General features: G+C 64.5%; 59 protein-coding genes and 4 tRNA genes (2 of these 63 only partly in view). 35 read left to right on the top strand and 28 right to left on the bottom strand.

Annotated elements, in window-relative coordinates; all coding sequences use genetic code 11:
• Positions 1 to 19 carry the 3' portion of a zinc metalloprotease HtpX gene (gene htpX, locus ASH00_RS01060; protein ID WP_056543839.1) on the top strand. It extends 860 nt beyond the left edge of the window, so 19 of the gene's 879 nt are visible here — the last part of the coding sequence; its start codon lies beyond the left edge, outside the window; the stop codon is at positions 17 to 19.
• 81 nt (positions 20 to 100) lie between these two features.
• On the opposite strand, the gene ASH00_RS01065 is transcribed toward htpX, so the two are convergent.
• The gene (locus ASH00_RS01065; RefSeq protein WP_056543842.1) at positions 101 to 589 is read right to left on the bottom strand and encodes a YajQ family cyclic di-GMP-binding protein; all 489 of its coding nucleotides are present in this window, start codon (positions 587 to 589) and stop codon (positions 101 to 103) included.
• Positions 590 to 819: 230 nt separating this feature from the next.
• Between ASH00_RS01065 and ASH00_RS01070 the strand changes: the two genes are divergently transcribed.
• Positions 820 to 901, top strand: a tRNA-Tyr gene (locus tag ASH00_RS01070).
• 69 nt (positions 902 to 970) lie between these two features.
• Here ASH00_RS01070 and ASH00_RS01075 read toward each other — a convergent pair.
• Positions 971 to 1,378: a hypothetical protein gene (locus ASH00_RS01075; protein ID WP_056543846.1), complete on the bottom strand. Its 408-nt coding sequence runs from the start codon at positions 1,376 to 1,378 to the stop codon at positions 971 to 973.
• A gap of 228 nt (positions 1,379 to 1,606) precedes the next feature.
• Between ASH00_RS01075 and trxA the strand changes: the two genes are divergently transcribed.
• The gene (gene trxA, locus ASH00_RS01080) at positions 1,607 to 2,032 is read left to right on the top strand and encodes a thioredoxin (RefSeq protein ID WP_056543848.1); all 426 of its coding nucleotides are present in this window, start codon (positions 1,607 to 1,609) and stop codon (positions 2,030 to 2,032) included.
• Between the two features lie 60 nt (positions 2,033 to 2,092).
• On the opposite strand, the gene ASH00_RS01085 is transcribed toward trxA, so the two are convergent.
• Positions 2,093 to 2,842 carry an SDR family oxidoreductase gene (locus ASH00_RS01085; protein ID WP_056543850.1) on the bottom strand — a complete coding sequence of 250 codons (750 nt, stop codon included), beginning with the start codon at positions 2,840 to 2,842 and terminating at the stop codon, positions 2,093 to 2,095.
• Between the two features lie 62 nt (positions 2,843 to 2,904).
• Positions 2,905 to 3,867 (bottom strand): DNA-3-methyladenine glycosylase family protein, encoded by a 963-nt coding sequence (locus tag ASH00_RS01090; protein WP_056543853.1) that lies wholly within the window; start codon positions 3,865 to 3,867, stop codon positions 2,905 to 2,907.
• A 75-nt stretch (positions 3,868 to 3,942) separates the two neighbouring features.
• Between ASH00_RS01090 and ASH00_RS01095 the strand changes: the two genes are divergently transcribed.
• Positions 3,943 to 5,319 (top strand): cystathionine beta-synthase, encoded by a 1,377-nt coding sequence (locus ASH00_RS01095; RefSeq protein WP_056543856.1) that lies wholly within the window; start codon positions 3,943 to 3,945, stop codon positions 5,317 to 5,319.
• Between the two features lie 23 nt (positions 5,320 to 5,342).
• Entirely contained in the window at positions 5,343 to 6,497 is a 1,155-nt protein-coding gene (locus tag ASH00_RS01100) for a cystathionine gamma-synthase (protein WP_056543859.1), read from the top strand.
• Between the two features lie 4 nt (positions 6,498 to 6,501).
• Here the strand turns inward: ASH00_RS01100 and ASH00_RS01105 are convergent, their stop codons facing one another.
• Entirely contained in the window at positions 6,502 to 6,954 is a 453-nt protein-coding gene (locus ASH00_RS01105; RefSeq protein ID WP_056543864.1) for a hypothetical protein, read from the bottom strand.
• Position 6,955: 1 nt separating this feature from the next.
• Entirely contained in the window at positions 6,956 to 8,131 is a 1,176-nt protein-coding gene (locus tag ASH00_RS01110; RefSeq protein ID WP_056543866.1) for an amidohydrolase, read from the bottom strand.
• Positions 8,132 to 8,195: 64 nt separating this feature from the next.
• Here ASH00_RS01110 and ASH00_RS01115 point away from each other — a divergent pair, with 64 nt between their 5' ends.
• The 16 genes from ASH00_RS01115 (at position 8,196) to ASH00_RS01190 (ending at position 24,337) form a co-directional block, all read left to right on the top strand.
• A complete protein-coding gene (locus ASH00_RS01115) occupies positions 8,196 to 8,948 on the top strand; it encodes an SDR family oxidoreductase (protein WP_056543868.1) in 753 nt (250 codons plus the stop codon).
• 45 nt (positions 8,949 to 8,993) lie between these two features.
• On the top strand, positions 8,994 to 9,656 hold the full coding sequence (locus tag ASH00_RS01120; protein WP_056546447.1) for an MOSC domain-containing protein: 663 nt from the start codon (positions 8,994 to 8,996) through the stop codon (positions 9,654 to 9,656).
• Positions 9,657 to 10,004: 348 nt separating this feature from the next.
• Positions 10,005 to 11,936 (top strand): DEAD/DEAH box helicase, encoded by a 1,932-nt coding sequence (locus ASH00_RS01125; RefSeq protein WP_056543871.1) that lies wholly within the window; start codon positions 10,005 to 10,007, stop codon positions 11,934 to 11,936.
• 174 nt (positions 11,937 to 12,110) lie between these two features.
• Positions 12,111 to 12,182, top strand: a tRNA-Thr gene (locus ASH00_RS01130).
• 55 nt (positions 12,183 to 12,237) lie between these two features.
• Positions 12,238 to 12,311, top strand: a tRNA-Met gene (locus tag ASH00_RS01135).
• Between the two features lie 128 nt (positions 12,312 to 12,439).
• Positions 12,440 to 13,873, top strand: a complete 1,434-nt coding sequence (locus tag ASH00_RS01140) for a MinD/ParA family ATP-binding protein (protein WP_056543874.1) — start codon at positions 12,440 to 12,442, stop codon at positions 13,871 to 13,873.
• A 67-nt stretch (positions 13,874 to 13,940) separates the two neighbouring features.
• Complete coding sequence (locus ASH00_RS01145) at positions 13,941 to 14,507, top strand: type 1 glutamine amidotransferase domain-containing protein (protein WP_056543877.1); 567 nt, start codon at positions 13,941 to 13,943, stop codon at positions 14,505 to 14,507.
• Between the two features lie 48 nt (positions 14,508 to 14,555).
• The gene (locus ASH00_RS01150) at positions 14,556 to 15,470 is read left to right on the top strand and encodes a DUF2797 domain-containing protein (protein WP_082565818.1); all 915 of its coding nucleotides are present in this window, start codon (positions 14,556 to 14,558) and stop codon (positions 15,468 to 15,470) included.
• Positions 15,471 to 15,613: 143 nt separating this feature from the next.
• Positions 15,614 to 16,642 (top strand): extracellular solute-binding protein, encoded by a 1,029-nt coding sequence (locus ASH00_RS01155; protein WP_056543880.1) that lies wholly within the window; start codon positions 15,614 to 15,616, stop codon positions 16,640 to 16,642.
• Positions 16,639 to 18,333 (top strand): ABC transporter permease, encoded by a 1,695-nt coding sequence (locus ASH00_RS01160; protein WP_056543883.1) that lies wholly within the window; start codon positions 16,639 to 16,641, stop codon positions 18,331 to 18,333. The genes ASH00_RS01155 and ASH00_RS01160 overlap by 4 nt, the downstream gene beginning before the upstream one ends.
• Positions 18,323 to 19,468 carry an ABC transporter ATP-binding protein gene (locus ASH00_RS01165; protein WP_056543886.1) on the top strand — a complete coding sequence of 382 codons (1,146 nt, stop codon included), beginning with the start codon at positions 18,323 to 18,325 and terminating at the stop codon, positions 19,466 to 19,468. The genes ASH00_RS01160 and ASH00_RS01165 overlap by 11 nt, the downstream gene beginning before the upstream one ends.
• Before the next feature lie 4 nt (positions 19,469 to 19,472).
• A complete protein-coding gene (locus ASH00_RS01170; protein ID WP_235563103.1) occupies positions 19,473 to 22,049 on the top strand; it encodes an AMP-binding protein in 2,577 nt (858 codons plus the stop codon).
• Positions 22,050 to 22,058: 9 nt separating this feature from the next.
• Positions 22,059 to 22,310, top strand: a complete 252-nt coding sequence (locus ASH00_RS01175; RefSeq protein WP_056543889.1) for a hypothetical protein — start codon at positions 22,059 to 22,061, stop codon at positions 22,308 to 22,310.
• A 64-nt stretch (positions 22,311 to 22,374) separates the two neighbouring features.
• Positions 22,375 to 22,824, top strand: a complete 450-nt coding sequence (locus ASH00_RS01180; RefSeq protein WP_056543893.1) for an FAS1-like dehydratase domain-containing protein — start codon at positions 22,375 to 22,377, stop codon at positions 22,822 to 22,824.
• 2 nt (positions 22,825 to 22,826) lie between these two features.
• Positions 22,827 to 23,267, top strand: coding sequence for a MaoC family dehydratase (locus tag ASH00_RS01185; protein WP_056543896.1), 441 nt, complete (start codon positions 22,827 to 22,829; stop codon positions 23,265 to 23,267).
• Positions 23,264 to 24,337, top strand: coding sequence for a UDP-N-acetylmuramate dehydrogenase (locus ASH00_RS01190; RefSeq protein WP_056543899.1), 1,074 nt, complete (start codon positions 23,264 to 23,266; stop codon positions 24,335 to 24,337). The genes ASH00_RS01185 and ASH00_RS01190 overlap by 4 nt, the downstream gene beginning before the upstream one ends.
• Before the next feature lie 36 nt (positions 24,338 to 24,373).
• Here the strand turns inward: ASH00_RS01190 and ASH00_RS01195 are convergent, their stop codons facing one another.
• The 11 genes from ASH00_RS01195 to ASH00_RS01245 form a co-directional block, all read right to left on the bottom strand.
• Positions 24,374 to 24,802: a hypothetical protein gene (locus ASH00_RS01195; protein WP_056543902.1), complete on the bottom strand. Its 429-nt coding sequence runs from the start codon at positions 24,800 to 24,802 to the stop codon at positions 24,374 to 24,376.
• 77 nt (positions 24,803 to 24,879) lie between these two features.
• Positions 24,880 to 26,031 carry an aspartate-semialdehyde dehydrogenase gene (asd, locus tag ASH00_RS01200; protein ID WP_056543905.1) on the bottom strand — a complete coding sequence of 384 codons (1,152 nt, stop codon included), beginning with the start codon at positions 26,029 to 26,031 and terminating at the stop codon, positions 24,880 to 24,882.
• Positions 26,032 to 26,108: 77 nt separating this feature from the next.
• Entirely contained in the window at positions 26,109 to 26,516 is a 408-nt protein-coding gene (locus ASH00_RS01205; RefSeq protein WP_056543906.1) for a hypothetical protein, read from the bottom strand.
• A gap of 4 nt (positions 26,517 to 26,520) precedes the next feature.
• Positions 26,521 to 27,174, bottom strand: a complete 654-nt coding sequence (locus ASH00_RS01210) for a hypothetical protein (protein ID WP_056543909.1) — start codon at positions 27,172 to 27,174, stop codon at positions 26,521 to 26,523.
• 27 nt (positions 27,175 to 27,201) lie between these two features.
• Complete coding sequence (locus ASH00_RS01215) at positions 27,202 to 28,152, bottom strand: hypothetical protein (RefSeq protein ID WP_056543912.1); 951 nt, start codon at positions 28,150 to 28,152, stop codon at positions 27,202 to 27,204.
• A 48-nt stretch (positions 28,153 to 28,200) separates the two neighbouring features.
• Positions 28,201 to 28,800, bottom strand: a complete 600-nt coding sequence (locus tag ASH00_RS01220; RefSeq protein ID WP_056543914.1) for a dihydrofolate reductase — start codon at positions 28,798 to 28,800, stop codon at positions 28,201 to 28,203.
• Positions 28,797 to 29,606: a thymidylate synthase gene (locus ASH00_RS01225; protein WP_056543917.1), complete on the bottom strand. Its 810-nt coding sequence runs from the start codon at positions 29,604 to 29,606 to the stop codon at positions 28,797 to 28,799. The genes ASH00_RS01220 and ASH00_RS01225 overlap by 4 nt, the downstream gene beginning before the upstream one ends.
• Before the next feature lie 37 nt (positions 29,607 to 29,643).
• The gene (locus ASH00_RS01230) at positions 29,644 to 30,609 is read right to left on the bottom strand and encodes an NUDIX hydrolase (protein ID WP_056546456.1); all 966 of its coding nucleotides are present in this window, start codon (positions 30,607 to 30,609) and stop codon (positions 29,644 to 29,646) included.
• Positions 30,609 to 32,834 carry an RNA degradosome polyphosphate kinase gene (locus ASH00_RS01235; protein WP_056543920.1) on the bottom strand — a complete coding sequence of 742 codons (2,226 nt, stop codon included), beginning with the start codon at positions 32,832 to 32,834 and terminating at the stop codon, positions 30,609 to 30,611. Before ASH00_RS01235 ends, ASH00_RS01230 begins: the two co-directional genes overlap by 1 nt.
• Positions 32,835 to 32,906: 72 nt before the next feature.
• Positions 32,907 to 33,899, bottom strand: a complete 993-nt coding sequence (mshD, locus tag ASH00_RS01240) for a mycothiol synthase (RefSeq protein WP_056543922.1) — start codon at positions 33,897 to 33,899, stop codon at positions 32,907 to 32,909.
• 214 nt (positions 33,900 to 34,113) lie between these two features.
• Positions 34,114 to 34,818 carry a winged helix-turn-helix transcriptional regulator gene (locus ASH00_RS01245; RefSeq protein WP_056543925.1) on the bottom strand — a complete coding sequence of 235 codons (705 nt, stop codon included), beginning with the start codon at positions 34,816 to 34,818 and terminating at the stop codon, positions 34,114 to 34,116.
• Between the two features lie 259 nt (positions 34,819 to 35,077).
• Here ASH00_RS01245 and ASH00_RS01250 point away from each other — a divergent pair, with 259 nt between their 5' ends.
• The 4 genes from ASH00_RS01250 (at position 35,078) to ASH00_RS01265 (ending at position 38,174) form a co-directional block, all read left to right on the top strand.
• Positions 35,078 to 35,815, top strand: coding sequence for a hypothetical protein (locus tag ASH00_RS01250; protein ID WP_235563105.1), 738 nt, complete (start codon positions 35,078 to 35,080; stop codon positions 35,813 to 35,815).
• Positions 35,816 to 36,008: 193 nt separating this feature from the next.
• Positions 36,009 to 36,608 carry an FABP family protein gene (locus ASH00_RS01255; protein ID WP_056543931.1) on the top strand — a complete coding sequence of 200 codons (600 nt, stop codon included), beginning with the start codon at positions 36,009 to 36,011 and terminating at the stop codon, positions 36,606 to 36,608.
• 82 nt (positions 36,609 to 36,690) lie between these two features.
• The gene (gene ygfZ / locus ASH00_RS01260) at positions 36,691 to 37,776 is read left to right on the top strand and encodes a CAF17-like 4Fe-4S cluster assembly/insertion protein YgfZ (protein ID WP_056543933.1); all 1,086 of its coding nucleotides are present in this window, start codon (positions 36,691 to 36,693) and stop codon (positions 37,774 to 37,776) included.
• Entirely contained in the window at positions 37,773 to 38,174 is a 402-nt protein-coding gene (locus ASH00_RS01265; protein WP_056543937.1) for an ankyrin repeat domain-containing protein, read from the top strand. The genes ygfZ and ASH00_RS01265 overlap by 4 nt, the downstream gene beginning before the upstream one ends.
• Here ASH00_RS01265 and ASH00_RS01270 read toward each other — a convergent pair.
• The 9 genes from ASH00_RS01270 to ASH00_RS01310 all read right to left on the bottom strand — a co-directional run bounded on the left by ASH00_RS01270 (position 38,171) and on the right by ASH00_RS01310 (position 45,882).
• Positions 38,171 to 38,926, bottom strand: coding sequence for a GNAT family N-acetyltransferase (locus tag ASH00_RS01270; protein ID WP_056543940.1), 756 nt, complete (start codon positions 38,924 to 38,926; stop codon positions 38,171 to 38,173). The genes ASH00_RS01265 and ASH00_RS01270 overlap by 4 nt on opposite strands.
• 45 nt (positions 38,927 to 38,971) lie before the next feature.
• Positions 38,972 to 39,997 carry a 6-phosphofructokinase gene (locus ASH00_RS01275; RefSeq protein WP_056543943.1) on the bottom strand — a complete coding sequence of 342 codons (1,026 nt, stop codon included), beginning with the start codon at positions 39,995 to 39,997 and terminating at the stop codon, positions 38,972 to 38,974.
• 140 nt (positions 39,998 to 40,137) lie between these two features.
• On the bottom strand, positions 40,138 to 40,785 hold the full coding sequence (locus ASH00_RS01280; RefSeq protein ID WP_056543945.1) for a response regulator: 648 nt from the start codon (positions 40,783 to 40,785) through the stop codon (positions 40,138 to 40,140).
• A complete protein-coding gene (locus ASH00_RS01285) occupies positions 40,782 to 42,026 on the bottom strand; it encodes a sensor histidine kinase (RefSeq protein WP_056543948.1) in 1,245 nt (414 codons plus the stop codon). Before ASH00_RS01285 ends, ASH00_RS01280 begins: the two co-directional genes overlap by 4 nt.
• A 44-nt stretch (positions 42,027 to 42,070) precedes the next feature.
• Positions 42,071 to 42,943 (bottom strand): ABC transporter permease, encoded by an 873-nt coding sequence (locus ASH00_RS01290; RefSeq protein ID WP_082565820.1) that lies wholly within the window; start codon positions 42,941 to 42,943, stop codon positions 42,071 to 42,073.
• Positions 42,940 to 43,866, bottom strand: coding sequence for an ABC transporter ATP-binding protein (locus tag ASH00_RS01295; RefSeq protein WP_082565821.1), 927 nt, complete (start codon positions 43,864 to 43,866; stop codon positions 42,940 to 42,942). The genes ASH00_RS01290 and ASH00_RS01295 overlap by 4 nt, the downstream gene beginning before the upstream one ends.
• 100 nt (positions 43,867 to 43,966) lie before the next feature.
• Positions 43,967 to 44,209, bottom strand: a complete 243-nt coding sequence (locus ASH00_RS01300) for a PspC domain-containing protein (RefSeq protein WP_056543954.1) — start codon at positions 44,207 to 44,209, stop codon at positions 43,967 to 43,969.
• 63 nt (positions 44,210 to 44,272) lie between these two features.
• Entirely contained in the window at positions 44,273 to 44,506 is a 234-nt protein-coding gene (locus ASH00_RS01305) for a hypothetical protein (protein ID WP_056543956.1), read from the bottom strand.
• A complete protein-coding gene (locus ASH00_RS01310; RefSeq protein ID WP_162252834.1) occupies positions 44,503 to 45,882 on the bottom strand; it encodes a PspC domain-containing protein in 1,380 nt (459 codons plus the stop codon). Before ASH00_RS01310 ends, ASH00_RS01305 begins: the two co-directional genes overlap by 4 nt.
• Before the next feature lie 124 nt (positions 45,883 to 46,006).
• Here ASH00_RS01310 and ASH00_RS01315 point away from each other — a divergent pair, with 124 nt between their 5' ends.
• The gene (locus tag ASH00_RS01315) at positions 46,007 to 47,251 is read left to right on the top strand and encodes an ATP-binding protein (RefSeq protein ID WP_056543961.1); all 1,245 of its coding nucleotides are present in this window, start codon (positions 46,007 to 46,009) and stop codon (positions 47,249 to 47,251) included.
• Complete coding sequence (locus ASH00_RS01320) at positions 47,244 to 47,894, top strand: LuxR C-terminal-related transcriptional regulator (RefSeq protein ID WP_056543963.1); 651 nt, start codon at positions 47,244 to 47,246, stop codon at positions 47,892 to 47,894. Before ASH00_RS01315 ends, ASH00_RS01320 begins: the two co-directional genes overlap by 8 nt.
• Here the strand turns inward: ASH00_RS01320 and ASH00_RS01325 are convergent.
• The gene (locus ASH00_RS01325) at positions 47,891 to 49,126 is read right to left on the bottom strand and encodes a pyridoxal phosphate-dependent aminotransferase (RefSeq protein ID WP_056543966.1); all 1,236 of its coding nucleotides are present in this window, start codon (positions 49,124 to 49,126) and stop codon (positions 47,891 to 47,893) included. The two genes, ASH00_RS01320 and ASH00_RS01325, sit on opposite strands and share 4 nt — an antisense overlap.
• Positions 49,127 to 49,400: 274 nt before the next feature.
• Between ASH00_RS01325 and ASH00_RS01330 the strand changes: the two genes are divergently transcribed.
• The 8 genes from ASH00_RS01330 to rplL all read left to right on the top strand — a co-directional run bounded on the left by ASH00_RS01330 (position 49,401) and on the right by rplL (position 54,637).
• Positions 49,401 to 49,473: transfer RNA gene (locus tag ASH00_RS01330), tRNA-Trp, on the top strand.
• Between the two features lie 105 nt (positions 49,474 to 49,578).
• Positions 49,579 to 49,836 (top strand): preprotein translocase subunit SecE, encoded by a 258-nt coding sequence (gene secE, locus ASH00_RS01335; protein ID WP_235563106.1) that lies wholly within the window; start codon positions 49,579 to 49,581, stop codon positions 49,834 to 49,836.
• 59 nt (positions 49,837 to 49,895) lie between these two features.
• The gene (gene nusG, locus ASH00_RS01340) at positions 49,896 to 50,744 is read left to right on the top strand and encodes a transcription termination/antitermination protein NusG (RefSeq protein ID WP_056543969.1); all 849 of its coding nucleotides are present in this window, start codon (positions 49,896 to 49,898) and stop codon (positions 50,742 to 50,744) included.
• Positions 50,745 to 50,863: 119 nt separating this feature from the next.
• Complete coding sequence (rplK, locus tag ASH00_RS01345; RefSeq protein ID WP_056543970.1) at positions 50,864 to 51,292, top strand: 50S ribosomal protein L11; 429 nt, start codon at positions 50,864 to 50,866, stop codon at positions 51,290 to 51,292.
• A 113-nt stretch (positions 51,293 to 51,405) separates the two neighbouring features.
• Positions 51,406 to 52,113: a 50S ribosomal protein L1 gene (gene rplA, locus ASH00_RS01350; RefSeq protein ID WP_056543973.1), complete on the top strand. Its 708-nt coding sequence runs from the start codon at positions 51,406 to 51,408 to the stop codon at positions 52,111 to 52,113.
• A 129-nt stretch (positions 52,114 to 52,242) separates the two neighbouring features.
• Positions 52,243 to 53,340, top strand: coding sequence for a GNAT family N-acetyltransferase (locus ASH00_RS01355; protein ID WP_056543976.1), 1,098 nt, complete (start codon positions 52,243 to 52,245; stop codon positions 53,338 to 53,340).
• A gap of 259 nt (positions 53,341 to 53,599) precedes the next feature.
• Positions 53,600 to 54,199, top strand: coding sequence for a 50S ribosomal protein L10 (gene rplJ, locus ASH00_RS01360; RefSeq protein ID WP_056543979.1), 600 nt, complete (start codon positions 53,600 to 53,602; stop codon positions 54,197 to 54,199).
• A 57-nt stretch (positions 54,200 to 54,256) separates the two neighbouring features.
• Positions 54,257 to 54,637: a 50S ribosomal protein L7/L12 gene (rplL, locus tag ASH00_RS01365; protein ID WP_056543982.1), complete on the top strand. Its 381-nt coding sequence runs from the start codon at positions 54,257 to 54,259 to the stop codon at positions 54,635 to 54,637.
• 101 nt (positions 54,638 to 54,738) lie between these two features.
• On the opposite strand, the gene ASH00_RS01370 is transcribed toward rplL, so the two are convergent.
• Positions 54,739 to 55,390: the 3' portion of an acetyl-CoA C-acetyltransferase gene (locus ASH00_RS01370; protein ID WP_056543985.1), read on the bottom strand. 551 nt of this gene lie beyond the right edge of the window; only the last 652 of its 1,203 coding nucleotides appear in the window; the start codon falls outside the window, past its right edge; it ends in the stop codon at positions 54,739 to 54,741.

Consider the following 55,390-nt stretch of genomic DNA (forward strand, 5'->3'; position numbering starts at 1 on the left):
GGGGCGCACCCTGCAGTAGTACCGATTACAAGCCCAGAACGACGACGGCGACGCTCCCTCTCAAGGGTGCGTCGCCGTCGTCGTGGGGTGGCTTGAACGCCTACCGCATGTTCACGAACTGGAGGTCAGCCTCGTCGAAGTTCTTGAGCAGTGCCATGGTGGCCTGGAGGTCATCGCGGGATTTGGAGCTGACGCGCAGCTCGTCACCCTGGATCTGAGATTTGACGCCCTTGGGTGCCTCATCGCGGATGAGCTTGTTAATTTTCTTGGCGATGTCCTGTGCGATTCCCTCTTTGATGGTGGTCTCAAGGCGGAATTCCTTGCCTGAGGCGTAGGGCTCACCGGTGTCGAGGGACTTCAGCGAGATGCCGCGCTTGATCATCTTGGACTGCAGGACGTCGAGCACAGCGAGGACGCGCTCTTCCGAGTTTGCCTTCATGAGGATCATTTCGCCGCTGAAATCGACCTCAGCACCGACACCCTTGAAGTCGTAGCGCTGGGCAAGTTCCTTCTGTGCCTGGTTCAGCGCGTTGGCAACTTCCTGCTTGTCTACCTTGCTTACAACGTCGAATGTGGATTCACTGGCCACCGTTGCCTCCTTCTGGTTGGTATTTTCCTGCTCCTACCCTAATTCACAGGACCACTGACCAGGCGAAGGGCTTCTACGCGCAGATCGAGCGTCGGGTGGCGTCCGGTCGCTGAATTCGGCTGTACCGGAACACGATTCGATAATGCGCGGGATGTTCTGTAAAGTAATTTTGCCTGCGGACGGCGATCCGCGGGCAGTCTTCCTGAAGAGTTTTTCTTCACGAGACGTTCGGCAGATTACCCGAGCGGCCAAAGGGGGCTGACTGTAAATCAGCTGGCACAGCCTACGGGGGTTCGAATCCCTCATCTGCCACTCGCCACGAAGGCCCGTACTACCCGGAAACACAGGGGAGTGCGGGCCTTTCGCTTTGTCCACGCTGGATCAAGCAGCGCTTCGGGCACCAAGCGGGTGAATGTCCCACAGATAGCAGATTGTGCTCGCATCTGTGTTGTGCAGTGTGTTGAAGTAGGGCCACTGCCAGCTTGTAGCGCCATTGCTGTCCATCGGCGCAGGAGGGCACTGCTCGGGCGTGTGCCAGCTTTGCCCATCGAAAAGGTGGTGCACGTCTCCGGCCGGGGTTGCTGCCAATTCCTCGCCGTGCTGTCCCCGAGGAAGCACGAGCTTCTCTTTCAACGCGGTTGCAGGCGCCACGGCATGTAGTTCCGTGCGTCCTGGATCAGGAATGAAAGGGAGTTTCGAGAACAGTTCGTCGAGCAGAGCGATGCTGCGTTCGAGTGATTCTTCAGCATCCAGTTGGTGGGTGAGAATCAAAGCCGTATGGCGGGTCATCTTGCGTCCTTTCCGTAGCGTTTTCGTCCGCGAAACTGACGCTATTCGAAGCGCTCCGCCCACAGTGGCACTTGCAGGAAAATGTGGATAACCGCCACCCGCACCTGTCGGAATTGGAATGAAGCGCTCCGTCTTGTCTGCGCGCATCTAGCCTCGCGTTGTACCAAGCGGCCTCGCGCAGAGCGAACAGGACGAGACATCCTCGCTGATTCTCGTTAGCGTGAAGATATGGCAACTATTGACATCACCGAGGCAACCTTCCCCGAGACCATCGAAACGAACGACATCGTGTTCGTCGATTTCTGGGCCGAATGGTGTGGCCCGTGCAAGCAGTTTGCTCCCGTGTACGACGCCGTGTCCCAGCAGCACAGCGACGTCACCTTCGCGAAGGTGGACACTGAGGCCGAGCAGTCGCTCGCCGCGGCAGCAGGCATCACCTCCATCCCCACGCTGATGGCGTTCCGCGAGAAGGTCCTCGTTTTCTCGCAGCCGGGTGCGCTGAACAACAACCAGTTCACCGAGCTGGTCGACGCCGTCAAGGCACTGGACATGAATGAAGTCCACGCGCAGGTCGCCGAGCAGCAGGCCAAGGCCCAGGTTGACGGTGCGCAGGCTGACGGCGCGCAGCCTGAAGACGCGCAGCGCCAGGCATAACCAGGCTTCATCGCGAAGGCTTCGGCCCCCGTCCACAGCGGGAGCCGGGGCCTTCGCGCGTTAAGCGGGTTTCTGGACGGCGTGAGCCAGCCACTCGTCGAAGGTTTGTGAGCCGAGCTCGGACCCGGGCCGCGCCAGAAGCGTTCCGTCCCGCATGGCCAGCCCCAGCCCTCCCGGCAACGGAACCTCGAGGACGGTGCCCTTTCCACCGGTAGCGGCTACCCAACGCCGGCTCAGCTGAGCCATCCGCTCAACCCGGGGACCTGCGAGGTCGGGAACACGATGGGAAGGGCCTGCCTGGGTAAGGTCAACGAGCCGATCGGCGACCTCAACCGCTGCAACAGGCTGCGACTGCATGATGGGCACTATCGAGACAGGTCCAACCTTCATCCGTGTGAAGATCTGACCGGCGAACTCGTGAAACTGGGTTGCGCGCAGAATGGTCCACGGCACCGCACCGTTGGTCACCAGACGCTCTTGCTCAAGCTTGCCCGAATAGTACCCGTAGGGGGCTTCGTCAATACCGGCGATCGACAGCAGCACATGGTTTTTCACGCCCGCGCTCTGCCCTGCTGCGAGGAGCTTCCGGGTCACAGCGCCAAAGAATGCCTTTGATTTAGCAGCGCTGGCGGTTTCCTTGGATGTGACATCGATGACCGCGTCTACACCGTTCAGATCAAGCGGCCGGCCCCCGGTAAGGTCCACACCTTCCGACCTGCTGAGCACGTCAACGGAATGCCCGCGCGCCCGCGCACGCTCGACGACATGCCGGCCAACTGTTCCGGTACCTCCAGCAACGGCAATCCTCATGGCATGATCCTTTCCTGGCGGCGGGAGAACCTCCGGGCAGAGCAAAACCTCCCGAACAGAACCTACCGCCGCCGGTGGTCTTCGGGCGACAGCCGCGGACCGTACGCCTGCTTCCGGAACCCGCTCGCGTACAACATCCGCACCACCCGCTGACGCTGGCCCGCCCACGGTTTGAGCAACTCGAGCATCCCGGCGTCGTCAGTGCGCTCGCCGGTCAGCGCCGCGCCAACGAAGGCCGCGAGGTGGAAGTCGCCCACCGAAATCGAATCGGGACATCCGTGCGTGCGCTGAAGCACCTCGGCGGCAGTCCACACGCCGATCCCGGGAATCGAGCACAGCCCGGCGTGCACACCGGCAGCGTCCACGCCAGCCAACCGCTCCAGGCCGGACGCGACGCCGGCCGCCCGCAACGCCGCCGCCGAGCGTTTTGCATCAACCCCTGCCCGATGCCACTCCCAGGACGGAACCCGCCGCCACTGTGCAGCAGTCGGAGGCAGCCGAAGCTCCCGCGGAGCGCCGGGCGCTGCCGGTGCGGGATCACCGAAGCGGGCCACGAGGTACCGCCATGCCCGCTTCGCCTCAAGCCCCGTCACCTTCTGCTCCAGAATGACGCGCACGACGGCGTCAAGCATCCTTCCGGTTGCAGGCAACCGGAGGCCGGGCTGAAGATAGCGGCCCTTCCGGGCTAACTCGGGCAGCGCGGCCGCGAAGGCAGGGGAGTCGAAGTCGCTCCAGTTATCGACCAATCCCACCAGCCGCGGAACCGAGGACAGGGCAAGGGAGGCACCCGGTCCCCACGCTGTTGCGTGCACTGAAGATGACCGCAGACCGCCCCGCTGGGACAAGCGAAGGGTGGCCGCGCCGTCGTCGTTCCGGAAAGCCATCCACACTGCGCCTTCTCGGATCACGACAGTGGGATCGGAAGGGCCGCACTGGAGCGGTCCCACGGAAGGCAGTAGCGCGTACGGCTCATGGAGCTCCCACTCGACCGACAGAGCGGCCGGGGCGGAAGCGGTGAGGGTCATGCTGTTAATGCTCGCACGTGCCGGTGACGGTTCCTCCGTCGGAGAGTGTCAGTGCATCGCGGTAACTTGTTAACCATGAAGTTCGCCAACTCCGTCCTGGATCTCATCGGTAACACCCCCCTCATCAAGCTCAACAAGGTGACTGATGGCATCGCCGCTACGGTCCTGGTGAAGGTGGAGTACATGAATCCCGGCGGATCGGTGAAAGACCGCATCGCCGTCAAGATCATCGACGCCGCAGAAAAAGAGGGCAAACTGGGGCCCGGCGGCACCATCATCGAGCCCACGTCGGGGAACACCGGCGTCGGGCTTGCGCTGGTTGCCCAGCAGCGCGGGTACAAGTGCATCTTCGTGGTTCCGGACAAGGTGGGCGTGGACAAGCGCAACGTCCTGGCAGCGTACGGCGCCGAGGTGGTGGTCACCCCGACGGCCGTAGCGCCAGACAGCCCGCAGTCCTACTACGGTGTCTCGGACCGGCTCACCCGTGAGATCCCGGGCGCCTTCAAGCCCGACCAGTTCTCCAATTCCAACGGCCCGCTCAGCCACTATGAGAGCACCGGCCCTGAGATCTGGCGTGACACCGATGGCCGGGTCACCCACTTCGTCACCGGCGTGGGCACCGGCGGCACCATCAGCGGCACCGGCCGCTACCTCAAGGACATTTCGAAGGACCGCGAGTCGGGGGCCGTCCGCGTCATTGGCGCAGACCCTGAGGGCTCGGTCTACTCCGGCGGCACCGGGCGCCCGTACTTCGTGGAGGGAGTCGGCGAGGACATGTGGCCGGACGCCTATGATCCCTCGGTTCCGGACGAGATCATTCCCGTGAACGATGCCGAGAGTTTCGCCATGACCCGCAGGCTCGCCCGTGAGGAGGGCCTCCTGGTGGGCGGTTCGTCCGGTATGGCGGTAGCGGCCGCGCTCCGTGCGGCGAAGGAACTTCCCAAGGAGGACGTCGTCGTCGTTCTTCTGCCTGACAGCGGCCGCGGCTATCTCGGCAAGATCTTCAATGATGACTGGATGAAGTCCTACGGCTTCATGGACAGCGGTGACGAGTCGTCGGTCGGCGAGGTGCTCCGCTCGAAGAACGGTGCGCTGCCGGACCTCGTACACACCCACCCGAATGAGACCGTCCGGGACGTCATCATGATCATGAATGAGTTCGGCGTGTCCAACATCCCGGTCCTCTCGCAGGAACCGCCGGTGGTGATGGGCGAGGTCCTCGGCTCCGTCGATGAGCGCCATCTCACGGAGAAGATCTTCCACGGCACAGCCAAGCTCACCGACAAGATCTCCGAGCACATGGGGGAGAAGATGCCGATCATCGGATCGCTTGAATCGGTGGCCACCGCGCGTGAGCGCCTCCAGGGCAGCGACGCCCTGATGGTTACCTTCGTTGGAGCGCCCGTGGGAATACTTACGCGCCACGACCTGCTGACGTATCTGAGCAGCTAAACCTTTCGAAGGAGAGCAACCCAGTGACCTCAACCAACGGCTTCAACACGCGCGCGGTCCACGCCGGGCAGACCCCTGACCCCACCACGGGCGCGGTCATTCCGCCGCTGTACCAGACGACCACCTTCGCGCAGGACGGCATTGGCCAGCTGCGCAACGGGTATGAGTACGGGCGCGGCACCAACCCCACCCGTGATTCCCTCCAGGCGCAGCTCGCAGCGCTTGAGGGGGCGGAGCACGCGTTCAGCTTCTCCTCAGGCCTTGCTGCCGAGGACGCCCTGATCCGGGCAGCTCTCCGGCCCGGCGATCACATCGTCCTCGGTAACGACGCCTACGGCGGAACCTACCGGCTCATCAACCGCGTGCTCGCGGACTGGGGGATCACCAACTCAGCTGTAGACATGTCGGATCTCGACGCCGTCGAAAATGCGGTGAACTCCGGAAAAACCCGCATGGTTTGGGTTGAGACGCCGTCCAACCCGATGATGAAAATCACCGACATTGCAGCCATTGCAGCCGTCGCGAAGAGGGCCGGCGCGGTGCTGGTTGTCGACAACACGTTCGCAACCCCGTACCTGCAGCAGCCGCTCTCGTTCGGTGCCGACGTCGTTGTCCACTCGACCACGAAGTACATCGGTGGGCATTCGGATGCAAGCGGCGGCGCCGTCGTCCTCAATGACGCTGACCTTGCCGAGAAGGTGGGCTTCATCCAATTCGCAGTGGGCGCCGTATCCGCGCCCATGGAGGCGTGGCTGACCACGCGCGGGCTGAAGACCCTCGGTGTGCGGATGGATCGGCACAGCACCAATGCGCTCGCGATCGCCCAGTGGCTCCAGGGCCGTGAAGAAGTGGAGCGCGTCTACTACCCGGGCCTGGCGGATCACCCCGGCCATGAGCTTGCGGCGCGCCAGATGCGCAGCTTCGGCGGCATGATCTCCGTGTCTTTCAAAGGCGGAGAGCGGGCCGCGCGCACGGTCGCTGAATCCACCGAACTCTTCACGCTTGCGGAATCCCTCGGCGGCATCGAGTCCCTGATGAACTATCCGTCCGAGATGACGCATGCCTCGGTCAAGGGCACTGAGCTGGCGGTGCCGGAGAATCTGGTGCGCCTGTCCGTGGGCATCGAGGACGTTGAGGATCTCATCGCGGACCTTGAGAAGGCGTTCACGAACCTCTAGGGGATCAGCTCTTCCGGAACGGGCTGACGGTCCGGCTGGCCAGCCGCACCCACTTGTTCTGCGGCTTCGGGCTGATCCGCTGGAACCAGGCTGTCGACGTCGGCAGCCACATCAGCATCACGCCGATCAGCATGACCACGCACACCACGGACAGGCCGGGCGTCCGGCGCACCAGGATCGGGACTCCGACAATGAACCCGATGGTGGTCAGGAGTTCACGGGCGCCGCGTTTGCCCCGGCGGAGTCCCAGCACCAGCACCAGTTGAACGACCGCGAGGACGCCCAGGAGTGCACCGAGGCCGATCAGCCCCGCCCGGTCTATCTGCTGGGCCGCCGCGGAGATCAGGAAGCTTGCGGCGGCGATCAGGAACAGGACGCTGACCAGCACCTCCACGGCAATCGCTGCCCGAATGGTCAGCGGCCGTGGCGGAAGGTCGGGGCGGGGCTGTCGTGCCATGTCAGCCTCTGGGGGCTACGACGCCGGTGCGCGCCGCCTCGTCGTATCGGTAAACCTCTTTGCCACCGATCCAGACGGTGAGCGCACGCTGCATGACGTCCAACGGATCACCGCTCCACAGGACGACGTCGGCGTCCTTGCCCGGTGCCAGGGAACCGATGCGCTCAGCCAGTCCCAGGACTTTCGCGGGATTGATGGTGATCGAGCGCAGCGCCGTGACGGGGTCCAGCCCCTCCTTCACGGAGAGGGTTGCCTGATGGACCAGGAAGTTGATCGGGATCACCGGGTGATCGGTGATGATGGAGATTTCGACGCCGGCCGCCGCCAGCTTGCCCGGGTTGGCGATCGAGCGGCCGCGCAGCTCCACCTTGGACTTGGTGGTGAACAGCGGGCCGATCAGCACCGGAATCCCGCGCTCCGCCAGCACATCGGCCAGCAGGTGCGCTTCGGTACCGTGGTCCAGCACCAGGTCGTAGCCGAACTCGTCCGCGATGCGCAGCGCAGTGGCGATGTCGTCGGCGCGGTGGGCGTGCTGCCGCCAGGGAATTTCACGGCGCAGCACCATGGCCAGGGCCTCGAGCTTCGGGTCACGGGCGTTCTCGTCTGCCTTGCCCATGTAGTTCTGCGCATCCATGAACGCCTTGCGGATGATCATGGCGGTGCCTAGCCGCGTGGATGGCGTTTGCTTCTTTTCGCCGTACACGCGCTTGGGATTCTCGCCGAGGGCGGACTTCAGCCCGCTGGGGGAGCGCAGCACCATCTCTTCGATGTACCGGCCGTGCGTGTGGATCGCAACGGCGAGGCCGCCGATCGGATTACCGGATCCGGGATTCACGTTCACCGAGGTCACTCCGCCGGCCAGGGCGTCGTCGAATCCTGGATCGAAGGGGTTCACCGCGTCCAGGGCGCGAACGCCGGCGGTGACGGGATCCGTCATCTCGTTGGTGTCATCGCCCGCCCATCCCTCGCCTTCTTCATGCGTGCCGAGGTGCACGTGCGCATCGACGAAGCCGGGGAGGAGCCACTTGCCGTCGGCGTCGACGACGTCGGCACCCTCCGGAGCGGTAACGTCCGCTCCGAGTGCGGAGACCTTGCCGTTTTCGATCAGCACGGTTCCGTCGAAGGGTTCGCCTTCAACGGGAACGACGTGCGCGTTGATGATTGCTGTGACAGTCATGGTGGAGACCTTTCGCCGGTGGTGGGGGTCACAACCAAACTTACCGTCTGCCTACACTGATCCGATGATGCAACGATCAGCCCTGATCACCGGCGCCGGCCGTCCCGAGGGGATCGGGGCGGGAATCGCCCGCGCCCTCGCCGCGGAGGGATGGGACCTTGTCCTCTCCTACTGGCACCCCTATGACGAGCGGGTGAACCAGGCCTCGGATCCATACGCCCAGTTGCGGGATCTCGCCGCGGAGCTGGAGGCGATCGGCTCACGCGTCACGCTGCTGCCGGCCGATCTGGAGCAACCGGGCACGCCGGATGCACTGATCTCCGACGCCGCCGAGCTCGGTCCGCTGACCGCGCTGGTGCTCTCGCACGCGGAGAGCGTTGACTCATCCATCCTTGACACGACGGTGGAAAGCTTCGACCGTCACTTCGCCGTCAACGTCCGCGCAGCCTGGCAGCTCATCCGCGCTTTCGCGCTGCAGTGCCCGGACGACGGCGGCGCAATCGTCGCGCTGACCAGTGACCACACGGTGCACAACCTGCCGTACGGAGCATCAAAGGGCGCACTCGACCGGATCGTGATCGCTGCGGCACGTGAGTTGGGGGAGCGGAAGATCAGTTCCAACGTTGTGAATCCGGGTCCGGTGGACACCGGCTGGATGACCGACGAGGTACGCGAAGCGCTCGTCCAGCAGCAGCCAACGGGGAGCCTCGGCACGCCGGCGGATGTGGCCGGCGTCGTCGCTTTCCTTCTTTCGCCGGCGGGCCGGTGGATCAATGGGCAGCTCATCAAGGCGGACGGCGGGTTTTCGGCGTCCTGAAAAGGGCCCGCGCGTGACGTGCGCGCCGCCGGATACCATCGCTACATGACAACAGGTGCCCTTCTTGCCGTATGCCGCGTTCACGCCCTGCTGCCCACGAAGGACTCCACCGGTGTCACGGCGATCGACAAGCGGGCTGCCGCCGGGCCCATCAAAGTGCATCCGCTCGGCCTGACCGGCGACATCCAGGCGAGCCGAAAGCACCACGGCGGCCCTTCCAAGGCTGTCTACGCCTACTCGCAGGAGGACGCCGATTTCTGGTCAGCGGAACTGGGACGCGACATGGTGCCGGGCAAGTTCGGCGAAAACCTTCGCGTCTCCGGGATCGAGGCCACCCATGCGGTAATCGGTGAACGGTGGCGCATCGGAGACGTTCTCCTCGAGGTGACTGAGCCGCGGACTCCGTGCATGAACTTCGCCCGCTACCTGGGGGAGCCCAACTGGGTGAAGCGCTTCGCCGCGGAAGGCAGGATCGGCACGTACCTTCGCGTCCTGAAGGGCGGGCGCATTGAGGCGGGGGACGCCGTCGTCGTCGAACACCGCCCGGAACACGGGGTGACGGTCGGCCAGCTTTTCGCCGGCATGTCAGCTGAGCAGGCAGCGAGGCTGCAGGCAGCGCACGACGACGGCGCGGTCCTCACGCCGGACGTCGCCAAAGTGCTCGCCCGGGCACAGGCACAGATGAGGGCACAGCAGGTGCCAGCCTGACCTGTTCTGAACGATGCCGGAGAGGTCCTGTGGGCAGCCTCACGTCGCGATTGCGTCTCCCATGGAAGAGCCGGGAGCTCCGTGGGGTACACTTGAAACATCCCCCACACCGGTTTTCCCTTTATTCCTGCCCTCAAGCGGCATGGATTGGTTGTGTTGGGGCCCGCATCGTTGAGCGAGGCGGGCAGATTCATTCAGGGAGCGCCGGTCAGAAACATTGCACTTCACCGCTGTGATAGCGGTGCAAAGTTGGAATGTATGGTCCTGCCGCGGGATTGAAACAGCGCTGGATTTCCTGTTCATGCGGCTCACCACGCCGCCCGGCTCCTAGTGAAGGTCAACTTCCCCATGCCTGAAAACCTGTCCCCTGACGTTACCGCCACCCCTGAAACCGAAACTGCAGACACCGGCACGCCTGATGTGAAGTTCACCGACTTCAACCTCGACGGCCGCGTACTTGCAGCGCTGTCCGACGTCGGCTACGAAAAGCCGTCCCCCATCCAGGCGGCCACCATTCCGGTGCTGCTGGAAGGGCGCGACGTCGTAGGCCTCGCCCAGACCGGCACCGGCAAGACCGCCGCGTTTGCCATTCCCGCGCTGTCCAGGATGGCTGAGCTCGCGGACCTCAACGGTCCTGCGAAGTTCACGCAGGTCCTCGTCCTTGCACCGACCCGCGAGCTCGCGCTCCAGGTCGCAGAGGCATTCGCCTCCTACGCCAAGCACATCGACAACTTCACCGTGCTGCCCGTGTACGGCGGATCGGCCTACGGCCCCCAGCTGGCAGGCCTGCGCCGCGGCGCTCAGGTAGTGGTCGGCACCCCGGGACGTGTCATCGACCACCTGTCCAAGGGATCACTGGACCTGTCCAACCTGCAGTACCTCGTGCTCGATGAAGCTGACGAGATGCTGCGCATGGGCTTCGCCGATGACGTGGAGCAGATCCTCGCAGGAACGCCGGAGGACAAGCAGGTTGCGCTGTTCTCGGCGACCATGCCGAGCGCCATCCGCCGCATCGCCTCCAAGTACCTGAACAACCCGCAGGAAATTACGGTTAAGTCGAAGACCACCACCGGCGCCAATACCCGTCAGCGGTTCCTGCAGGTCATGGGCCCGCACAAGCTCGACGCAATGACGCGCATCCTTGAGGTCGAGGACTTCGACGGAATCATTGCCTTCGTGCGCACCAAGATGGCCACTGAAGACCTGGCGGACAAGTTGCGTTCCCGGGGCTTCCAGGCCGCTGCCATCAACGGTGATATTCCCCAGCAGCAGCGTGAGCGCACCATTGAGGCCCTGCGTGACGGCAAGATCGACATCCTCGTGGCTACGGACGTCGCAGCCCGTGGCCTCGACGTTGAGCGCATCTCCCTCGTGGTCAACTACGACATCCCGCATGACACAGAGTCCTACGTTCACCGCATCGGCCGCACCGGCCGCGCGGGCCGTTCCGGCGATGCCATCCTGTTCATCACGCCGCGGGAAAAGTACCTGCTGCGTTCCATTGAGAAGGCGACGCGCCAGCCGGTCGAGCAGATGCACCTGCCCTCCACCGAGGCGGTCAACGAGCTCCGCCTGAACAAGTTCGCGGAGCGCATCACCGAGACCCTCGCCACTGAGGACGTCTCGATCTTCCGTGACCTGATCGCGAACTACGAAAATGAGCACAACGTGCCCGCCGCGGAGATCGCCGCAGCGCTCGCCGTCATGTCCCAGGGTGGTAACCCCATCCTGGTCAAGGACATCCCGCAGGCGCCGGCGGGCCAGAAGGAGCGCGCAGGCGGCCGCAAGGACGCCTTCGGCTCCCGCGGACCCACGCGCACCCTCACCGAGGGCAACGCCACCTACCGCATCGCCGTTGGTCGCCGCCAGCGCGTCATGCCCGGCTCTATCGTTGGAGCTATTGCCAACGAAGGTGGATTGTCGTCGTCGCAAATCGGCGGGATTGACATCCGCGCGGACCACACCCTGGTTGAGCTCCCTGCCGAGCTCTCCAAGGACCAATGGCGCGCGCTGTCCAAGACCCGCATCGGCGGCGAACTGATCCACCTCGAGCTGGACAAGGGACGGCGCCCCAACAGCGACCGCCCCGCCGGCGACTTCAAGAAGCCGCACCGCAAGGGTGAGGGCTACCGCGGTGACCGCGGACACGACGGCGGGTTCCGCGCCGAGCGCTCGCACGACGGCGAATTCCGCAGCGACCGCGGAGCACCCTCCGGCGAACGCAAGCCGCGTCACCAGAAGGGCGCTGGTGCCGGTAACGGCCGCCGCGAAAAGTGGTAACTTCAGCACCCTGAAGGGACGCTAAACTCCGTCCTCCGCAAAAGCGCCGGTGTTGTGCAGATTCGTGGGAAGTTCCCCACGTTTGTGCGCAACACCGGCGCTTTTCGCTGTGCTGGGCCACCCCGCGGCTCGATTTTTCAGCACGCGATTTAGCTGGTAAAGTTTTCTGCTGTTGCCCCCCTAGCTCAGTGGTAGAGCGCGTTCTTGGTAAGAACGAGGTCACCGGATCGATTCCGGTGGGGGGCTCTCAAATGGGAGGCCCGCCAAAGATCGTAAGATTGGAGCGGGCAGTCTCATTTATGGCGGTGTAGCTCAGCTGGTTAGAGCGCACGACTCATAATCGTGAGGTCGCGGGATCGAGTCCCGCCACCGCTACAAGTGTCAGGCCGGCGGCTCGCAGTGAGCTGTCGGCCTGTTGTGTTTTCCCGGTGCCTGCACAGGGCCGGGCTGTGGTCAGCCTCCTTATAGTATGGGGCGCGAGGCACATCGACAGGACAGGAACCATGACTGACAACGATTCGGCCTGGGGGCCGGGCGAGAACCCGGAAGACTTCCCAACCCGGGCAAGCCGACGCCGCACCGGACGTGACCCCCGAACAGGGCCCATCTCGGAGGTCCCCCGCTTCGCGGACCGCTTGTCACCGGCTCCGCAGGCGCCGCAACAGGGCGCACAGCCGGAGGGCCACACCGAGGATACCGTCCGGCGTCCGGTGCTCGACATCCGCTTCGACGAATCGGCCCATAGCGTCCGCACCACGTCCGTTCCCGTGGTCCTTCCCCGGCAACCACCAGCACCCGCTGCCGGCTCCGTGGCGCCTGCCGGTCCCATGACGCCCGCCGTATCCGCTCCCGTGCCGTCGGCTCCCGCCACGACACCACCCACCGCGCCGGAGGGCCGCATGCAACCAGAAACCGGACCAGGCACGACGACGGCCGTCACCACCCTGCCTCCCGTTCCGTCGGTGCCCAGCACCCCCGCTGACCCGCCACGCCAGTCGCGCCGGCAGGACTCAGCCGAGGGCCGGCGCCGTTCCTTCCTGGCATCGGATAACGGAACTGTTCCCGCAGAGACCGGTTTCCGCGGTTTACTGTCCCGGTTGGGGATCCGCGTTGCGCCATCGAAGCGGGAATTGGTCATTCGGGCGCATACGCGTGCCGTGAGCCAGCACTGGCCGGGTCCACGGACCATCTCCGTGGTGAACGGCAAGGGTGGCGCAAACAAGACGCCGACCACCGTGATGCTCGCTGCGGTTTTCGCCCGGAACGGCGGGGGACCGGTGCTCGCCTGGGACAATAACGAAACCCGCGGCACGCTGGGCTGGCGCACCGAACAGGGGCCACACAACTCCTCGGTGATGGACCTGCTGCCCGAGACAAGTCAGCTGCTGGCTCCCTCCGCCCAGTCTGCGCTGCTTGCCCGCTACGTCCACCACCAGACGGAAGACAAATACGACGTCCTGCGGTCCAAACCGGATGTGCTCGCTTCCGAGCAGAAAATCACCGCCGAGAATTTCGACGCCCTCCACGAAGTTGCCTCAAAGTACTTCCGGCTGAACATCGTCGACTCCGGAAATGATGAGACCGCCGAGCGTTGGCTGCGCATGATCCACCACACGGACCAGCTGGTCATCGCCACCACCACGCTTGAGGAGCACGCGGAAGCGGGCGCGCTACTGCTCGAGGCTCTTCGTGCACGCGGTGGGAAGTATGCGGAGCTGTCGCAGAACGCCGTCGTCATTGTCAGCCAGTCAGACAAGAACGGTACAGCGGCGCAGGCCCAGCAGATTGCGGACGGTTTCGCACAGCTTGCGCGGAGCGCCGTCACCATTCCTTATGATGTGGCGCTGCTGAAGGGCCGCATCCGCTGGGGGGCGCTGAAGCCGGCGACACAGGGTGCCTGGCTTGCTGCTGCCGCCGCAGTAGCTGACGGCCTGTAATAGTCAGGTTGCTTATCATTCCAATCGTTCCTAGGCTTAACCCGTAAGCCAACGGAATGGAGGAAGCATGACTATGCACAATATTTCCGGCAAGAAAGTGGCCTTCCTGCTCACGGACGGCGTGGAACAGGTCGAGTTGACCAGCCCCTGGGAAGCTGTGAAGGGTGCTGGTGGAGTGCCCACACTCGTGGCGCCCGGCGAGGGCTCGGTGCAGGGTTTCAACGGCACGGACAAGGGTGACGAATTCCCCGTCGACCTCCCTCTCAGCCAGGCAAAGGCCGAGGATTTCGACGCACTGGTGCTGCCCGGCGGCGTCGTCAATGCGGACCATCTGCGGGTGGATAAGGACGCACAGGCCTTCACGCGCAGTTTCTTTGAACAGCACAAGCCCGTAGCTGCGATCTGCCACGCTCCGTGGCTGCTCATCGAAGCCGGCGTGGTCAGCGGCCGGTCGATGACCTCCTACCACACGCTCGAAACAGACCTTCGTAACGCGGGTGCTGAGTGGACCGATGATGAGGTTGTCGTGGACAAGGGGTTCGTCACCAGCCGTAACCCCGATGATCTGCCCGCCTTCAATGACAAGGTGCTCGAGGAGATCGCCGAAGGCCCGCACGAGGGGCAGACGGCCTAACCCCTCCGGCGGCGTACTTCAAACAGGGAGGTCCGGTAGCGTTGCGACATGCTGACCGGACCTTTCCTGTGCCACGGTGTGTCCTGGGACCGGTCCGGTCCGTCCCTCGCCCTTGCCACGCCGCCGGGCGCTCCGGCGTCGTTGCCGCTTGAGAATCTTCCGGCAGTTTTTGGATTCCGACTCCTCGGGGACAGGGGCGCACGCTTCTGCCTGGGCTATTCAAAGGTGCTGGGACCCAAGGACCGCCGCTCCTTTCCCTGCCCGGAACAGACGACGGCGGAGCGCGGCTACCAGTGCGGCCCCTGTTTCGCGCGTGATGACTTCCGGTTCATGCACGACGTTCACCGCTCCGGTGTGGCGCCTCCCGGGCTTGCCGCCTATCTCGCACAGGAGCACTGGCTCTATGTCGCGACCTTCGCTGACGGCGCCACCAAGGTGGGAACGGCCTCGCACCGCAGCAAATGGAGCCGGCTGACCGAGCAGGGCGCAGTCGTTGCCCGCTATGTCGCTCGTGCGGACGACGGTCGGATAGTCCGCGTCCTTGAAGACGCTGCAACCCGCCATGCAGGCCTGCCGCAGGCTGTCCGGTCGGCGGCGAAGACTGCGGCCCTGGCCCGCCCACGGGCGCCCAGGGATCTGGATGTTCTGAATGCCGCAGCGGCAGATGGCCTGCGTCAGTTGCTGGCTGCCGACGTCGGCATTGATGGGTTCGAAACGGTGGAGGAGCAGTGGGACCCGCCGGGCAGCTGGGAACAGGTACTGACAGCGCGGGCGTCGGTCTACCCGCTCAGCTTTGAGACAGGGGATCACGGTGGGGCCGTCCTTGCGTTGCTCGGGCAAACCGCACTGATCGCTGTGCCGGAAGGCAGGTTCCTCCTGAACCTCGCGCTCCTGCGGGGCCGTCGCGTGGAGCTTGGGGAATTCCGATCCGCGCCCATCGCCGTGCAGGACGAACTCTTCTGACGGGCTTTGCACTTCTCGTCTTGGCCCGGACGCAGCGCAGGTAGTGATCTTCGCAACATAGTCGGAGGGTCACATCTGGATAGGTTAGGCTTGCCTTTGTAAAGCTTGCTGCGGCTGTCGCCGCTACCTTCAGGAGTACCCCTATGCCTCGACCGAAGCTCCTTGCTGCCTGCACCGCGTTTGCGGTTCCCGTGCTTGCCCTCTCCGGGTGTGGCGTGCTCGGTATCGGCGCCGCGCCTGCAGACCTGCAGATCTACTCGGCCCGCCACTATGACCTTGAGGGTGCGTTCGCTGATTTCACCGATGAAACCGGCATCTCCGTGGAGTTCATCACCGGTGATGACGCCGAGCTGCTTGAACGGCTCAAAGCCGAGGGCAGTGACACCCCTGCAGACGTTTTCATGACCGTGGACGCTGGAAATCTCTGGAACGCCGCCCGCCAGGATGTGCTGGCACCGATCAGTTCGGACGCACTGGATGAAGCCGTTCCTGAGGACCTCCGTGACCCTGAGGGGCACTGGTTCGGTCTGGCCATGCGGGCGCGAACCCTTACCTATAACCCGGAAAATGTTGATCCGGGAGAGTTCGACGCCACGGACAGCTACGCGGGACTGGCCGATCCGAAGTGGAAGGGACGGCTGTGCATGCGCGACGCCACGTCTTCCTACACGCAGTCACTGGTCGCGAGCCTGATCGACCTCCACGGCCGGGACAAGGCACTGGAGATCGTCAGGGGCTGGGTGGCCAATGACGTGGATATTCTCAGTAATGACATCCTCCTGCTCGAAGCGATCGATGCCGGGGCGTGCGATGTGGGAATCAACAACCACTATTACCTCGCACGTACCCTCGAGGAGAACCCTGACCTGGCAGTGGACCTCTACTGGGCCAGCCAGGAGGGCGCCGGCACCCACGTGAACATCTCCGGCGCCGGTGTCGTGGCGAACTCGGACAACGCGGCGCAGGCCCAGCAGCTCATAGAGTGGCTCGCTACCACGGGGCAGAACGCGTTCGTGGACGCCAACCATGAGTTCCCGGTGAACCCGGCTGCCAAGCCCGAGCCTGTGATTGCGGAATTCGGGGAGTTCAACCGCATGCCGCTGAACGCTGCGGCCTACGGCGACCTGAACGCCGAAGCGATCGATGTCCTGTCCGAGGCCGGCTACAAGTGAGCGAATCGGCTGTCCTGGTTGACGCAGCCGTTGCCGGTCAACGGCGGAGTCGGCTGACCGGGAACGGCCGTCCGCTGTGGTCCGCGGCTGTGCTGCTTGCCGCAGCACTGGTGGCAATGCCGGTCATCGCTGTGGTGGTCGACGGGCTCGGAAGCCTGAACTCCGGCAGCATCCCGCAGGATATCGGTTCGATGGTCCTGGTCACGGTGCTCCTGCTCGTGGGAGTGGGTGCGGGAACACTGTTGATCGGGGGCGGCCTTGCCTGGCTGGTGACGGCCTATGATTTTCCGCTGCGCAAGACGCTCTCGTGGGCGCTGGTCCTTCCGTTGGCTATGCCCGCCTACATCCTGGGCTTCGTGTTCCTCTCCACCTTCGACGTCGGGGGACCGGTGCAGGCCGGTCTGCGTGCAGTGCTCGGTCCCGGCGCCTGGCTGCCTGACGTACGTACGCTGGCGGGCGCCGTCGTCGTTCTGTCCCTGACGCTTTACCCGTACGTCTATCTGCTGGCGAGGTCGGCGCTTGTGGAGCAAAGCGCAACGACGTACGACGCCGCGCGCACCCTCGGTGCAGGCCGCGCCCGCACGCTGTGGCGGGTGGTGCTTCCGCTGGCGAGGCCCTCGCTTGCCGCGGCGCTGGCGCTGGTGATGATGGAAACCCTGACGGATTTTGCAACCGTCCAGTACTTCAACGTCCAGACCGTTTCCGTGGGGGTCTACCTGGTTTGGAAGGGCACCTTCGACTTCAATGCGGCAACCCAGCTTTCCGTGCTGGTGCTCTTGTTCGCCGTCGCCGTGCTGGGCGGTGAGCGGCTCCTGCGGGGACGGTCGCGGTTCCACCAGAAGCCTGGGCGGGGAGAGGGCCTGCAGCCCCGAAAGCTCACCGGCTGGACCAGATGGGTTGCCTCACTGGCCTGTCTCGGGGTGCTCGGGTTGGGCTTCATCCTCCCGGTCGTACAGCTCATCGGTTGGGCTGCCGGTGAAGCGCTCGCCTCGTCTGAGCCGCTGGTGGACCCTCGCTTCGCCGAGTATCTCGTAAACAGTGTGACCGTCGCATTGTTGGTCGCAGTGGTGTGCGCAGGACTCGCGCTCGTCACCGGGCACGCCCAGCGTTTGGGCGGAGGACCGGTCGTGGCAACTGCAGCGCAAGTTACCACCTTCGGCTATGCCGTGCCGGGGGCAGTGATTGGCATCGGTGTGCTCATCGCCTTCGCCCGCGTGGATGGATGGCTGGAATCCGCGGGCGTCCCGGGCGGAACCGGCCTGCTCGTAACCGGGTCCGTGGCGGGAATCCTTGTTGCCTACGTGGTGCGCTTCCTTGCGCCTGCCTACCAGGCGGTCGACGCGAGCTTCGCCAAGATCTCACCGGCACTGACTTCCTCCGCGCTGAGCCTCGGAGCCACACCACGCAGGCTTCTGGCACGCGTGCATCTGCCGCTGGCCCGCCGGGGCGTCGCTGTCGCTCTGGCGCTGGTGGCGATCGATGCAGTGAAGGAACTGCCGATCGTGCTTCTGCTGCGACCCTTCGGATTCACCACAGTCTCTGTCTGGGTCTACGAGTTGGCCCGGGAGAACTTCTGGGAGAAGGCTGCGCTGCCGGCCTTGGGCATCATCGCCGTGGCCGTCATCCCGGTGTATTTCCTGTTCCGGCGGTCCGCGGGTCTGCAGGCAGGGGCGGTTACCCATGCGCGGTGAGGTTGTCAATGTCAGCACGGCGCTGACCCTCAGCGGGGTGAGCAGGCGGTACGGCGCCATCGCGGCCGCGACCTCCCTCGATCTGACAGTGGCTCCCGGAGAGATGCTCACCGTCATTGGGCCCTCCGGCTGCGGCAAGTCGACGATGCTGCGCATGATAGCCGGCCTGGAACGGCCGGACTCCGGAACGATCACGATCGCCGGTGATGTTGTGGCGGACCGGCGGAACTTTCAGGAACCGGAACGCCGCCGTGTGGGGCTGGTGTTCCAGGACCATGCGCTGTTTCCCAACCTCACCGTCGCCAAAAACGTTGCCTTCGGACTGAACCGGCTCTCCCTCCCCGAACGGCGGAAGCGCGTTGCCGAGGTACTGGAGCTGGTACGCCTCGATCATCTTGCCGCCCGCTATCCGCATGAGTTGTCAGGCGGAGAGCAGCAGCGGGTGGCGGTAGCGCGTGCACTGGCGCCCCGCCCCGCCGTCGTACTGCTGGATGAGCCCTTCTCCAGCCTGGATGAGACGCTCCGGGGGCGGGTACGAGCAGATATCGTAGCCGTGCTGAAGGAGACAGGAACCACCAGTCTGCTGGTGACCCACGATCAGACGGAAGCGCTTTCCGTGGGAGACCGGGTTGTGGTGATGCACGACGGCGTGATCGAACAGGCAGACACACCGGAAAAGGTGTTCGAGCAGCCTGCCACCCGGTTCGTGGCCTCCTTCATGGGTGATGCCGATTTCCTTCCAGCCAACGTCCACAACGCGCTGTTGACCTGCGAGATCGGTGTTGTCTCGACCGTGCCCGGGTGGGCCAACTGCGACGTCGACGTCGACGTCGTTCTGCGTCCGCATGAAGTGGCGCTCGCTCCGGATCCGGGCGCATCCGCACGGGTTGTGTCGCTGGAGTACCGCGGGGCATTCGTTTTGCACTATGTCCGTCTGGCATCCGGCCGCACGCTGCGGTCCTGGCAACCGCACCATGTGCGGTACGCGCCGGGCACTGCCGTCACTGTGACGGTTGCGTCCGGGACCTCACCGACCCTGCTGGTTGATGACCGCGCCGTCACCGAGCCGCCGATCGGTATCGCCGGCCATGCACTGCAAGCGCCGGAACCGTTCCCGATTCCCACATCGAGGTGAACCTGTGTCTCTGACAACGCCGATTCTGCCCCTGAAACCCGCTACCCGGTTCGTCGGGTTCGCAGCGGACCTCGCCCTTTTCGCTGACCGCGCTGCGATCGTGACGGACGGTGAAACCCTCAGCTACCGTGATCTGGCGGAACGGGTGGAGGCTCTTGCGGACCGTCTCGGTCCGGACCGGCGGTTGGTGCTGCTGGCGGCAACCAACACCCTCGACTCCGTCGTCGCCTACCTGGCTGCGCTGTCCGCGGGGCACCCTGTGATCCTGGTACCGGGAGACAAGCCCTCCGCCGTCGACTCACTACGGAGTACTTTCGACCCGGATGTTGTCATTGACTCGGGCGGCGGGAACGGAACGCCGCGCATCCGTGAAATCCGCGCCATCACCAGTCACGAACTGCATCCCGATCTCGCACTCCTGCTGAGCACCTCAGGATCAACGGGTTCGCCGAAGCTCGTCAGGCTCTCACACCGGAACCTCGAGGCGAACGCCGCGGCCATCGCCGAGTATCTGAGGATAGGGCCGGCGGATCGGGCTGTCACCACCCTCCCGTTGTCCTACTGCTACGGGCTATCGGTACTCAACAGCCACCTGCTCGCCGGAGCGTCGCTGGTGCTCACCGACCTCTCCGTTGTGGACCCTTGTTTCTGGGATTTGTTCCGCCGAACGGACGCAAGCGCCTTCGCCGCCGTTCCGTACACTTTCGAGCTGCTCGAGCGCGTCGGTTTCGCAGACATGGACCTGCCGACACTGCGGTACGTGACCCAGGCCGGCGGTCGCCTGTCTCCGGATCTGGTGCGTCGGTACGCGGAACTGGGGAATGACCGGGGTTGGGAGCTGTTCGTGATGTACGGCCAAACCGAAGCGACGGCGCGGATGGCATACCTGCCTCCAGCCCTCGCCGCGGAGAATCCATCCCGGATCGGGGTGCCCGTGCCCGGCGGCAGTTTCCGGATCGATCCGGTCGAGGGGCTCAAGGACGGTGAACTGGTGTACACCGGCCCCAACGTCATGCTGGGTTACGCGGAGGTGTCCGCTGACCTCGCTGCTGGCCGCACCGTAGACGAGCTACGCACCGGAGACTTGGCGCGGAGGCACCCGGATGGACTGTACGAGGTGGTTGGACGACGCAGCCGCTTCATCAAGGTCGCGGGGCTGCGGATTGACCTCGGCCGGGTGGAGCAGATCCTCGCCGACCTCGGCGTACGCGCCGCCTGTGTCGGGACCGATGAACGCCTGGTTGTCGCGTTAGAGGGCGATCACGAACCGGGGCTGCTCGGCAAGGTACTGGCGCCTGACCTCGGTATACCGCGAGGGGCGCTCGCGATGTGCGCCGTGGAGCAGATTCCCCGGCTCAGCAGCGGAAAGCCGGACTATCAGTCGATTCTCGCGCTCGCCGACCCCGCACCGGAGGCCCGTGCACCGTCGGTCACCCGCAAGGAGGGGCCGCATGACGTGCGCGTGATTCTGGCCGAGCAGCTGGAGGTACCCGCAGTCGATGATGACAGCACCTTCGTATCACTGGGCGGCGATTCACTGTCCTATGTAGCGACGTCCGTACGTCTGGAGCGGGCCCTCGGCACCCTGCCCGCGGACTGGCACGTGCGGTCCGTCGCAGAGCTTGTTGAGGTTGCACAGCGCGCGGCGGTCAAAGCTCCGGTGCGTCGGCGCAGATTCTTCGCGGCCGTCGAGACGAGCATCGTGCTGCGGGCCGTCGCCATCATCTTCATCATCAGCACGCACATAGGGCTGTTCCACTGGGAAGGGACGGCGCACGTGCTGATGGCCGCAGCCGGGTACAACTTCGCGCGTTTCCAGCTCCAGGGCGAACGCTGGCATCGGTTGCGACGCCAGTTGACCAGCATCGCCCGCATAGTGCTGCCGAGCGTGGCGCTGATTTTTCTGGGCTACATCATTACCGATCACTACAGCGTCGCCAATATCTTCCTGCTGAACGCGCTCGTCGGCCCGCAGGAAGTTACACCTGAATGGCATTTCTGGTTCGTCGAGGTGCTGACCTACCTCCTTGTCTGTGTGGTTGCACTGCTTGCCCTTCCTCCCGTTGCACGGCTGGAACGGCGTTTTCCCTTCGGGTTCCCGCTGGGATTGGCCGCCGCGGGTCTGCTGACGCGATTCAACATCGTTGACCTCGAGGTGCCGAACACTGCCCCCGCGCTCTGGCTGTTCGCCCTTGGGTGGGCGGTGGCGAGAGCACGGCGTACCGCACACCGCTTCCTGATCACCGCTGTTGCATTGCTGTGCATCCCCGGCTTCTTCTATGGGGACCTGGCCCGCGAAATGACCCTCCTGACAGGGATGTTGCTGCTCGTGTGGGTTCCCAGACTCCCGGTCCCCACGGTCCTTCAGCAACTGACTGTGGTGCTCGCAAGCGCATCGCTGTACATCTACCTCGTACACTGGCTCGTGTTCCCGCACCTTGACAGCCTCCATCCCTCGGTAGGCGTTGCAGCCTCCCTGGTAGCGGGAGTGCTCTACTGGGCGCTGGTCATGCGGGTGCCCGGACTGTTCCGCCGATGGACGCCGGCGCTAACCGGTCGGCGGCGGGAATCGCTTCGGTAGGGTTAAAGGATGCTGAACACGCCCTGGGACACCGGATCGCCGCTTTACCGCCGGCTCGTCATCGCTGCGCTGATTCTCACCGGCGTCGGAATCCTGCTGGCCATCGCCGGAGCAATGCTCGAGACAGATCCCCTGGTCTTCGCGGCCCTGCCGATCATCATTGCGGGAATGGCGGCACATCTGGCCGGCCTGGTGGTGCGTGGACGTGACGCGCAGCGCCGCCATCGGCCTAAGGATGGTTCCGGCCCAACCGGCCGGTAGCCTGACGAGCAGTTACCCTGAACAGGCGTGCCCGCGACGGGAAGCCCGGATCATAAGGAGTTTCATGACGATCAACCCCGACCTCCAGGGGCGCAGTTACCCTGCTGGTGAGGTCTACACCGTAGGCCGCGAGAAGATTCGCGAGTTCGCCCAGGCAGTGAAGGCGACGCATCCGTCCCACTTCGACCCGGAAGCCGCCCGCGCGCTGGGTCACCGCGATGTCGTCGCGCCGCCCACCTTCGCGATCATCATCGCCCAGCGGGCTGACGCACAGCTGATCAACGATCCCGAGGCCGGCATTGATTTCACCCGCGTGGTCCACGCCGACCAGCGGTTCATCCACCACCGGCCGATCATCGCGGGAGATGAACTGGTTGCCGAACTCCACGTCGATCAGGTCCGGGCCATGGGCGGCGGAGCAATGATCACCACCCGTGCTGAGATCTCCACCGTGGAAGGTGAAAAAACCGCAACAACCACCTCATCCATCCTGGTGCGCGGGGAGGAGCAGTAAGCATGACAATCTCGCTGACAGATCTTGAAGTGGGCCAGGAAATCGGCCGTTCCTCCCTCGACGTCACCCGGCTGGACCTGGTGAAGTACGCAGGAGCATCCGGTGACTTCAACCCCATCCACTGGAATGAATCCTTTGCCCGCGGTGTGGACCTACCCGGAGTCATCGCCCATGGCATGTTCACCATGGGCGCGGCGGTCCAGGCAGTAACCGACTGGATCGGTGATCCTGCCGCCGTGATCGACTACCAGACCCGCTTCACCCGGCCGGTTGTTGTTGAGGACACCACGGCGCGGCCTGGCAGTGCCGGGGCGGTCATCGGAGTTGTCGGAGTTGTCGGGGCTGTGGACCCGGACAATTCGACTGCGCGCATTGACCTGACCGTCTCCGCCGGGGGACAGAAGGTGCTCGTCAAGGCACAGGCAGTGGTGCGGATCTGGTGACATCCCTCGCCCAGTTCACCACGTCGGCCGTCGGGGGCCCTGCCCGCAAACTCGTGGTGGCACGCACTGAAGCGGAACTCATCGAGGCGATCCGCTCCGCCGATGAGGCGGGGGAGCCGCTCCTGCTGATTGGCGGCGGCTCGAACCTGCTGGTGGCGGACAGCGGCTTCGCCGGAACAGTGGTCAAAATTGCTTCGACCGGCTTCACAGTGAACGACGACGACGCCACCTGCGGAGGCGTAATGGTCACCGCCCAGGCCGGCCAGCCCTGGGATGAGCTCGTCGAGTACACAGTGCGGCACGCTTACTCCGGGCTGGAGGCGCTCTCCGGCATCCCCGGTTCCACCGGGGCGGTACCCGTGCAGAACGTCGGCGCGTACGGATCAGAGGTGTCCCACACCATCGCCATGGTGCGCACGTATGACCGCGAGACCAGGTCCATCAAATCCCTGGCCAACTTCGACCTGAAGTTCGGGTACCGGGATTCCCTCCTGAAGCGCACGACCGACGCCGGATCTCCCCGTTATGTGGTGCTCACGGTTCAGTTCCAGCTGGGACTCGGCCGCATGAGCGCACCGGTACGGTATGCCGAGCTGGCGCGCGAACTCGGTATCGACGCCGGGGGACGGACCTACGCCACCGATGTGCGACGTGCCGTCCTCAAGCTGCGTGCAACGAAAGGCATGGTGCTGGACCCGGAAGACCGCGACACCTACAGCACCGGATCATTCTTCACCAACCCGATTGTCGACGCGGCAGAGGCGGAGTCCCTGCCGGCGGAGGCGCCCCGGTACCCGATGCCCAACGGCTCCGTGAAGCTCAGTGCGGCCTGGCTCATCGAGCATGCAGGTTTCGGCAAGGGATTTGGCCTGGCAGATGATGCCGGCCACCGCGCGGCGGGCGGCAGGGCCGCGTTGTCGACCAAGCACACCCTCGCCGTCACAAACCGCGGCGAGGCCTCGGCGGAAGACCTGCTGAGTATTGCCCGGCTGGTTGCCGATGGTGTGGAGGATCGATTCGGCATCCGTCTGCACCCGGAACCCCTGCTGATCGGCTGTTCCCTGAACTAGTTCTGGGGAGCGTTGCATCGCAGGGCACGGGCCCCTTTACGTGGTTGCCCGCCGCCGCGCCTTCTCCGCTGCCGCCCGCGTCTGCATGACGGCGTGGCGGTGCCACCGGCTGTCCACCAGCTCCCGGCTGCACAGCCATTGAACCAGCCGTGAGACCAGGCTGATCTGCGCGAGCCGGTCGTGGAAATCCGGTAGCAGCCACGCGGCGCTGAGGAACCGGGGGAGTGCGAAGACGAGCTCTTCCGCACCGAGTATCCGCTCGAAGGCGCCCTCAGGCTCGAACTGCCGCTCCAAAACGAGCAGCGCCGCCGTATCGGAACTGACCGTGGAATGGCCCTCCCGGTCGAGAAACAGCCGCAGGTGGTCGAAGACGCGCCTGTAGCGCTCAACCGTGGCGGGATGTCTACCCGCGGCGCTCGCCGAAAAGTACCGCGTAAGGATCTGGTCTACCGGAATCTGGGTCATGCAGCACAGTCTGCCCGGCACCCCTGACATTTTTCTAGTACAGACGTCCGAGAAGAAAGCGGGGGTGCGCAGTCTGCCTAAAGATTGCCGGTTGCGATCAGGAGCGCGCGGCGAAGCGGCTCGGCAGCCCCCCACAGGAGCTGGTCTCCCACGGTGAACGCGCTGATGTATTCCGGCCCCATTTCGAGTTTGCGGATTCGCCCAACGGGAATCTGCAGGGTACCGCTGGCCGCCACCGGGGTAAGGCCTTGCAGGGTTGCTTCCTTGGTGTTCGGGACCACCGTTGCCCACTCGTTGTCCTGATCGATCAGTGTTTCAATCTCAGTCACGGAGAGGTCTTCTGTGAGCTTCAGCGTGAGCGCCTGGGAGTGTGATCGCATGGCGCCGATCCGTACGCACAGTCCGTCGAAGGGGATCCGGGCTCCCTCGATGTCCTTGCCCAAAATCTTGTTGGTTTCCGCGCCGGCTTTCCACTCTTCCTTCGACTGACCGTTGCCGAGATCCGCGTCGATCCAGGGAATTACCGATCCAGCAAGCGGTACGCCGAACTGGGAGGCGTCCATGGCCGGATTCTTCTGCTGGGTCAGCACTGCGCGGTCGATGTCGAGAATTGCTGACGCCGGGTCTGCCAGATTCTGGGCGACTGCGCCGTGGATGGACCCGAATTGGTTCAGCAGCTCGCGCATATGCCGGGCTCCGCCGCCCGAGGCTGCCTGATAAGTCATGGAGGTTCCCCACTCAACCAGGCCGTTTCTGAACAGCCCGCCGAGGCCCATCAGCATGCAGGAGACCGTGCAGTTGCCGCCGATGAAGTCGCGGACACCGCGGGCGAGCCCGGCATCGATCACGTCCCGGTTCACCGGGTCCAGCACAATGATGGAGCTCTCCTCCATGCGCAGCGTGGAGGCGGCGTCGATCCACAGGCCGTCCCACCCGGCGTCGCGCAATTTGGGGTACACCTCTGAGGTGTACCCGCCGCCCTGGGCGGAAACGATGATGGGCAGCTTTGCCAGGGCCTCGACGTCATAGGCATTCTGCAGCGGACCGGCGCCCTCGGCGAACGAAGGCGCGGCGCCACCGGCATTGGACGTGGAGAAAAAGACCGGGTTGATGAGGCGGAAATCGCCTTCATCCTGCATGCGCTGCATCAGGACGGAGCCGACCATCCCACGCCAGCCGACCAAACCGACGGAGGGCGCGGACGAGGACAGGTGCGCAGCGGTTGTCATGCCTCCAGTTTAGGCGAGGATGCCACTCTCGCGCCGGTCGGTTACGTCACAGCCGTAGGGCGACGACGCCGCGCGGCTCAGTACGCGGGCCGCGGCAGCCCGCGCGCCTCGCGCAGCTTGTGTGCGCGCCACTCCCGCACGAGGTTTCTGACGGCGAAGATCTCGAGTATCACCAGGAGAGCCGGAATAACAAGGAATCCGAGCATTCCTGAATCGCCCTCAACCAGAAGGTTCCGCAGGGGAAGGTAGACAAAGATGCCGATGATGACCGCAATAGCGAGAACATAGACAAGATGTCCCCAGCGCGTGTTGATGCGCGGACCCAACCCGAGACGCCCCACACCGTACTCATCGCGGGTATAGCTGACGAGTTCACCGTTGATCCCGCGCGTCAGCACACGATTCTCACCGATCCGCGCCACCTGATCCTCGTGTGCGGCCCTTGTTGCGGCATCCCGGCGTTCCCGCTCGGCGTTGTAGACCAATGCTTCAGTCCTGTCGTAGTGCGCGTAATTGGGCCAGCACATCGCTGTCGGACAGACCCCGCTTTGATTCAACGGAATCCGCGCCCGGTAGTCGGCGTCCAACAGTCCAGGCGCCCTCTTCAACCTTGATCAGCAACTCACCGGCCTCAGGGGTCTCCCGGTTCTTCACCAGTGCACCGCCGTCCGGATGTTCAGCACAGTGAGACTGCACGATGAAAAGGTTTGCTTCAGCGCTGGTGATGTCAGGCCGCTTGGCCATCGCGAACCAGGTGAGGTGGCTGCGCGGTTGCATCAATATCTCGTACTCCGCGGATTCGATGGAGACCACGCTGTCCGAGTAATCGGGCGCAACCAGGCTGATCTCGATCCTGCGCCGGGCGGTCGTGAGTGCACGGGTCACCGCAGCCACAGGGCCGCCGACCGAGAGCACGCCGTCGCTGTCAGCAAAGGCCAGGCCGCGTGCCACAAGGGATGAGCCGCCCGCCGCAACCATGCGGGTATCCCCGATTTCATCACTCACCCGCAATGCGGCGGCACTCGCGGTTGCGGCCGCGCCCGGCGCAAGGTTGAGCAGTGCCGCCACCTCGGCGAAACCGAACCCAATGGCATCGGGATACGGGCTGTCGGCCTGGTCGGGCTTCGACACGGTCTCGGTCATCGTGCTGCTCCTTGTGCAATTGAAGTCCTAGAAACCAAAGAAATCACCGACAGCTTCGGCCCCGTCGGCAAACGCGCCGCCCACGTCCTCAGCGGTGTCGGCGATCGCCCCACCCACCGCATTGACGGCGTCGTGCACCACCGGAACGTTGTCATAGATGGCAAGGGCTCCACTGGCCACCATGGCGACTGTGCCCACGGGTGGGGGAAGGAAGGAGGCCACGCCAAGAACCGTCTTGGCGCCAGAATAAATCGCATCTCCCGTGTCCCCGTTATTCAGGTGGACCACTGTGTCATACAGGTCCAGTCCGGTGCCCACGACGCCGAGCCCCTTGCCCAGCATGTCGAAGGCAGCGAACGCCCGGGAGCCTTCCGTGAGGTTAAGAGCCGTGTGCCAGTTCCCGTCGAAGAGGTCACCGGAGGTGTTGAAAAAGCCGCTGAGCATATTCGAGCTGCGGAGCGCAGCCCAGGCGGCAGGGTCGCCGAAGCCGCTCCGCAGAGCCGGCGTCAGCATCGCGCCGATGTCGAAAAGCCCGGCGCGCATGTTGGGGAACGCCTTGATGAGCTGGTACATGTCCCAGCCGTCACGGAAGGGCGAATCGGGACCGAGTAACCAGTCCGGACCCGGCACGTTACCGTCTTCTCCGGGGATGGGCATACGTTCCGATCCGCCCGCCGGTGTCATACCCGGGGTGCCGGCCCCATCAGCGTCTGAACTTGTGCGCTCCTGGTCCGCGGCCTGCTCCAGCAGTTCGGACTTGGCGCGGTCGAGGCTCGTGGAGGCGGAGAGGATCTGCACCCGCAGCACGGTATTCCACCGCTGGCGGGTCTGATCCGCGTCAGTGCCCTTCCAGAACCCGGGATTGTTTACCACCGCGGAGACGCTGGCGGAGATGTCGAGTAGGGACTGTGCCCCTGCACTGCAGTGTTGCGCCAGCGAGCGCAGCTGATCAGGGTTTGCCCCCAGCGTCCCAGTCATTTTTCCCCGTGCCTCTTACCTTGCCTGATCTTCGTCCCGCTACTGAGACTACCCAGCGGGGCGGGTATCCCGCGATGGGGAGGGCTGCCCACCTTGCTCCGCCCGGGTCCACAGGCTGATCCGGAACCGGGTTCCGTTCTGCGCGGTGGTCCAGCCCTCGGACGGCTCAACTCCGGCGAGAGCCCAGGAATTCGCGAGTGCAGGAGCGTAGGTGTCACCCTCCTCCGCTGAGTCGATCACCGTGACATAAGCGGCGTTCGCGTGCAGAGCCGCTTCCGCATACACCTGGCCGCCGCCGATGATCCAGATCTCGTCGGCACCCTCACTGCGCTGGGCCTCGCTGACGGCCTCTTCAAGCGAGCCGACGACGACGGCGCCCCGGTAGTCTGCCGGGTCCGGTTTCTGCCTACTCACCACAATGTTGGTGCGGCCGGGTAGTGGGCGGTACTTCTCCGGGAAGGACTCCCAGGTTCGACGTCCCATGATGACGGGATGCCCCTGCGTGGTGCGCCGGAAGTGTGCCAGATCCTCGGGCAGGTGCCACGGCATGGTGCCGTCCCGGCCGATGACGCCGTCCACTGTCTGTGCCCAGATCATCCCTACAACAGGGCTGCCGACCAGCGCAGCGGCACTCAGGGACTCGCTCATACGGCGATCGGCGCCTTGATGGTCGGGTGGTGCTGGTAGTTCTCCACCGTGAAATCCTCAAGCTCATAGTCGAAGATGCTCTCGGGCTTCCGGTTCAGGCGCAGTGCGGGGTAGGGGTAGGGCTCGCGGGAGAGCTGTTCGGCAACCTGCTCAACATGGCTGTCGTAGATGTGGACATCGCCGCCGGTCCAGACGAACTCGCCGGGCTCAAGGCCCACCTGCTGCGCCACCATGAGGGTGAGCAGCGCGTAGGACGCAATGTTGAACGGTACGCCGAGGAAGGTGTCCGCGGAGCGCTGATAGAGCTGGCAGGAAAGCTTGCCGTCCGCCACGTAGAACTGGAAGAAGGCGTGGCAGGGAGGCAGTGCCATGCTCTCGATATCCGCAACATTCCAGGCCGAGACGATGTGCCGCCGGGAATCAGGGTTGGTCTTCAACCCATCGATGAGGCGTTCAATCTGGTCGATATGGCTGCCGTCGGGCGTGGGCCACGAACGCCACTGGACGCCGTAGACGGGGCCAAGTTCGCCGTCCTCATCAGCCCATTCGTTCCAGATCCGCACCCCGCGTTCCTGAAGCCAGGACACGTTCGAGTCGCCGCGAAGGAACCAGAGCAACTCCAGGGCCACTGACTTGAAGTGCACCCGCTTCGTGGTGATGAGCGGAAAGGACTCCGCGAGGTCGAACCTCAGCTGCCGCCCGAAAACGCTGCGCGTTCCCGTGCCGGTCCGGTCCGATTTCGGGGTCCCGTTAGCCAGGACGTCGCGGAGCAGGTCTTCGTAGGGTGTGGGAACCGGAGTAGTCACGGCATTTAGTCTAAGACCGGATCCCACACGGCCGGAATCAGTCGTCGTAGGCACGGAACTGTTCGACGGAGACAACCTTGCCAGCCTTCCTGCAATTGACCTGGCAGATGATCGCCTCACCCGGAGCCAGATACGGATCCGACGCCGGCAGCAGCTCGCCCAGGTGGGACGGCATGTGCCCACGGAGTACGTCGAACAGCAGCGGCAGCACCGGGCGGTGGCTGCACACAGCCACCGGAACGCGCCGGTCGAACAGCTTCTCAACGGTGTTGCTGGCCCGTCCAGGCTTGCGGGCGGCGTCGCGTTCCGTAATGGCGTCCACGAGTTTCAGTTTCGCGTCGGAACGCTTCACATACGGCATGATGGTCTGCACGCAGCGGTCCCACGGGCTGCTGACGATGCGCTCGGGGGACCAGGCCTCCAGCAGTCGGCTGACGGCCTGTGCCTGCCGCCGCCCGGACGCGGCCAGCGGTCGCTCGCCCTCTGCGCGGGTCCACGAGGACCGCGGCTTGGCCTTCGCATGGCGGACGATGATCAGCGGCCAGGTGGCCAGACGGTCCTCGGCAAACGCTTCAACCAGGGCGTTCAGCGGCTCTCTGTCCGAGGGGTTGCTGAGCAGCTCGGCGGCGCGTTCGGGAGAGCACCACAGGAAGTCGTCCACCTCCTTGCCATCCGGTTGGGGGGCGGCGGCGTCAACTTTCGCTGCCCAGTAATGCACCACCTTCAGCCCGGACGCCACCGGGTACTCGATGGTCGGCAAAGGGATGCCGAGCTGCACCGTAATGCCGATTTCCTCACGGACCTCGCGTACGGCGCACTCGGGTGTGGTCTCACCCGCGTCGATCTTGCCCTTCGGCCAGGACCAATCGTCATAGCGGGGACGATGGATGAGAAGGACTTCCAGCGCACCCGAGCGCTTGCGCCAGCACAGTGCACCGGCAGCGACGACGGCGGCGCCCTTCTTGCTCTGCCTGCTCTCTACCGCTGTGTCCGGCTGCGTCATCACTGGCGGGCGGGCCGCAGACGGCTGCGGGAACGGGAGGCCAATAACCACGACTGCACGTCGCTCAGGGGATTGCCGTCGTCGTCCTTGTGGTGGCGGATCCACTCTCCGTCGCTGTCCAGGTGCCAGCTTGCCGTGCCGCTGTCGAGGTACCGGTCCATCAGTGACAGCAGGTAGGTGATGTGTTCGGGTGAGGATAGCTGGACCAGCGCCTCGACCCGGCGGTCGAGGTTGCGGTGCATCATGTCAGCTGAACCAATGAATACCGCCGGATCTCCTGCGTTCGCGAATGCGAAGACACGTGAGTGCTCCAGGAACCTGCCGAGAACAGACCGGACGGTGATGTTCTCGCTGAGGCCCGGAACGCCGGGACGCACAGAGCAGATGCCGCGCACTATCACGTCCACCCGAACTCCGGCCTGCGAGGCCCGGTACAGGGAGTCGATCAGTGACTCGTCAACGATCGAGTTCACCTTGATGATGACGCGGGCTTCGAGGCCGGCCTGACTGTTGGCGATCTCCTGCTCGATGCGTTCGATCAGACCGGAGCGGACCGAGCGCGGCGCTACGAGAAGCCGTTTGAAGGTCGACTTCGGAGCGTAGCCGGAGAGCTGGTTGAACAGCCGTGAGAGGTCCTCGCCCACTTGGTGGTTGGCGGTGAGCAGCCCGAGGTCCTCGTAGTAGCGGGCAGTGCGCGGGTGGTAGTTGCCGGTGCCGATGTGGCAGTAGCGGCGGAGTCCGTCGATTTCCTGGCGTACCACGAGGGAGAGCTTGCAGTGGGTTTTCAGGCCCACAATGCCATACACGACATGCACGCCTGCCTGTTCCAGCTTCCGCGCCCAGGAGATGTTCGCCTGCTCGTCGAAGCGGGCCTTGATCTCCACCAGCGCGAGCACCTGCTTACCCGCCTCGGCCGCATCAATCAGCGCATCGACAATGGGGGAGTCACCGGAGGTCCGGTACAGCGTCTGCTTGATCGCCTGGACCTTCGGGTCCACCGCGGCCTGTTCGAGAAAAGCCTGCACCGAAGTGGAGAAGGAATCATACGGGTGGTGCAGGAGGATGTCCCGGCGCCGCATCGCTGCGAACACATTCGCGGCCTTCGAGGTTTCACTCTCATTGAGGTCCCGGCTGGTGTGCGCCACGTGCTTCGGATAGTGGAGGTCGCCGCGGTCAATACGGGCGATGACGCTGAGGCCCCTCAGGTCCAGGGGAGCGGGCAGGTCATAGACCTCCGCATCCTCAACACCAAGCTCGCGGGATAGCAGCGCGCGGATGCTGGGGTTGATGTCTGTGGTGACCTCAAGCCGGACAGGCGGGCCGAACCGGCGCCGTAGCAGCTCCTTCTCGAGCGCCTGCAGCAGGTTCTCGGCGTCATCCTCCTCAACCTCGAGGTCTTCATTGCGGGTAACGCGGAAGGTGTGGTGCTCGAGGACCTCCATGCCGGGAAACAGCTGGTCCAGATGGACCGCAATGACCTCCTCCAGCGGAATGAAACGGGCGGTCCGGCCGGCCACGTTCCCCGCGCGCGGCCCGTCAACGGAGATCAGCCGCGGCAGCTGGTCGGGTACCTTCACGCGAGCGAAGAGTTCCTTGTCGCTCACCGGATTACGCACGACGACGGCGAGGTTCAGAGAGAGCCCGGAAATGTACGGGAACGGGTGCGCCGGATCGACAGCGAGCGGCGTCAGGATGGGGAAGACCTTCTCAGCGAACAGCTTGTTCAGATCCTGCCGTGCAACTTCATCCAGCTCATCCCACGTGGTGAGGTGGATGTTCTCTCCGGTGAGTGCGGGCCGGATGTGCTCGGCGAAGATGGCGGCATGGCGGCGCTGAAGCGCGAGGCCGTCGGCCATGATCGTCTCGAGCTGCTCAATGGGGCTGAGGCCGGCGGCGGACGGGACGGCCAGCCCGGTGGCGATCCGGCGCTTCAGGCCGGCCACGCGGACCATGAAGAACTCGTCCAGGTTGGAGGCGAAGATGGACAGGAAGTTGACGCGTTCCAGCAGCGCCAGGTCCGGGTCTTCGGCGAGGTCCAGTACTCGGGCGTTGAAGTGCAGCCAGCTCAGCTCGCGGTCCAGGAAGCGGTCGGCGGATATATCGCCTGCCGGCAGCAGGCTCGGGGCGAACTCCGGGATGTCGATGCGGTCCTGGGTGGCCCGGGCGGGAGCTACTTCGGATGATCCGTACCGTGCCGGTACCCGGGCGGCGGTTTCGGCTTCCATAGTGTCTCCTTTGGTGGTTCCGGCGTGGGGCGCTGCCTGCCTTGGCAGGACAGGTGAAGGCCCTGCTCAACCTTACAAGTTGCCGGCTGTATTACCTGGTGCGTACATGACGTCAACGTCCCACCGGGTGAAGCCCAGCGAACGGTACAGCGCGACGGCGGCCGTATTGTCCGCATCGACGTACAGCATGATGGCCTGCAGCCCGAGCGAGTGCAGGTGTTCAATTCCGGCAATCGTCAAGGCCTTTCCGAGTCCCATGCCCTGCGCAGCGGGAGTCACTCCCACGACGTACACCTCGCCGATGGCAGGGTGTTTGCCGCTGCGGGGGTGCACCTTGGTCCAGTGGAAACCGAGCAGCTCCCCGTCCGACTCCCGGACCGCAAGGATCAAACCCTGTGGATCGAACCAGTCCTCCGCCATCCGCGACTCCAGGTCCTCACGGGTCATGGCGCCCTGTTCAGGATGGTGTGCAAAGGCGGCAGCATTCGCTTCAAGCCAGGCCTGCTCATCCTTGCCCGGTTCGAAGGTGCGCAGGCGCACTCCGTCAGGCACCACGGCGTCGGGCACTGTCGCTTCGAGTGCGGCGCGCGTCTGCCGCATCCGCCACAGTTCACGGACCGGGATGAACCCGGCTTTGCCGGCGAGTTCGACGGCGGCCGCATGATTCCCGTGCGACCACACCCGCAGGTCCGGCAACCGGCGGTCCTGCAGCACGCGCACCAGGCTGCTGCCAACGCCCTGGTTGCGGTAGGTGGGCCGGACCACGAGCTCAAGCACGCCGGGTTGGCTTTCGCCACGTGGAAGGCTGACGACGGCGACGCCGGCCAGCTCCTCACCCGCCTCGCCGATGCCGTTTCCGTCACTGGCATAAGTTGCAAACACCAGCAGGGAATCCGGATGTCCTGAGGAGGTACGCAGGTTGACCAGCGTCTGTTCGGACAGCGGAGGGTTGCCGTCCGCGTCTTCCGCAGCACGGGCGAGGCCGAGGATGTCCTGCAGGACCTCAGCGCGTGGGACACCGCCGATGGTGCGGATGGGCCAGGTGGGTGCGTCAGCTGCAGTCATCTGATTAGCGTAGCCGCGGGCACCACCATTCCGGGAGGATTTTGGCGGCGTCGGGCGGCGTGGGGTAGGCTTTTCAAGCGTTCGAAAGAGTGCAACCGGGGGGATGCGCCAGTGGGGCGCCCTCGATACGTTCGACCCGTATGTCCTCCACAAACACAAAGGCTCCTTCTCCGCAGCGCGGGAGGGAGCCTTTGTTTATGCCTGCCGGCTGACGTCATGCCTGCTGACTGACTGCCGAGTCACCGCTCTGGCGGCTGAGCGTGAACCGGTAGCCGACGTTCCGCACGGTGCCGATCAACTGCTCATGGTCCGGGCCCAGCTTGGCCCGCAGCCTTCGCACGTGCACGTCGACGGTCCGGGTGCCCCCGTAGTAGTCGTAGCCCCACACCTCATGCAGCAGCTGGTCACGGGTGAAAACCCGGCCGGGATGCTGCGCGAGGTACTTCAGGAGCTCGAACTCCTTGTAGGTGAGGTTCATCGGCTCGCCGCCCACCCGCGCGGTATAGCTGGCCTCATCAATGACGACGCCGGAGGCATGGATCTCGCTCGATACCTCCTCGGCCGCGGTATGTGCCCGAGAAATGACAAGGCGCAGCCGCGCCTCTACCTCCGCCGGGCCGGCGGAGTCGAGGACGACGTCATCGGCCAGCCAGTTGGCGGCGACGGCCGCCATGCCGCCTTCGGTGAGAACCAGCATCAGCGGAGCACTGAGCCCTGTGGCGCGCAGCAGCTGCGTCAGTGAGCGGGCGCCCACCAGGTCCTTCCGCGCATCGATGATGACGACGTCGGACGGTTCAGTTTCGAGCAGCGCGGTGGGCTCGGCGGGAAGGATGTGCACCTTGTGGTTGAGGAGCTCGAGCGCCGGGAGGATCTCCACGGAGGAGCCGGGGCTGTTCGTCAGCATCAGGATGTGCGGCATGTGTCCTCCAGGGATTGGGACGCGCATCATCGGGCGGGCGCAGCGGTGACCGCGTGCCGAAAACAGCAGGACGTTCCGGCAGGCCGACAGCGGATTGCAGTCCAGTATACCGGTGTGACCCGGGGCACCCCCGTAACATCGCGTCCGAAACGGCTGATCCCTCGCTACACCGCGGGAATGATCCCGCCGGGAAGGCCACGGACGGATTTGCCGCTTTCGACGCCTCACGCGTGGGTAGTGCAGTATTGCAGGGGTGAGAATGATGATGGCGGCACTGGTTGCGGCGGTAGCACTGATAGCTGTCGTCGGCGCTTCTTACGTGTCGCTGACGGTGAGCGCCGTCGCCGTCGTTGTTCTGATCCTCGTGGCCGCGATCGGGTGGCCGCATCTGCTGGGAGTCCCGGCGCGCAGGAGCCAATCCGCGGCCATCGCGCTGAGCGCCCTTGCGGCCACCGCCGCCGCCTACTTCTCCCCCTCGGGGGCAGCGCTGACCTGGCTCCCGGTTGCTGTGGCCCTCGGTGTCGGGGCAATCTTCCTCATTCAGCTCCTCCGGGGTACCGGCCAGAGTCACCGCCTCGAATCAACGCTCGGCGCGAGTTCCGGCGTGCTGCTCATCGCGCTGGGCGCCGGCTGGGTCGCTGCCGAGAACCTCGGAGTGAACGCGGGAAGCTCCGGTGTCACCCTCGTGACGGGAATCAGCGTCCTGATCGCAATCGCCACGGCGCTGCTGCCCTGGCCTGACCGCATGGTCGGGCCGCTCGGTGTTGTCCTCGCGGCGCTCGCCGGACCACTGTGCGCGCTGATCTTCACGGATGTCGAGGGCCTTGCCGCCGCAATCATCGGCGCGGTGTGCGGCGCCGTCGTCATGGCCGGCCGGCGGCTCGTCATCAGCAGGGATACGCCGCTCAATCCGGCGGCCGTGCTCGCCGTGGGAGTCGCTCCGATCCTGGGCATCGGCTCGCTCGCCTATTTCCTCGAGCGGCTCCTGCTGAGCTGACGCGCGTGTCTCCCGGAACCGTCCAGAGTGGCGCACCCGGCGGAAACACGGCGTTAGGATGGAAGCATGTCAATTCTTGCGCTGGAAATCTTCTTCATCTCCCTGTTGGTGATCGCGGGCCTCGGCATGGCCGGCTTCGCTGCACTCGTCGTCACGCGCCTGTACAAGGGCCAGAAGTAGCGTTCGCTGATCCATGTCGTTTGAGATACCGACGGACCTGACTCCCGAGCTCGTTCCGCTGTCCTGGCTTCTGGGAACGTGGGAGGGCTCCGGCAGGCTGGGCGAGGGCACCGCTGATTCCGAGCACTTCTTCCAGCGTGCCGTGTTCACCCAGCACGGGCTGCCCTACGTGCAGTACACCGCTGAGAGCTGGCTGACGGATGAAGAGGGCAATACCCTTCGTCCGCTGTCGGTGGAGACCGGCTTCTGGGCGTTGGACCGCAAACTGAACGATGCCGACGTCGGGCCCGGCCTGTCGCCGGCGGACATCGTGCCTGCCCTGAAGAGCGCTGACGAGGTCGAGCAGTTCCGTAATGATGCGGGCGGGTTCGACATCACGGCCACAATCGTCCACCCGGGCGGTATCGCAGAGCTGTACTACGGCAGCATCAAGGGCCCGCAGATCCAGCTCTCCACGGACCTCGTGATGCGCGGCCAGCACTCCAAGGACTATTCGGCGGCCACGCGGCTGTTGGGCCTGGTCAACGGAGATCTGTACTGGCGTTGGGACATCGCGGCAGACGGCAGCTCACTGGAGCCGCATGCCTCCGCGATCCTCAGGAAGTCGCCCTGAGCGGCACTGCGGATTGTGTGAGTGCTCCGTTGGAATACCCCTTGTCGGAATACGCTTTGCAGCCTATGACGTTGCCAACGGTATGACTTACTCAAGCCCGCTACTTTCCATGCCCGGCGCCGTGGCTGCCGGTGCACCCGATGAGGGGGTGGCAGCGCACTACGGTGACCCGCTCCGGGAACAGCGCGCCCTGGCCCGCGGCGAGGCCATTGTTGATCTTTCCCACCGCGGTGTCGTCACGGTCAGTGGCCCTGACCGCCTGAGCTGGCTCAATACTCTATCCTCCCAGCTCCTGCTCGACCTGGCACCGGGCGAGTCCACCGAAACTCTCCTGCTCACCGTGCAGGGCCGGATCGAGTACAGCCCTCGCGTGGTCGACGACGGCGCCACCACCTGGCTGCTGACCGAAAGCTGGGAAGCCGCGCCGCTTGCTGCATGGCTTGACCGCATGAAGTTCATGCTTCGGGTAGAGATTGCGGACGTCACTGCCGACTGGGCCACACTCGGTTCAGTCCGGCCGGTAGAGCGGTTTGCTGACAACCTCACCTGGATTGACATCTGGCCGCACATCCGCACGGGCGGATACTCCTACAGTGTGGTCGGGGAGGAATCCCATCCCGGTACCGAGCGCCCCTGGCATGAGTACCTGATTCCGCGAACTGATCTCGCGGCAGCAGTGGAAGGGCTCACTCTGGCCGGCATGATGGCGTCGGAGGCACTGCGCATCGCCGCGTGGCGTCCGCGGCTGGGCGTCGAGACGGACGAACGCACCATCCCGCACGAGCTGGACCTCCTGCGCACGGCCGTCCACCTGTCGAAGGGCTGCTACAAGGGCCAGGAGACCGTCGCCCGCGTGCACAACCTCGGGCATCCGCCGCGGCGGCTTGTCTTCCTGCAGCTGGACGGAAGCCAGCACACCCTCCCGGAGCGCGGCAGCGCCGTCGTCATCGGGGGACGAACGGTGGGTACGCTCACCTCCGTCGGACAGCACTACGAGATGGGCGCGGTGGGCCTCGCGGTCATCAAGCGCAGCGTGGATGCGGGAGCCACCGTCGAGGTGGTCGACGGCGAGGAGCACTACGCCGCCACACAGGAACTGATCGTTGCCACGGACGCCGGCCAGGTTGTCGGCCGTCCCACCGGACTGCTGAAAGGCGGCAGAGGATGACCGAACAGGACGCCCCGGATCCTTCCGCTGACGCAGCCATTGCGCTTGCCCACCGCCTCCTCGACGCAGCGCGCGAGGGCGACGGCGCAACCCTGCGGAAGTACCTCGACGCCGGAGTGCCGGCAACGCTGACCAACACCGCCGGGGACAGCCTCGTGATGCTCGCCGCCTACAACGGGCACGCGTCGGTGGTGGCGGACCTGCTTGCACGTGGAGCTGATGCCGAGGCTGCCAATGACCGCGGCCAGACCCCGCTGGCCGGTGCGGTCTTCAAGGGCTACGCCGATGTGGCGAAAGAGCTGCTCAGTGCAGGCGCCAGCCCGGACGCCGGAACGCCGTCGGCCCGCGACGCCGCAGCAATGTTCGGACGGGCGGACATGCTGGAGCTGTTCACCTAGTCCTGCTGTTCCGTTCCTCCAGGCACAGTCTCTCCCGGCGCAGCGCCGCCCTCCAGCACAACGGAGGTCTGGCTTCCTGCGTGGGCAAATCCCGCGCGGAGCGCGGTGCGCTGTGAGGCCACATTGTCGGTGCGCGCACGCCACTGCGGGATGAGCCCGGCAGCCATCGACTCCTCCACCGCGACCGACACGGCATAGGACGCACGGCCCCGCCGCCGTTCCGCCGGGGCCGTGAGGACGCCGAGGTGGGCAAGAATGCCTTCCCAGGTGTCATAGCCGGCGCCCGCGAGCGGCAGCAGCGGTTCGGAGGTCTCGTCCACGAGGACGCAGGTGTTCTCCATGGCGCTCAGCCCCACCTCGGCCACATCATCCGGCGGGCAGAGCCGCTCGAGTGCAAGCGCGTGCTCGGGATCGCTGCTGACCGGCGGCCCGCTGTCCGGGAAGGACGGGAGGGCGTCGCAGAAATACAGATATGCTTCGCCGAGCCCGCGTCCACCGTGCGGACGGCTCATGGACAACAGCGTTGAGTGCCGGGAAAGTTCGACGCCGGACAGATTCTTGGCTGCGTCCAGCGCCCAGGTGGGACCGACCAGCGCTTCCTTCCCGAAGAGTGCAACGAACATGAGCAGCGGCGCGCTGTTGTCTTCACGGTAGATACGGTCCCGGCCGTCGGCCATGGCGTCGTCGTCGAACCCCAGCAGCCTGGACCAGGCGAGCTGGATGATCGAGATGGTGCCGGGTTCAAGATTCATAGAGACGACGTTAGCCGAACCGGGCGGACGTCCAGTTGACGGTACTCAGCCGAAGAGGATGGCCGCTTCGTCGTAGCGGTGCTGCGGGACGCATTTGAGGTTGCCCAGCGCGGCATCGAATCCCACATGAGCGATCTCGGTGCCGTTGAGCGAAACCATGGAGCCCCACAGCCCGTCGATAACCGAGTCGACGGCAGCCATCCCGAGACGCGTGGCCAGCACCCGGTCGAATGCGGAGGGGACGCCGCCGCGCTGGATGTGGCCGAGGACGGTGGCGCGGGTTTCGATTCCCGTTCGGGCCTCGATCTCGGGAGCCAACTGGTCCGCGATTCCGCCCAGGCGCGGTCTGCCGAAGGTGTCCAGGCCGCGCTCGGAGTGCGGTTGCTCCATGTGTGCGGGGACAAAGCCCTCGGCGACGACCACCAGCGGTGCGCGGCCGCGGTCGCGGGCATCGGTGACCCACTCGCAGACCTGTTCGATGGAGGTTTGCTGTTCGGGGATGAGGATGGCGTGTGCACCGGATGCCATGCCGGCGTGTAGGGCAATCCAGCCGACGTGGCGACCCATCACTTCGGCGACCATGCAGCGCGAGTGCGATTCACCGGTGGTACGGAGCCGATCGATGGCTTCGGTGGCAATCTGCACTGCTGTGTCGAAGCCGAAGGTGTAGTCGGTGGCGTCGAGGTCGTTGTCGACGGTCTTCGGGACGCCGACAATCTTCAGACCGGCGTCCGTGAGGCGCTTGGCGGCAGCCAGGGTCCCTTCACCACCGATGGCGATCATCGCGTCAATCCCGAGCCGCTCAAGCGTGGCCTTGATTGCCTCCGGGCCGCCGTTGCCGTCGAAAGGATTGGTGCGGGACGTACCCAGGATGGTTCCGCCCTGTTTGGAGATGCCCCGGACCGCATGCCGCGGAAGCTCGATGATGTCGCCTTCCACCACCCCTCGCCAGCCGTCGCGGAACCCTACGAACTCGAGGTTGTCGGTCTTGATGCCCTTCAGGACAGCTCCGCGAATCACCGCGTTGAGTCCGGGGCAGTCGCCTCCGCTGGTGAGGATTCCGATCTTCATGTAAGGCGTTTTCCAATCAATCGTGGGTGGGGTGATCTGGTCAGGCGCCTCCTTGAGCCACGTATGATTCTAGACACACTTACGCAAGGGGCCTCTTTATGTCCCGGTCCGCAAGGACATCGCCCCTCGACGGTGCCGCGTCAGCGGACCGACGGAAGCAGCCCGCGTTCCATGGCAACGACGACGGCGCGGGTTCGGTCGTCGACGTCCAGCTTGGCGAAGATCCGGAGCAGATGCGTCTTGACCGTGGTCTCCGCGATGAAGAGTGCGGCTGCGATATCCGGGTTGCTCATTCCCTGTGCCACGGCCTGGAGCACTTCGACCTCCCGTCGGGACAGCGCAGGCGTACCCGGAGCACGTAGCCGGGAAACAAGCTTTGCCGCGATCGGCGGTGCCAGAACAGTCTCGCCGCGTGCAGCTGCGAGGACCGCGTCGATGAGCGTTTCACCGGGGGTGTCTTTCAGGAGATATCCCACAGCACCGGACTCGACTGCGCGCACAATGTCGGCATCGCCGTCGTAGGTTGTCAGCACCAGGACCTTGATGGCTGGGTCGGCGCTGAGCAGCTGGGCGGTTGCCTCCGCCCCATCCAGTTCCGGCATGCGCAGGTCCATGAGTACGACGTCGGGAGCCTGCGTAGCGCTCGCAGTGACGGCTTCCCTGCCGTTCCCGGCATCTCCGATCACCAGCAACCGGTCATCGGTACTCAGCAGTGCGCGAAGACCGGCGCGCACGATGGGGTGATCGTCAACGATCAGTACGCGGACCCTGACCGTTTCATCGCTCACTGCGCTGCCCCTTTCCGCACGAGCGGTACGGTCATGGTGAGGCAGGTGCCTGCCCCCGGTTGGGAGCGGATGTGGAGGGAACCGCCGATCTCACGGAGCCGGCTGCTCATGGAGGTCAGTCCAAAGCCTGCACTGGACTGATCGGCCGTGAAACCCCGTCCGTCATCCCTGACGGTGAGAAGCAGGTCATCGTTCTCACGCTGGAGCGTCAGATCCACCTGCCTGGCTTCACTGTGCCGGCGGACGTTGCTGAGCGCTTCCTGTGCGCAGCGAAGTACCGCGATCTGCTGGGCGGACTCAAGGACAGGCGGATCGTCCGGAAGGGCAATCCGCACCGTGCGGTCCCCTTGCCGTGAAGCCTCACCGAGCCGCCTCAGCGCACCGATCAGGTCGCCGCCCTGCAACTGGGACGGTCCGGAGGAAGTGATGAGCGCGCGCGCTTCCTGAAGGTTCTCCCGTGCGGTATCGCCGATCGCAGCAAGGTCCGACTCGATTGAAGACCCGGGAACCTCGGAGCCTGCCTGTTGCTGCCGTTCACGTCGAAGCTTCGCCTGGGCAGCTTCGGACAGCATGATGACCGAGGTGAAACCTTGGGCCAGAGTGTCATGAATCTCGCGGGACATGCGCTCCCGCTCTGCCATGGCGCCCTGCTGCTCATGTGCCTCGGCGAGCTCCGCCCTGGTTGCCTCAAGGGATGCGATCAACTGCCCGCGGTCCTCGCTCTGGTCGATGATCTTATAGATCCACAGCCCGATCATGCTGGAGCCCAGAAAGGAAACAAGCACTTGCAAACCCACGCTTCGCACGTTCTCCGGATCTGTACCGGTGAGGTTCAGCTGGCCCAGGGCGACCACGACGCACAGGACGGCGGTGGCGATAAGACCCCTGCGTGGGGTGTTCGAAAACATCCATATTTGGGGAAAGGCGACAAAAAGCAGGATGGCACCGTAACTCGACAGGAATGACAACAAGCCGACGGTGCTGACCAGCAGGACGACGTACGCCGTCGGCCGCCAGGTCCCGAGATGCTCCAGCCGGGTGAGGAACGGATAGACGGTTGCGAGTACTGCAAGAGCCACAAGCATTGCGGCCTTCGTCGTATCACCATTCACCAGCAGCAGGACTACGAGCACCACCACCGACAGCACCGTGTAAAAGCCCACGTGCCACCAGCGCATCCCGCGCAGCCATACCGAATTGTCCGGGAGAAGGGGGACGCTCCGATCCGCTGGAGTGCTCATGAAATCACTGTACGACGGCGGCCGGCCAGCGGGGACAGGCTGGCTCACTTCTGCGGCGGCCAACGGAAAACCGTGCGGGTAAGCACCAGCCCAGCCACCAGCCACACGGCAATCACGAGTGCGGCGAGTCCAAGGTTCCAGGTACCGCCTGGCTCGACGGCAGCCCAGCCTTCGGGAAGAAACACCGAGCGCATCCCACTGGCTGTCCACCGGAGGGGAAAGAAGTCGGCGATGGTCCGCAGCCAGTCAGGCATCTGGGAGAAGGGAAAGTAGACACCGGAAATGAAGGCCAGCAGCAGCGGAGGAACCGCAGACATGGTGGACGCGCCCTGACCAGTTCTGGCAAGGCAGGCAAACGCAATACCTACCGCGGACCAGGCGGCGGTCGAACCCAGCAGGAGCCAGATGAAGGTGAGCCAGGCGTCCACAGTGGCAGGCATGGTCACGCCGAACAGGAAGCGCGCACCCAGAAGCAGGAGCGCGGTCTGCGTCGTGATGAGGAGAAGGGTAAGGCCGGTCTTGCCGAGGAAGTAGGACAGGCTCGGTAGGGGAGTTCCCGCGAGGCGCTTGATGGAACCGTTGAAGCGTTCGTCTGCGACGTAACCGCTCAGGTTCTGGAATCCGCTCAAAATGGTGCCGAGGGCAATCATGCCCGGCAGATAGTACTCCGCTGGGCGAAGCAGGGACTCCGGCCTGTTCGGGTCGCCAATACTCGCCTCATCGCCGAAAACAGTGCTGAACAGACCCATCATGATCAGCGGGAAGAACAGGGTGAACACCAGGGCGGACGGATCCCGCGAGAACATCCGGGCTTCAAGTATTGTCCGTCGCCAGCCAAGGGCGAGGGTGTTCGGCCTCCACAACCGGGAAAGGGACGTGGACAGGCCGGTCGGTGCCGTAGCTGATGGTGTCGTCATGACGCATCTCCACTTTGTATGCCGTGCTGCTTCAGCAGCTCAAGATAAATGTCCTCCAGGCTGGGTACCCGTATCTGAAGCTTCCGTGGCTCATGGGTGCCCCCTGCGCTGAGCAGGTTCACCAGCTCAGCCGGCCGGTCCGTGATCTCCTCGTGGACACCGTCGTCGTCAATCCAGCTCACGCGGGGCCGCCGCAGAGCGGCGCCTCCCAGTGTGCCGGGCGCTCCCTCGGCCACAAGCCTGCCGCCGGTGATGATGCCGAGCCGGTCCGCCAGCTGCTCAGCTTCGTCGAGGTAGTGGGTCGTCAGCACAATGGTTGTGCCGTCGGCCCGGAGGCTGCGGATCAGGCCCCAGAACGCCCGCCGGGCATCGGGATCGAAACCCGTGGTGGGTTCATCCAGGAAGAGCAGCTCAGGATTTCCGACGAGGCCCAGCGCCACATCGACCCTTCGGCGCTGACCGCCCGAGAGTGTGCTGATGCGCTGGGACTCCTTGCCTTCCAGCCCAACCGCCGCGATCAGCTCATCCACCCCTCGCGGATTGGGGTAGTACGCGGCGAGAGCGTGCAGCGCTTCACGCACCCGCAGCGCACCCGCGTCGGTCGCCTCCTGCAGGACGATTCCGATCCGGGCCCGGAAGGACGGAGGTGCCTTGTATGGAGTCGTCCCGAGTACATTGACGCGCCCGGAAGTGGGCTTGCGGTGACCTTCAAGAATCTCGATGGTGGTGCTTTTCCCGGCACCGTTCGGTCCAAGCAACGCGTAGGTAACACCTGCCTGAATCGACAGGCTCAGGTTGTTGACGGCCGAAATGGTGCCGGACTTCTGCCGGTAAACCTTGGTGAGGTTCTCGACCTCGATCGGCACATCGTGGTGGCTGGTCGCGTCGTTGCGCGGGGCCGGGTGAAAGGTGGAGGTTTCCATGTCTCAAGACTGCTCCGTGAGCGCAGGTCCGGGTAAGCATCTACAGACTGAATGGGGGTGTCCACCGATTGGTGGACACCCCCATTCCTCAAGACAGAATTCAGCGGTTGGAAACGAGCTTCTCCAGCGCGATGGTCCCGTCAGTCTTGGGAAGCAGCAGCCAGAGCACCACATACACCGGTGGGCCGATGACGGGAAGCAGGAAGCTGAGCAGGATGCCGATCCGCACCAGTCCCACGGACCAGCCGAACCTGAGGGCGATGCCGGAGGCGATGCCGCCGAACCAGCCGCCCGGTGCTCGTTTGATGGGGGAGGAGCGGAGGGTGTTGAAGAAGGAGTTCATAGATCCATGCTTTCTTAGTGGGGCGGGAATGTCACGGGAAGTAAGGGTTTGGTGAATGCCCACTCAGTTGCGCCGGTTCATCGAGAGGATGCCGCAGATGATGAGGGCCACGCCGGTGCCGACGAGGAGCACCATGACCACGAGTACCGGGTCAAGCACCAGGCCTGTCAGTTCGCCGGTCAGTACAAGCAGGCCGATCACAATGGCGAGGACGCCCCAGATGATGGTTCCGGCGCGTGGCCGTGCGTCGTCGTCGTGCTTGGTGGGGTTGTGCTTGCCGGGATAAAGGGTGCTCATCGTTCCTGCCTGCTTTCGGTGTCCAAGAGTGCGTTTTCGTTGGTGGCGACGGTGATGTGGCTGACCACGCCCCGCATCTCGAGGATGATGCGCGGGCCGTCCGCGTCTTCGTTCAGGTGCAGGGTCCGCGGCTGCCAGATGCCGCCGACGCTGGTGGTTTCACCGGCACTCACCACTTCGGTTGAGCTGAGCGCCATCCGTGACCGCACGTCAACCGGAACGCCTTCCGGAACCAGGATGCCGACGTTCCCCGCGGCTGCATTGACGGGGATGGTGACGTTTTCGGTGATGTCCTCCAGGCCGGTCAGGTCCACACGCCCCTGGCCGACGACGACGGTGTACCCCTCGGACGCCGGGCTCGCGGCCGTCATGGACCACCGGCCCTGATCGGCGAGGACCCAGTTGCCCGTTACGGGCGACGCTGACGAGATCATGGTGGCGGCGATCCCGACCGCGGCCAGGAAGCCAAGTCCGCCGGACGTGCGTCCGCGGATCCCCAGCAGGACTATGCCCAGACCCAGAACGACGACGCCGGTCGCCAGCGCGACGGCGATGACGCTCCCGCCGAGGGCCAGTACGCCGACGTAGTCAAGGACGAGCACCAGTGCTGCCAGGAGGAGCGCGCCGCCAAGGAAGACGGCCACGTCGGCTCCGGTGGGACGGGGTGCCGACGGCTTGGGCGCGGCTTTGACCGGAGGGCGGGTCGGGCCGATGAAAGGCCTGGTGGGAGGAGGAGTCGGCGAATAGACATCGGTGGGCGCGGTACCGGGCGACGTGGTGCCGAATGACGGTGCGCCTGCCGATGCGGTGCCGGCAGTGAAGGATTCGGTCGGCGCAGGGCTCGTGCCTGTGCCCGCTCCATTGTTGCTGTTCTTGTTCCGGTTGGCGTTGGAGATCCAGTAGACGATGAACACCGCCACGCCGATCCAGAACAGGCTCCAGATGAAGCCGCCAAACCCGCCGGTGTTGCCGAAGAACGGTGCATTGGGGCGCCACAGCCCGAGGAGGGAAACAACCAGGGCGCCAGTCATGCCGGATGTCCAGCTGCCGCGGGCGGCGGATTCGGCGTGGATGCGTCCGTCGGGTTCCGGCAGCAGTGCCCACGCCAGCCCGTAGGCCAGCAGACCGATGCCGCCGAAGATCGCGAGCACCACAAACAGTCCGCGGACCAGGACTACGTCCAGCCCGGTTCGGGCGGAGATGCCGGTTGCGACTCCGCCGATCCAGCGGTCCTGCCCGCGGGTAACCTGCAGGCTTCGGATCCAGCCGAAGAAGCCGGCGCCGGAACCGGTACGTGACGCGCCGCCGTATGCGGGGGATTCCGGGGTGCCGTCAGCGTCCCGGGGCGAGGAGGAAGGGTCATCATGGGAGTTCATATCTTCATCCTTGTCCTCGAGCGGCCTTCCAACCATCGGGGCTGACCCTGAACCACCCCTGAGCTCCGGCGGGATTCCCCTGAGAACGGGTAACGCTGAGCCCTGAGCGTGCTTGGATTGACTCATGAGACCCCCGCTGCTCCGCTCCGAAGATGCCCTGATCGCGGGCGTCTGCGGTGGCCTGGCGGCGCACCTTGGAGTCTCGTTGCGGGCGGCCCGCATCACCATGGTGGCGCTTTCCCTGGTGGGCGGTGCCGGCGTCGTTCTTTATGGCTGGCTGTGGCTGCTGGTTCCAACCACTGAAGAACGACGGCGGGGCGTAGCGACGCCCGCCGGACTGCGGTTGGGTGCGCCCGTCCTCGAAGGACAGAGGTCCAAGCCGGCCCGGTCATTCGGAGCGGCGGGCAGCCGGGAAGTGATGATCGGCGTCGGGCTCCTCGTGGTCGCGGCCGCATTCGTGGCGCAGCAGCTCGGCGTGACCGTTCAGTGGGGCTGGCTGGTGCCCGTCGGTGCGGTCGCCCTCGGCGCGGTTCTCGCATGGTCCCAACTGGACGAGGCCCGCCGTGCCCGGCTGATGGATCACGCTGGAGCCACCCGGGCTGAAGGTGTGGCGCGGCTTGCTGCCGGCCTGGTCCTGGTGATGGTCGGGCTGCTGATCCTCGTGTCCGGGTCGCTGTCCTGGGAGTTCACCTGGCCGGTGCTCCTGGCCACGGCTGCGGTGCTCGGCGGCGTAGGGCTGGTGCTGGCGCCGTGGGGGCTGAAGTTCTGGGAGGACCTCGAGGCTGAGCGGTCGGCGCGCGTCCGCGAAACCCAGCGGGCGGAAATCGCCGCCCACCTCCACGACTCCGTGCTGCAGACGCTGGCGCTGATCCAGAACCGCGCCGCTTCGGAACAGGATGTCATCCGGCTGGCGCGCGCCCAGGAGAGGGAGCTGCGGCGGTGGCTCTACGCGGACACAGCTGAGCGGACAGGCAACCTCGCGGACCGCATCAAGGCGGTTGCAGCGGAGGTGGAAGAGGAATACGGGCATCCCGTCGACGTCGTCTCCGTCGGAGAGGCGCCCCTGACCCCGCGGCAGGATGCCTTGGTGCAGGCAACCCGCGAGGCCATCCTGAACGCCGCCAAGCATGCTGGCGGCGCCGTCTCCGTCTATCTTGAGGCAGGGACCGCAGTTTCGCAGGTCTTTGTCCGTGACCGCGGTGCGGGGTTTGACCCCGAAGCTGTGCCGCCTGACCGGCTGGGCATCCGTGAATCGGTCATCAACCGCATGCAGCGCCACGGAGGTACTGCCCGGATCCGCAGTTCGGAAACCGGAACGGAAGTTCAACTGACCATGCCCGAAGAGGAAGCAGGAGCTTCGCATGACTGAGCCGATCACCGTCGTCGTTGTTGATGACCACGCCATTTTCCGGTCCGGTGTGAAGGCGGATCTCGACGGCCGTGTCCGGGTTGTCGGTGAGGCAGCCACGGTGGAGGAGGCCATCGCGGTCATCCTGGAACAGCAGCCGCAGGTAGTCCTCCTCGATGTCCATTTGCCGGGAGGCAAAGGCGGGGGAGGCGCTGAGGTGATCGCAGGATGCGGTGACGTCCGCCAGACCACGCGGTTCCTGGCGCTCAGCGTGTCCGATTCCGCCGAAGACGTAGTCACCGTCATCCGGGCAGGCGCCCGCGGATATGTCACCAAGACCATCACGGGCGCTGACATCTCCAACGCGGTGCTGCGCGTGGCGTCAGGCGATGCAGTGTTCTCGCCACGGCTCGCCGGGTTTGTACTCGATGCGTTCGGCACTGCAGCGGTAGCGGCCGCCGAGAGCGAACTCGACCGGCTGTCCGCCCGGGAACTCGAAGTGATGCGGCTGATCGCCCGCGGTTACAGCTACAAGGAGGTCGCGAAGGAACTGTTCATCTCCATCAAGACCGTCGAGACCCACGTGTCAGCGGTGCTGCGGAAGCTGCAGCTCTCATCCCGGCACGAGCTCACCCGCTGGGCGGCGGAGCGCCGGCTGCTCTAATGCCGTGCTGTGCCGAGGAACTCTTGGAGCCTGCCGACGCCGGTCGCGAGGTCTTCGTCGCCAAGCGCGTAGGAAAGTCGAAGATATCCGCTCGGTCCAAAAGCCTCACCGGGGACCACCGCTACCTCGACGGTGTCGAGGATCAGGGCAGCCAGTTCTGCCGACGTCGCCGGCCGTGCACCGGCAAGCTCCCTGCCGAGGAGTTCGCGGACATCCGCATACGCGTAAAACGCGCCGTGCGGTGTGGGGCACTGGATACCGTCAATCTCGTTCAACCCGGAAACCATGGCACGACGACGGCGGTCGAAGGACTTCTTCATCTCCTCCACTGCGGTCAGTGGTCCGGACACAGCTGCGAGAGCCGCCATCTGTGACACGTTGGCCACGTTCGACGTTGCGTGTGACTGCAGGTTGGTGGCTGCCTTCACCACGTCCTTCGGGCCGATCATCCAACCGACGCGCCAGCCCGTCATTGCATAGGTCTTGGCCACGCCGTTCAGGATCACCACGCGGTCGCCCAGCGAGGGTGCGGCTGTCGCAATGGAGGTGAAGGGGACGTCGTCGTAGGTGAGGTGTTCGTAGATCTCGTCCGTGACTACCCACAGGCCGTGACCGGCCGCCCACTCACCGATTTCGCGAACCTGTTCCGGGGAGTACACCGAGCCGGTGGGGTTGGAGGGGGAAACGAAGAGCAGGATCTTTGTGCGCGGCGTCCGTGCGGCCTCGAGCTGGTCGATGGATACCAGGTAGGACTGCTCCGGGCCGGCAAAAACCTCGACCGGGACTCCTCCGGCCAGCCGGATGGCCTCCGGGTAGGTGGTCCAGTACGGGGTCGGGACCAGCACCTCGTCGCCCGGGTCCAGCAGCGTGGCGAACGACTCGTAGACTGCCTGTTTGCCGCCGTTGGTCACCAGAACCTGGGCCGGGTCCACCTCATAGCCGGAATCACGCAGGGTCTTCTCGGCAACAGCCTGCTTGAGTTCCGGCAGCCCCCCTGCGGGGGAGTAGCGGTGGAACCGGGGCTGACGAGCGGCGTCGACTGCGGCATCCACGATGTAATCCGGTGTGGGGAAGTCCGGCTCGCCTGCGCCGAAGCCTATTACAGGCCGTCCTGCCGCCTTCAGCGCTTTGGCCCTGGCGTCGACGGCCAGCGTCGCTGACTCTGCGATCGCGCCGATTCGCTGGGACACGCGTCCGTTGGAGTGCTGGGACAGGGCATCAGCGGCAGTCATGGTCTTCCCGTCAGTTGAGGTGGGTTGGTCTTGGAGATGAGGTCAGGCTCGGGTGTAAGCCCTTGTCTCAGCTTAGGGCTTACCCGCTGAACACAGCCTGTCGCGACGCACTGGATGACGGGGCAGGAGGCGTTCGAACGCGCGAGGTTCGTCCGGTTCGACGTCGGGTCCGTGATTGCGTAGACTAGTTCCTCGGTGTTGAAGTCGCCATGATGGTCCGTGCCTGCGCAGCGGTATTGCTGAGGGTAGGGGCAGCAGCGAATCTTCACTCCAAAGGGTAGTGGCGCAATTGGTAGCGCAGCGGTCTCCAAAACCGCAGGTTGCAGGTTCGAGTCCTGTCTGCCCTGCGCATCACCGTCATGGACAGCATGCGGCAGTGCGGCGTTGAACGCTCTATGAGTGATGGGTCAGTGCGGCCAGCTCAGGTACCTACAGGATTGGTGAGGTTGAAGGTGACCGATACGGCTGAAAGCAGCTCCAAGGGAAACCCCGCCGGCAAGGAGAGTCCGAAGCGTGGATTCTTCGGTCGGATCATCCTGTTTGTACGTCAGGTCATCGCCGAACTGCGCAAGGTGGTTGTCCCCACCCGCAAGGAACTGATCCGGTTCACTATCACCGTCCTGGTGTTCGTGATCATCATGATGCTCATCGTCACCGGTTTGGACTTGTTGTTCGGCGCCGGTGCGGTGTGGGTCTTCGGCGGCAGCTAGTTTCTGCCCTCAAGAGGCAGTATCGAGCAAGCACAGCAATCCAGAAAGCAGGCAGCTAGGTGTCCGAGCAAGAACTCGAACGACAGATCACAACCGACGAGGAAGATCTGGGTACCGAGGATCAGGTAACAGCAGCAGGTGCGGAAGACGCCCCTGCTGATACCGCTGCGCCCGCGGACAGTGATGACGCCGCTGCTAGCGATGGCTCCGCTTCCAGCGATGACTCCTCTTCCAGTGATGACGCCGCTACCAGCGAAGACACCTCGGTTGAGGCGGACTCTGCTGAGGAGGCTCCGGAACCCGAGGTGGACCCGGTTGCCGAGTTCAAGTCGAAGCTTCGTCGCCAGGACGGCGACTGGTACGTGATCCACTCCTACGCCGGTTATGAGAACCGCGTAAAGGCGAACCTGGAAACCCGTATCCAGACCCTGGACATGGAGGATTTCATTTTCGAGATCCAGGTGCCCATGGAAGAAGTCGTGGAGATCAAAAACACCACGCGCAAGATCGTGAACCGCGTCCGTATCCCGGGCTACGTGCTGGTACGCATGGACCTCACGGATGAGTCGTGGGGCGCGGTTCGGCACACCCCCGGCGTCACAGGGTTCGTCGGTAACGCGCATGATCCCGTGCCGTTGAGCCTTAACGAGGTTTTCTCGATGCTGGAGCACACCATTGTGAAGAGCGGCGGCGAGGCAGGTAAGCCGGCGCGCGCACAGGTCACACCAGCCATGGTCAACTTCGAGGTCGGCGAGTCCGTCACCGTCAACGAGGGTCCCTTCGAGACTCTTCCGGCCACTATCTCCGAGATCAAGCCGGAATCCCAGCAGCTCGTTGTGCTGGTTTCCATCTTCGAGCGCGAGACCCCGGTTACCCTCTCGTTTAACCAGGTAACCAAGATCCAGTAAGTTTCGTCTTCGACGGGTCCGCTTTGACCCGTCAGGACGGCCGGCCGCCACGCCATGGCGGTCACCATCCCCGGGACGCTCCTGTCCCGAGGAACGAAATGTAAGAAAAGGACCCTTTCATGGCCCCCAAGAAGAAGGTCACCGGCCTCATCAAGCTGCAGATCAACGCAGGCGCCGCCAACCCGGCTCCTCCGATCGGTCCGGCACTTGGCCAGCACGGTGTCAACATCATGGAGTTCTGCAAGGCGTACAACGCCGCAACAGAATCCCAGCGCGGGAACGTTATTCCCGTTGAAATCACGGTGTACGAGGATCGCTCGTTCACCTTCGTCACCAAGACCCCGCCGGCCGCCGAGCTGATCAAGAAGGCAGCAGGCGTGCAGAAGGGTTCGGCTACGCCGCACACCGTCAAGGTTGCCAAGCTGAGCCGGGCGCAGGTTGAGGAAATCGCCACCATGAAGATGGAAGACCTCAACGCCAATGATGTCCAGGCAGCAGCCAAGATCATCGCCGGTACCGCCCGGTCGATGGGCATCTCCGTCGACTAGCATCGACAACCACTTATAGATCAAAGAATGACACCGTGCCATACGGGCACAGGATGTCTGTGGCAGGGCCCAGCGCGGTCCGTAGACCACAACTGCATAAGGAGAAAGAGCAGATGGCAAAGCGCAGCAAAGCATATGAGGCAGCTGCCGCCAAGATCGACGCGAACAAGCAGTACGCGCCGGTAGAGGCAGTAGCCCTGGCGAAGGAAACCAATCCTTCATCATTCGACGCAACGGTAGAGGTGGCTTTCCGCCTCGGCGTTGATCCCCGTAAGGCAGACCAGATGGTGCGCGGCACCGTCAACCTGCCTCACGGCACCGGCAAGACCAAGCGCGTCCTGGTCTTCGCAACAGGTGACAAGGCTGAGGCGGCAATTGCTGCCGGAGCCGATTTCGTCGGGTCAGACGACATGATCGAGAAGGTAGCCGGCGGTTGGGTCGATTTCGACGCAGCAGTTGCCACCCCTGACCTCATGGGCAAGGTTGGCCGCCTCGGTAAGGTGTTGGGTCCCCGTAACCTCATGCCCAACCCGAAGACCGGTACCGTCACCCCCGACGTCACCAAGGCTGTCACCGACATCAAGGGTGGAAAGATCGACTTCCGCGTCGACAAGCACTCCAATCTCCACTTCATCATCGGTAAGGTCTCCTTCGACGAGCGCAAGCTGGCCGAGAATTACGCGATTGCGCTGGAGGAAGTGCTCCGCCTGAAGCCGTCAGCTTCCAAGGGCCGCTACATCCAAAAGGCAACGGTCACCACCACCTTCGGACCGAGCATCTCGGTTGACCCGAACGTCACCAAGGTCCTGGCAGACGCCTAAGGATTCGATGTGTTGAGGCGGGTGCGGCTATTGCCGCACCCGCCTTTTTCATGCCTGTAACCAGCGCGGATCCGGCGCAGACAGGGAAAGTGATTGACATATCCCAATCACAAAGCGAGAATTCTGACCATGACCATTACCGACGTGAGTGTTCGGCCGTATGTGCTGCCAGAGTCGCTGGATGTACCCGAGGCCCAACCGTTCATTGCCGCTTCAGAGCTCAGCAACCTCATTGAGCGAGAGGTATGGGGCAATGACGATCACTGCCATACGGCACAGACGCGGTTCGAGAGCTCTAAACCGAATCATTACGAGGAACGGGCCATCTTCCTTGCTTTTGAGGGGGAACGGGTGGTGGGAAAGGCCGTCGTGGACGTACCGCTCACGGACAATCTTCAAACCTGCTACGCGTTCGTCATCGTCCATCCTGAGCGGCGCAGGCTGGGCTTCGGCTCAGCCCTCTACGCCGCCGTCGAGGATCATGCGCAGCGGCGCGGTCGCTCCACGATCATGGGGTGGACGGATCACCGGGCCGGTTTCGATCCGGCCAGGGTACTCACTCCGGCAACAGGGGCAGGCGCCTTCCCGTCGACGTCGCTCGCTGCCTGTTTCGCCACTGCACGCGGATTCTCCCTCGCGCAGGTGGATCGGTGCAGCGTGCTCCCGGTGAATTGGAACTCCAGCCGGCTCACAGCGCTTGCCGCTGATGCAGCCAGAATCGCAGGTCCGGATTATGCCGTGGTGGACTGGGTGGACCGATGCCCTGATGAGCTCCTCGAGGAGTACGCACACTTACGGAAGACCATGAGCACCGACGTCCCGATGGGGGAGCTGGACTGGGAAGAAGAGGTGTGGGACGGAGGCCGCGTGCGTGAGAATGAGGGCCGCCTTGAACGTGAGCGCGGCAGCAGTCTCGTTCGTGCTGTTCTCCATAGGCCGAGCGGACACCTGGTCGGTCATACCATTCTTGAAAGGCGCGCGGAGAAGCCTGAAACGGCCTATCAGGAGGACACCCTGGTGCTTTCCGCCCACCGCGGTCACCGTCTGGGAATGTGGCTCAAGGCGGCGAACCTGCTTGCCGTTCCCGACGTCTGGCCCGAAACGCGGCAGGTCTACACGTGGAATGCCGAGGAGAACCGGCACATGCTTGACGTCAATATTGAGCTTGGATTCACACCTGAGGGATATACCGCCGCCTGGCAGAAGAAGCTGGAGTCCGCGGGATGAAGGGGTAGGGTGGCCAATTTGGCCGCTCCGCCCCTGTCCCGTAAGGTTGAAGTACCAAAGACCGTCGGTCGATGAACACCTGCCTGAATTCGTTCAGCTTCTTGTGTGCATCTGAAAGTTCCCGTAAGGGCGGCCAGCGCAGGTGAACGAAGCTAAACCTTCCGGAGAGTAACAAGCTCTGAGTGGTCAAGCCCCGTGCATCTGCGCGGGGCGTTTTTATTGGGCCGATCACCGGCACCAATTCCCCGGAAGGAGGGTTATGGCAACGCCAACAAAGGTTTCGGCCGTGGATGAGATCACCACTGATTTCAAGGAATCCACCGCTGCTGTCCTAACCGAATACCGTGGGCTCTCCGTTGCACAGCTTAAGGAACTGCGCCGTTCACTCGGCGCCGAGACCAAATACGCTGTCGTCAAGAACACCCTGACTGGCATTGCAGCCAAGGAAGCCGGCATCGACGCGTTCGAAGGCCAGCTTGCCGGACCCACTGCAATCGCTTTCATCAAGGGTGACGCCGTTGCTGCGGCAAAGAGCCTGACGGATTTCGCGAAGACCAACCCACAGCTCGTCATCAAGACCGGTTACTTCGAGGGCAAGGCCCTCGACGCCACGGCGGTAGTCGCTCTTGCTGCTCTTGAGTCGCGTGAGTTCCAGCTGGCCCGTGTGGCAGGTGTCCTCAAGGCACCCATGTCCGCACTTGCCCGCACCGTCGATGCCCTGCGCATCAAGTTGGAGGAGAACGGGGACGCTGCACCTGCGGCAACCGCCGAAGCTCCCGCGGCAGAGGAGGCACCCGCAGCCGCGGATGCCGCTCCTGCCGAGGCTGCCGAAGAAGCAGCTGCCCCCGAAGAGAAGTAATTCTCACCCACCACACTCCGGTGCCGCGCGCACCACATCAGGAAGGATGCTTTAGCCATGGCAAAGCTCACCAACGAAGAGCTCATTGAAGCCTTCAAGGAACTGTCCATCATCGAACTCTCGGACTTCGTCAAGCTGTTCGAGGAGACCTTCGACGTCACCGCTGCTGCAGTTGCAGTTGCAGGCCCCGGCGGCGGCGGCGCAGGCGAAGCTGCTGAGGAAGAGAAGGATTCCTTCGACGTCATCCTCGAAGCTGCCGGCGACAAGAAGATCGCGGTTATCAAGGAAGTTCGCGCCCTCACCTCCCTCGGCCTGAAAGAGGCCAAGGACGTTGTAGACAGTGCACCGAAGGCTGTTCTCGAAGGCGCCAACAAGGAAACGGCAGAGAAGGCCAAGGAGGCCCTCGAGGCCGCCGGCGCTACCGTCACCCTCAAGTAGGTTCTTCGAACCTTCTAAAACAGCCCCGGAACCATCTGGTTCCGGGGCTGTTTTGTGTCTGCGGCCTGATGGTCTGCGGGCACCGCAGGGCACGCCGGGTGTCAGTCGCGGTACAGCAGGAGCGCCTCGCCCTGGCCGCCGCCGCCGCAGAGGGATACCGCGGCTTTTCCGCTGCCTCTGCGCTGCAGTTCCAGTGCCGCATGGAGGGCGAGCCGTGCCCCTGATGCGCCAATAGGGTGGCCGAGCGCGATCGCACCGCCGTGGATATTGCATTTGTCCAGCGGCAGGTCGAGGTCCTTGAGGGATTGGCAGGCAACCGAACCGAAAGCTTCGTTGATCTCGACAAAATCGAGGTCGGCGGTACTCCACCCAGCGCGGTCGAGAGCCTGCTCAATGGCCTTGGACGGCTGGGAGTGCAGGGAATTATCCGGTCCCGCCACCTGGCCGGGGCGCCCTACAACGGCAAGGATCTCCCAGCCGTTGGCTTCCGCATTCTCCCGGCTGGTCAGTACCAGGGCGGCCGCGCCGTCGGACAGCGGGGAGGAGTTCCCCGCAGTGATGGTGCCATCCTTCGCGAAGGCGGGCTTCAATCCGGCGAGGGTTTCGACGGTGGTGTTGGGCCGCAACCCCTCGTCCGCGGAGACAACCAGGTCATCGCCCTTGCGCTGCGGAACGTGCACGGGAACAATCTCGTCCTTGAACACTCCGGACTCTGTTGCTGCCGCGGCACGCTGGTGTGAGGATGCGGCGACC

Source organism: Arthrobacter sp. Soil782 (genome assembly GCF_001428435.1).
GTDB classification, from domain to species: Bacteria; Actinomycetota; Actinomycetes; order Actinomycetales; family Micrococcaceae; genus Arthrobacter_D; species Arthrobacter_D parietis.

Coding starts and splice junctions, on each gene's coding strand:
- ASH00_RS01275 (WP_056543943.1), bottom strand. CDS start 39,997: ATGAAGATCGGAATCCTCACCAGCGGAGGCGACTGCCCCGGACTCAAC.
- ASH00_RS01255 (WP_056543931.1), top strand. CDS start 36,009: ATGTCGTTTGAGATACCGACGGACCTGACTCCCGAGCTCGTTCCGCTG.
- ASH00_RS01265 (WP_056543937.1), top strand. CDS start 37,773: ATGACCGAACAGGACGCCCCGGATCCTTCCGCTGACGCAGCCATTGCG.
- ASH00_RS01085 (WP_056543850.1), bottom strand. CDS start 2,842: ATGAGGATTGCCGTTGCTGGAGGTACCGGAACAGTTGGCCGGCATGTC.
- ASH00_RS01095 (WP_056543856.1), top strand. CDS start 3,943: ATGAAGTTCGCCAACTCCGTCCTGGATCTCATCGGTAACACCCCCCTC.
- ASH00_RS01245 (WP_056543925.1), bottom strand. CDS start 34,818: ATGCCGCACATCCTGATGCTGACGAACAGCCCCGGCTCCTCCGTGGAG.
- ASH00_RS01320 (WP_056543963.1), top strand. CDS start 47,244: ATGACTGAGCCGATCACCGTCGTCGTTGTTGATGACCACGCCATTTTC.
- ASH00_RS01155 (WP_056543880.1), top strand. CDS start 15,614: ATGCCTCGACCGAAGCTCCTTGCTGCCTGCACCGCGTTTGCGGTTCCC.
- ASH00_RS01125 (WP_056543871.1), top strand. CDS start 10,005: ATGCCTGAAAACCTGTCCCCTGACGTTACCGCCACCCCTGAAACCGAA.
- ASH00_RS01310 (WP_162252834.1), bottom strand. CDS start 45,882: ATGAACTCCCATGATGACCCTTCCTCCTCGCCCCGGGACGCTGACGGC.
- ASH00_RS01115 (WP_056543868.1), top strand. CDS start 8,196: ATGATGCAACGATCAGCCCTGATCACCGGCGCCGGCCGTCCCGAGGGG.
- ASH00_RS01140 (WP_056543874.1), top strand. CDS start 12,440: ATGACTGACAACGATTCGGCCTGGGGGCCGGGCGAGAACCCGGAAGAC.
- ASH00_RS01325 (WP_056543966.1), bottom strand. CDS start 49,126: ATGACTGCCGCTGATGCCCTGTCCCAGCACTCCAACGGACGCGTGTCC.
- rplK (WP_056543970.1), top strand. CDS start 50,864: ATGGCCCCCAAGAAGAAGGTCACCGGCCTCATCAAGCTGCAGATCAAC.
- ASH00_RS01290 (WP_082565820.1), bottom strand. CDS start 42,943: ATGACGACACCATCAGCTACGGCACCGACCGGCCTGTCCACGTCCCTT.
- ASH00_RS01250 (WP_235563105.1), top strand. CDS start 35,078: ATGATGATGGCGGCACTGGTTGCGGCGGTAGCACTGATAGCTGTCGTC.
- ASH00_RS01210 (WP_056543909.1), bottom strand. CDS start 27,174: ATGACCGAGACCGTGTCGAAGCCCGACCAGGCCGACAGCCCGTATCCC.
- ASH00_RS01270 (WP_056543940.1), bottom strand. CDS start 38,926: ATGAATCTTGAACCCGGCACCATCTCGATCATCCAGCTCGCCTGGTCC.
- ASH00_RS01355 (WP_056543976.1), top strand. CDS start 52,243: ATGACCATTACCGACGTGAGTGTTCGGCCGTATGTGCTGCCAGAGTCG.
- ASH00_RS01295 (WP_082565821.1), bottom strand. CDS start 43,866: ATGGAAACCTCCACCTTTCACCCGGCCCCGCGCAACGACGCGACCAGC.
- trxA (WP_056543848.1), top strand. CDS start 1,607: ATGGCAACTATTGACATCACCGAGGCAACCTTCCCCGAGACCATCGAA.
- ASH00_RS01150 (WP_082565818.1), top strand. CDS start 14,556: ATGCTGACCGGACCTTTCCTGTGCCACGGTGTGTCCTGGGACCGGTCC.
- ASH00_RS01180 (WP_056543893.1), top strand. CDS start 22,375: ATGACGATCAACCCCGACCTCCAGGGGCGCAGTTACCCTGCTGGTGAG.
- ASH00_RS01075 (WP_056543846.1), bottom strand. CDS start 1,378: ATGACCCGCCATACGGCTTTGATTCTCACCCACCAACTGGATGCTGAA.
- ASH00_RS01300 (WP_056543954.1), bottom strand. CDS start 44,209: ATGAACTCCTTCTTCAACACCCTCCGCTCCTCCCCCATCAAACGAGCA.
- ASH00_RS01315 (WP_056543961.1), top strand. CDS start 46,007: ATGAGACCCCCGCTGCTCCGCTCCGAAGATGCCCTGATCGCGGGCGTC.
- rplA (WP_056543973.1), top strand. CDS start 51,406: ATGGCAAAGCGCAGCAAAGCATATGAGGCAGCTGCCGCCAAGATCGAC.
- mshD (WP_056543922.1), bottom strand. CDS start 33,899: ATGACTGCAGCTGACGCACCCACCTGGCCCATCCGCACCATCGGCGGT.
- ASH00_RS01105 (WP_056543864.1), bottom strand. CDS start 6,954: ATGGCACGACAGCCCCGCCCCGACCTTCCGCCACGGCCGCTGACCATT.
- ASH00_RS01235 (WP_056543920.1), bottom strand. CDS start 32,834: ATGGAAGCCGAAACCGCCGCCCGGGTACCGGCACGGTACGGATCATCC.
- ASH00_RS01285 (WP_056543948.1), bottom strand. CDS start 42,026: ATGAGCACTCCAGCGGATCGGAGCGTCCCCCTTCTCCCGGACAATTCG.
- rplJ (WP_056543979.1), top strand. CDS start 53,600: ATGGCAACGCCAACAAAGGTTTCGGCCGTGGATGAGATCACCACTGAT.
- ASH00_RS01230 (WP_056546456.1), bottom strand. CDS start 30,609: ATGACGCAGCCGGACACAGCGGTAGAGAGCAGGCAGAGCAAGAAGGGC.
- ASH00_RS01175 (WP_056543889.1), top strand. CDS start 22,059: ATGCTGAACACGCCCTGGGACACCGGATCGCCGCTTTACCGCCGGCTC.
- ASH00_RS01185 (WP_056543896.1), top strand. CDS start 22,827: ATGACAATCTCGCTGACAGATCTTGAAGTGGGCCAGGAAATCGGCCGT.
- rplL (WP_056543982.1), top strand. CDS start 54,257: ATGGCAAAGCTCACCAACGAAGAGCTCATTGAAGCCTTCAAGGAACTG.
- ASH00_RS01165 (WP_056543886.1), top strand. CDS start 18,323: ATGCGCGGTGAGGTTGTCAATGTCAGCACGGCGCTGACCCTCAGCGGG.
- ASH00_RS01090 (WP_056543853.1), bottom strand. CDS start 3,867: ATGACCCTCACCGCTTCCGCCCCGGCCGCTCTGTCGGTCGAGTGGGAG.
- ASH00_RS01120 (WP_056546447.1), top strand. CDS start 8,994: ATGACAACAGGTGCCCTTCTTGCCGTATGCCGCGTTCACGCCCTGCTG.
- ASH00_RS01110 (WP_056543866.1), bottom strand. CDS start 8,131: ATGACTGTCACAGCAATCATCAACGCGCACGTCGTTCCCGTTGAAGGC.
- ASH00_RS01145 (WP_056543877.1), top strand. CDS start 13,941: ATGACTATGCACAATATTTCCGGCAAGAAAGTGGCCTTCCTGCTCACG.
- ASH00_RS01195 (WP_056543902.1), bottom strand. CDS start 24,802: ATGACCCAGATTCCGGTAGACCAGATCCTTACGCGGTACTTTTCGGCG.
- ygfZ (WP_056543933.1), top strand. CDS start 36,691: ATGACTTACTCAAGCCCGCTACTTTCCATGCCCGGCGCCGTGGCTGCC.
- ASH00_RS01215 (WP_056543912.1), bottom strand. CDS start 28,152: ATGACTGGGACGCTGGGGGCAAACCCTGATCAGCTGCGCTCGCTGGCG.
- ASH00_RS01305 (WP_056543956.1), bottom strand. CDS start 44,506: ATGAGCACCCTTTATCCCGGCAAGCACAACCCCACCAAGCACGACGAC.
- ASH00_RS01220 (WP_056543914.1), bottom strand. CDS start 28,800: ATGAGCGAGTCCCTGAGTGCCGCTGCGCTGGTCGGCAGCCCTGTTGTA.
- asd (WP_056543905.1), bottom strand. CDS start 26,031: ATGACAACCGCTGCGCACCTGTCCTCGTCCGCGCCCTCCGTCGGTTTG.